The following is a 57,671-nucleotide window of genomic DNA, read 5'->3' on the forward strand; positions in this document are numbered from 1 at the left end:
GAGCAATGGCATGTCCGAGGCCTTCGTAAAGACCCTGAAGCGAGACTACGCTTCGACCGCAATCCTCCCAGACGCCGACACCATCCTCGCCTTGCTGCCAGGATGGATCGAGGACTACTGTGAGGTTCACCCGCACTCCGGGCTCAAGTTCCGCTCACCACGAGAGTTCCTGCGCCTCAGTGCTTAAACCCAATCGCCGCCTGTCCGGTGAAACGGGGCGCACTCCACTAAGCGTAGCATGTGTGTGCATCCAATGACACAAAACTTCACACCAAAACTGCAGATCTCGTCTGTGTGAAGAAATCGATGATAGGCTTGTCCATCAGCCTGAAAAGCCGGGTTGGGACTATCACTGCAGCCATGACCCCAAGAACAACCAAACCCATGCCGCTCTGAATGTGGCGACAATATCGTTAATTTTCATCGGTCGGGTAGTATGATCCACAACCTGATTTCATTCACCCCCACCGCCCCTAGCCAGCGGGATGTTCTCTGTGAAATGGTCAGCTTGGACTAGCTTGTACAGGCAAACTGATGCTTGGTGTCTGGGCTTCCAAATAGCACATATGTCAGCAGCACCAGCCCGCTCATGTCTGATGTGAGAGCGATGTGGCAATCTATGTCGAAAAAGCAATTTTTGTTTTCTTACCTGCGCAAAGGGAGCCCACATCCTTTATGATTATGCAGTTTTAGAAAAACGCATTAGGGCTGGCGGATTCCGTTGATCGCTACATTGGCGCTGTATGAATTTGCGGGCGATGCGGCAATATTCGGTGTTATGACGGGCAAACGAACCCGGTTTATTCCTCGCCGGGTCGAGCCCTCCGGAATCTTACGTTACTAAGTAGAAGTGTAAGATCGAAACGATGCCGCTGACCTTAAGACGGAGACAACTTGACGTACGTAACCCTCGAAAATTCAAAGGTCACTCGAAAAAGGGGTACCAAGTTATCGACGCTTGTTCGGGGATTGGTGGTCGCTACTAGCGTGGTCTTCTACTTTGGTTTCCTGCCTTTCTTGACCGATGTGGAAGCTTACTTCGGTTTCGAAACGTCCGGGCGCCCCACGCTACCAGCTTTGGTGACCTACACCGGTGCGCTAGCAGCTATTATCCTCTACTTGGTGTTCGCCTACCTACTAACGTTCCGCTCAAACTTGAGCAGCATACTTAGGAATGGGCAGCTTCTTTGGATGTGTCTGGCCCCCGTGTTTGCGTCACTGTTATCGCTGCTTGTGAGCCCCGATCCCGTTTTCGCGCTAAACACCCTGAGGTCATACGTACTCTGGAGCACCATCCCGTTGACCATTCTCTTTTTGTGGAGCGAACCAGACCAGCTGGTTTATTTTATAAGAACCAGTCTCTTAATTGCCTTGCTTGTGTCCATTGCGGGCATATTCCTGATTCCCGAACGAGCTCTCCATCAAATCTCAGAGGCCACAACTTTGGAGCGTGCATTCGCTGGTTTATGGAAAGGTGGTTGGGCACATAAGAACCAGGCGGGTGGAAGCATCATGTTCCTAGCGGCGATTTCCGCAGCTCTGTTCTGGCTGGAGAAGAAATGGTGGATTTTGGTCATTTTCATTTTGTCCTCAATCTTCCTTTGGAATAGCAACTCCATAACTGCAATCGTCGCTGTGCCACTTGGCCTTTTACCACTGTTCGGCATGCTGGCCCTGCATCGATGGCCTCTACTTTCCAACCTCTATTCTGCCGTCTTGACCTTGACGTTCATTGGCTTCCCATTCTTGGTTGTTGGCTACTTGTACCCAGAGTACGGGTTTGATTTCTCCCAGAGGTCTTTTATTTGGCAGTCTGTCATCCGCTACACTGACCTTCACCCAATTTTGGGTGGCGGGTATGCTTCAGTGTTCACCATCCCGAACGGGATCAAGTATTTTGACTCTGCTTACTTTCTGCGCGTCATTGGCCACGCGCACAGCGGCGTGATGGAGGCCTATTCTCAACTCGGGTGGGTCGGTTTGGCCATCCTAGCAACGATGGTTTTCATGGCTCAGACTTCACTAGCGCAACTACTCAGAACCGAGTCGGTTGAGCAGAAACCATACGTTCAAATACTGACTTGGTGCTTTTATCTCGGGCTTATCCGGTGCGTCACCGAGCCTGATTTCTTGAACCCGCGCGCAAATACCGTCATGTTCTTGTTATTGATGATGGCTCCTACCTTCATGCTTTTTAGGATGAAGGCAGGACAAACGAGCCCATTGAAGCTTCTTAATCGCCTCGGACCAGCCGGTAATCAAGATTAGTCCCGAAGCGCTGTCGAGTCCGGCATACAGGTTGCGGACCTTGCGCTATGTATTGGATCAGTGTGGTCGGCCGACGGAGGCTTTGCTTGAACCAGGAAGCAATGTTTGGGTTGCACCCGCAATGAAGTATTAGCTTTTCAGAGCTGATGCATCTCGGACTATCCTGTCACGGCCTTTAACTGCCTTGATATCGCAAGCTCGGCACCCAGGCTCCTGCTTAAGGCTTGGAGAAAGTTAATCTAGGCTCTTCCAGTGCATCGATTTGTTGACTAGCTAGAGTCCACCTCACCAACAAAGCAGCTAAGTGTCGTAAGTCTCACCATGTTTCATTGATTCCGCACCGCATATCGCGGACCAAACAGTGAAACAAACAATGATTATGATCCCAAGCGCCACCACAACGACCCACATATCACTCCCCCTTGAGTGGCATACGTTTACGCCTCACAACAGAGCGGCGCATTCGCTCAATAGATTTAATCTCGCGACGAGTCGGGGGTCACTCTTGAGGAGCTTGATATGTGGTAATGAGAGGCCACGATGCATTGGCTTTACGCAAACTGGATTTCTTTATCTGAATAGCCCCGCGTTCTGTAGACACCTTCGGGGTTAGATTTGGTGCCGCCGCTCGAACTCGACGGGTGAGAGCATGCCGTTGCGGACGTGCTTTCGGGTGGGGTTGTAGAACATCTCGATGTAATCGAACACATCCTGGCGAGCTTCGTCCCGTGTCCGATAGATCCGACGCCTGACCCTCTCGCGCTTGAGCAGGTTGAAGAAGCTTTCAGCCACAGCATTGTCATGGCAGTTACCGCGCCGGCTCATCGAGTGAACCAGATTGTGGTGTCGCAGGAAGCTGGCCCAGTCCATGCTGGTGAACTGGGAGCCCTGATCGGAATGGACTAGCACCGTGTTCTGTGGCTTTCGGCGCCAGACAGCCATGTGCAGGGCCTGAAGGACGACCTCACTGGTCTGCCGGCTTTGTAGTGACCAGCCGATGACGCGGCGCGAGAACAGGTCGATGACCACGGCCAGATAGGCAAAGCCCTCCATGGTTTTGATATAAGTGATGTCGGTCACCCAGGCGGTGTCCGGCGCATCGACGTCGAACTGACGAGCCAGGGTATTGTCGACCACCACAGATGGCTTGCCTCCATAGGCACCAGGCCGGCGCCGGTAGCCGATCTGAGCCTTGATCCCGGCCAGTCTGGCCAGGCGCGCGACACGATTGGCGCAACTGGTCTCGCCCTGGTCCAGCAGATCGTCATGCAGCTTGCGGTAGCCATAAACCTTGCCGCTCTGCTTCCAGGCCTCTTCGATCAGCTCGGTCTGGCGAATGTCTTCCCGTGCCCTTTTGCTCAAAGGGCTTTTGAGCCACGCACAATAGCCGCTGGGATGGATGGAAAGGCACCGGCACATGGTGCGCACACAGAACTGCTGGCGATGCTCGGCGACAAACGCGTACCTCACTTTGCATCCTTGGCGAAGTACGCGGCCGCTTTTTTTAGGATGTCGCGCTCCTCAGTGACCCGCGCCAGTTCTCGCTTCAGCTGCCGGATCTCATCGGCCTGATCCCCACCCTTGGAAACATCCGATGCATACTTCTTGCGCCACTCGTAGAGCGAATGAGCACTCACCCCCAAACGCTACGACACCTCCGAAACAGGATACCCCCGCTCGGTGATCTGACGCACCGCGTCCCGCTTGAACTCGTCGGTGAAATTGGCTTTGCCCATAAAGGCCTCCTTGCCTCAAAATTAGGGAAGAAGGCGTCTACAAATCTAGGGGCTATTCATACCAAGGGCCGCTTCTTAGCTTGCTGAACTTCTTTTTGATCTCAGAAAGTCACGCATGTCGCGAACCCACTCTCGATTGATTAAGTAGCTCAGGATCACGTACAGAACGCCACCAACAGCAAAGCTTAAAAGCGCTTGAGGAGGCGTACTGAGCTTCACCCACACGGATGTGACGTAAGCTCCAGCCATTGCAATACATGTGCAGACGGCGGGGCCTACGAGAACAGCATGGTATCTAGCGAAACTCACACCGCAGATCGGCTTTACTATGAATGACCATAGAACCGGTATGGCTATCAGGTAAATCAAAGCCAAGGCGGCTGGAACGTATATGCCACCGAACTGTGAACCAGCTGCAACGGCCGCTACAACCACCAATAGCATGGCTAAGGACTGCAGCATTGCCCGACGCGTTTCACCAGTGGCATACAAAAGACTGCCAATTGGATTCCCGACCGAACGCACCATGCACCAAAGTGCTACGATTTGCATGTATGGAACGGCAGGAAGCCATTTGTCCCCGAAGACAAAAGGCACGATTTGTGGAGCGAGAACGCACATAGCGCCGAAAATTGGAAAATTGACTGAGGCTGTCATCCTCAAAATTCTTAGATATATCCGTCCAATCTTTTCTTTGTCCGACTGCTGCTCAGCCATTAGGGGCAGCCCGACCCTCGTTACAATCGGGTTGATTGTAGTTATGATACGAAGACTAAGATCTCTAGGCAGGGAGTAGTATGCGAGGTTTGCTGGTGTAAGGAATCTGCCCGCAATAAGCACGTCCGCTTGCATGGTTAATGTGTTCGCGAGATTTACTAGCAATACCTGAAGCCCGTACCTCAAAAACTTGCGTACGCTACCAAAGTCGAAAGTTAATGCTGGTCGCCAGTCCCCATTAACGAAGCACCAGAACAGCAAGGAGTTGACTATGGCAGTGAAGAGTTGTCCTAAGACGACCGAACTGGCTCCCAGTCCAGTCGCAGCAGTAGCAATAGACACGCAAGCACCGGCGAAAAGCGATAGAACTTCCACTATCGTAATCTCAGTGAATTTAAGCTCCTTTTCAGCATATACTCTTAGCTGCTGAAAAGTTGCGTTCACCACTATCACTATGGCCGTCATGGCTATCAGTGGCTGAATTTGCGGTAGCTGATAGAATTTGGCGATCGCCAGAGAGAATGCTGCGATTAGCAGCCCTACCGCGGTAGATGCGGCCTGGTTGAGCCAAAATAAAGATGATCGTTCTACACTACTAATACTCTTGAAGTAAATAATAGCGTTACTAACTCCAGCATCACTGACACCTGCAGCAACCACCATAATCGTACTTACGATAGCAACAATGCCGAGCTCTTCAGGAGCAATGATACGGGAAAGCACAATAAGTTGGCAGGTAAGTATTACTGCCTTTAAAGCACTCCCACCCGCTGTCCAACGAACCGCTTTGAAAGCGCGCTGACGTGACACTACTCGACAATTTCCAACGATTCAGGCCAACCATACTCGTCAAGCATGGCTCTGATTTGAGCGTCGTTACGACCCTCAATTACATTGGTTTTGTGTAATGACGTAGCTCCCTGAGTATTGTCCCAGCTATAAAGTTCTCGCCTGCCGCCTATATTCTTGTACATTGCATTATTTAGCCTCGCCATCCAAAAGAACCAAACATCGTCGGCGGTCGGGCAAAGACGCATAAAATCTTCTACTTGAGTCACTCTTTTGTCAAAAATGGCAGGTGGGTATAAGATGCCGCCAACACCAGTCCCGAACACATCGGGACCTAAGCAAGCACCAGAAATTTCGTGATCCCAAGCACTGTAATTCTTTATATTTCCTGACTCGGTGAAAGTAATTCGGTGTGCCCTATGACATGGAATGATTTTGCCGTCTTGGCTTAGTTGCCCGACCAATTCAGACAACCAGGATCGCCAGTAATAGGTGTCGTCGTCTGCGATCGCTATATGTCGGGAGGGATTCTCGATCAACGCCGGTACAAGCTTTGTAAATGATCGCAGATCTTTGCAAGGTTTGATCGTGAACCTTTCACCACACAAGTCCAAAACATCTTTTGGAACTTTATTTATATTATCCTCGCCGATCCAAAGATTAACATGATAGTTTTCGTAATCCTGCAGCAGCAGACTCTTAATCGTGTGATTTAGCGTCGCAAATCTCAACGGATATGAGGTAACCGAAATCAGAACGGGAGGTTGGCCGTTGATAGACTTGGACCGGTCAACACCTTTTACCTTCCAACGGTAGTCGACGAGCAACTGTAGCATCTTGGAATAGGTAAGTCTCTTTGCTCTTCCAAGATGTGGACGCAGCGATCGCATGAATTTGCCCTATCTGGCTGGAATAGTGGAAGCTTCTGCCTGCTGTAACAAGCACTTTGCTATGTTGTCTTTGTAGGTTTGTTCTGAAAACGAATCTCGGAAGCGCTTATGGCCTTGCTCCGCGAGGTTCTGCGCGTAGGTCGGATTGCTAATAAGTTCTTCAATCTTCGCTGCAAGATCTAATTGGCTGCCCGGCACAAACAGCAATCCCGTTTGTTGATCAATGACAATCTCTTTTAGCCCGCCATGAGCCGCAGCCACTACGACGCGCTGATGCCCCATAGCCTCAATGGCCACCAGCCCAAAAGGCTCTGGTTTTTTGGATGGCACTACGACAATGTCAGACCACTGATATAAGTCAGTGGGATCGGCGACAAAACCCATGAACTCAGTAGTGGTTCGAACCGGAGACCTTTCAACCATATCTTGCAGGACGGTGAAGTCGTCGGTTCCCTCGAAGGCGGTGCCGGCGATTCTAACCCGAACCCTGTTTCGCATCTCCTCAGGTAAGGAAGACACTGCTTGAATAAGCAGATCCTGCCCCTTCCACTTGTTAATTCGCCCAACCACAAGAATGCGTACCTCATTTGTGGGCGACGAAAATGCGGCACGAGGTGAATTTATGTTTGGAATCGAGCTTCCATTATAGATTACAACCTGCTTGCGATCCGCTGGCAGCTCGAAAGCCTGCATAGTGGCCTGAGAGTTAAAGATAATAGTACCGCGAGAAAATAACATCACCGCCCGAAGGATGCGGCGAGCAAACCCCGTTGGTATCTCCCTCACATGTATAACGACGGGAGTTTTTGCGAACCGAGACGCCAAGATATAGTCAAATACTACAGACGTATTTATGTAGGTCAAAGCTGATTGATTAATATTCCTCCGTGCCGATATGATCGACATTGGAAGTTTGAATAACTGAGTCAGATTGCCAAGGACGCCGTTAGCTTTTCGGGCGATCCATATCGAAGCTATTCTGACGTCGTAGTTCTCAGTTTGCAACCTCTCGGAAAGTTCTCCACTCTTTGGGAGCAATATTTTGATCTTGGAATTTTCTAGATTTGAGCGGATTGCATTTAGCGAGCGTATGAATGAGCGATCAGAGCCAAACAATTCAAAGCCTTGGTGCACGCAAAGTATTTCGGAAACTGATTTGAGGCGCTTCGTCAAAGCTGCGCCTCCAGCACCTGTTCATACTTGGCCAGGATTTGCTCCCAGGTGAACGCTGTAGCATGACGTAGTCGAGCGCCTTTGCGGGCAAGACCTATTTCTAGCGCAGCTGTCTCCACCGCGGTTATATGCGCCGCGCACTCTTCAGCTTGTGAGAAATACAACTGCTCCGGGCCGGCTACCCAGCGGTTGAATTTGTTGTCATGTGCTATGATTAAGTTGCCAGCGCCCAGCGCCTCCACCAAAGACGGGTTTGTCCCCCCCACTTGATGCCCATGTATGTAAGCCAACGCGTGAAAGCGTAGAGATGCGACGGTGCTGCTGTCATATATCGCGCCGGGAAAGATCACCGATTGAGAAGCAGCCCTTCGAACCGCTTGGTGGTAAGGGTTGCTTGAGTCGAGCTTTCCAAGCACGACTAATTTGGTTTGACGTTTACTCGCCGAGAACGCTTCAACAATTTCTAAGATGGAGTTTTCAGGCTCTGCACGTGCTATGGATATGAAGTATTTATCCGGGTGCAGACCTAATGCATCAAGAGGTTCTCTGGAAGCCGAATGAATAGCGTCTGCGCCATAAGGGATGACAACTGACCGTGTGCAGCCATGACGTCTTAGGTGAAGTGCGATCTCCGGGTGATCAGCTATTGGTACGTTGGCAATGTTAGCACCGAAAAACTCGTTTAGGTAGAACCAGAGCTTGATTGGCATCGACCACTTCGCTCGTTTCCACTCTACCCCGTCCATATTAATCACCATGCTTCTCCCAGCGATACGGAGCAGCAGGCCGAAGAGCGCTGTATTATACCCCAACACCAGGTTTACACCCGGACGTTTTACTGCGTCCCTGATGCAGTACCAATCGAACTTTATACTTCCCACAGACCCTTTGCTGCTTGAACCAATGTGAATACGCCGTATTCCATTCCAATCGTCCTCGAAGTTAGACCTAAGAATTCCATCCTGGTCAGGTTCAATTTGACAGTAGACATTTACCTCCCAACCTCGATCTCTGAGGTAAGGCGCCAGGCGGCCTGCGAAAGTTTCGAAACCCCCATGAGCGGCCGGTATGCCGCGTATACCGAGGATATTGGCTATTTTCTTGCTCATCATTTGTCGTTCAGAATTGCCAGTAGGTATTGACCGTAGAGACTCTTCTTCATCTCGTTGGCTAAGAGAGTGATTTGATCCGGACCAATGAAGCCCATGCGCAAAGCCACTTCTTCAGGTGATGCTATTTTGAAGCCCTGCCGCTTCTCCAGGGTGGCAACAAATTGTGCCGCATCCAACAAGCTGTCTGGCGTTCCTGTATCAAGCCAGGCATAGCCGCGACCCATCAACTCCACTGAGAGCTGCCCCTTTTCTAGGTAGATGCGGTTTACGTCAGTAATCTCCAGCTCACCTCGCGGAGAGGGCTTCAAGTTTGCTGCGATGTCGACCACCTGCTCATCGTAGAAATAGAGGCCAGTAACAGCCCAGCTAGATCGGGGATTAGAAGGCTTCTCTTCGATAGAGATAGCGCGCATGTCCGCGTCAAACTCAACTACGCCGTAACGTTCTGGATCGGTGACATGGTATGCAAATACGCTTGCTCCATGCCGCCGATCAGTACTCGCCTTCATAAGCTCAGGGAGACCATGCCCAAAAAAGATGTTGTCTCCGAGGACCAAGGCCGACGGCCCGCCTGCAACGAAGTCAGCTCCGATGATAAATGCTTCGGCTAGTCCGTTAGGTTGATCCTGCGTGGCATAGCTCAGCGAAATGCCCCACTGTGAGCCATCCCCCAGCAATCGCTTGAAGCTCTCGCTGTCATGTGGGGTCGTGATGATCAGGATCTCTTTAATGCCAGCCAACATCAACGTAGTCAGCGGATAGTAGATCATCGGCTTGTCGTAGACAGGCATGAGCTGCTTCGAGACGGCTTTGGTAATTGGATAAAGGCGCGTGCCGCTGCCGCCAGCTAGGATGATGCCCCTCATTGCAGTGAACTCCGAACAGATTAGTGAATGCTACTAAGCTCGAGGGCTTAGCAGGCGTGCGATGGTCGTGTGAGTGGACGATTGCCAATCTGGCATGGTGACGTGATGCAAGCGATTGAGCTTGTCGCAGGACAGGCGAGAGTTGGCAGGGCGCTTTGCTGGCGTGGGGTACTCTACGGTTGTTATGCGAGCGACCGTTGCGCTCGGTCCGCCTAAGCTCCCTGAAACGGCAAAAATTCCCTCGGCGAAGTCGGCCCAGCTCGCCTCTCCGCTGCCAGTCATATGAAACACACCACGCAGCTCTTCATCATTGGGCCAATCACGCAGATTGCGCGTTACAGTCAGCACCGCATCAGCAATATCCAGCGCTGAAGTGGGATTGCCGATTTGGTCAGCAACAACCCTCAGCTCGGCTACTTCCGCACCCACGCGCAACATGGTCTTGAGGAAGTTCGCGCCAAACGGTGAGTAGACCCAAGCCGTACGCAGAATGGCGTGGTTCCGAGTGGCAGCCGCCACCGCACGCTCACCTGCAAGCTTGCTCTGACCATAAACGCCAAGAGGATTAGTGTTGTCCTCTTCCACGTAAGCGGTCGGCTTAGCGCCATCAAACACATAGTCAGTCGACAGATGAACGATTGGCACCGCCAGCGATGCGGCCAACTTAGCCAATGCTTCCGGGCCCTTGGCATTGGCTGCTTCCGCAGTCTTAGCGTCACTCTCTGCCTTGTCGACTGCTGTGTAAGCCGCTGCTGACACAATCGCATCTGGCTTTGCAGCAGCGATCGCATCTAACCCTTTTTGAGGATCGACTAAGTCGAACTCTGGCCTGCCCACCGTGATGAGCGTGACCCCATGCTCAGCCGCCCGCTCCGCAAGTGCGGTAGCGACCTGGCCGGTCTTTCCGGTAACGACAATGCGCATCAGCCCGCCTTCACCTGGGGCAGCACACCCAAGCGTTCACCGGCATAGCGCTCTCGTAAAGGCTGCCACCACCAGCTGTTCTCGAGGTACCAGTCGACGGTCTTCTCAATGCCGGAGTCGAAGTTCTCCTGCGCCGTCCATCCGAGCTCTGTCTCGAGCTTGGCCGCATCGATTGCATAGCGAGCATCATGGCCCGGGCGATCGGTTACAAAGCGGATCAGGCTCTCACGAGGCTGAGTACCAGGAGCGCGTTTGTCGAGCACTGCGCAGATGCGCCGAACTACGTCTATATTACGTCGCTCATTGCGCCCACCAACGTTGTAGGTCTCACCTATTCGACCGCGCTCAACGATAATGTCGAGCGCCCGGGCATGATCATCGACATACAACCAGTCCCGGATGTTCTCGCCCTTGCCATAGACCGGTAGTTCTTTACCATCGAGTGCGTTGAGGATGGTGAGCGGGATCAGCTTTTCTGGGAAGTGGTAGGGACCATAATTGTTGGAGCAATTGGAGACCACGATGGGCATGTCATAGGTGCGCGCCCAAGCTTTGGCCAAGTGGTCTGAAGCAGCCTTCGAGGCCGAATACGGTGAACTTGGATCGTAGGGTGTTTCTTCAGTGAAGAGCCCATCAGCACCCAGAGAGCCATAGACCTCGTCGGTGGACACATGCAGGAAGCGAAACTTGGCTTTGCTCCCAGCATCCAAGCCGAGGAAGTATGCACGAGCCGCTTCCAGCAGGGTGAAGCTGCCTAAAACATTAGTGCGAATAAAATCTTCCGCACTCGTGATCGAGCGATCGACATGGCTTTCTGCAGCAAGGTGCATGACACGATCGGGCCTGAAACTGGCAAAAGCTTCGTTCATGGCCGCGCGATCGCAAATATCAGCCTTCAAGAACCGGTGGTTTGGCTTCTCGTTAACAAGGCGAAGGGACTCCAGATTGCCGGCATAGGTCAGCTTATCGACCGAGAGGACTTCATAGTTCTTTTCCCCTACGAGAAAGCGAACGACAGCACTGCCGATAAAACCGGCAGCGCCGGTAACGAGCACACGCATTCTGTTATTCCTTGTAGGTGAAGTAGGTCGGCAAATCGGCAAGTAGAGGCTGCTGCGAGTCCTTGGCCGAGAGCTGAGTTGGATCAGCAATCTCCGGCCACTGGATACCAATCGCAGGATCGTTCCAGGCAACTCCCTTGTCGGAGTTGCGGTCGTAGTAGGCGGTTACCTTGTAGGCGACCAAGCAGTCAGGCTCGAGTGTACAAAAGCCATGCAGGAACCCTGCAGGAATCCAGAGCTGATTGCCGCGTTCTGCAGTCAGTGTCACCCCGATCCACTTGCCGAACGCGGGGGACCCCTGGCGAATGTCAACTGCAACGTCGAAAATTGATCCGGCAATACAGCGAACAAGCTTACCTTGCGCAAACGGGTTGGTTTGGAAATGCATTCCCCGTACGACGCCGAGGGCACGGCTCAAAGATTGGTTCTCCTGGACAAACCCGACTTCCGCAACGTTGGCCCTAAACCAGTCGTCACGGAACGTCTCAGAGAAATAGCCCCGGTGATCGCCGTATCGGCTAGGTAGGATTTCTACCACGCCGTTTAGCCCTGTAGAGTTCGCGTCCACGATGCCCCCGTGTGATCCGCACTTTATCAATTGAGAACTGCGTAACGCGACGGCTACTCAGCTGCGTTTGCCGTACTCGAGCTTCTTTGAGAGCTTGTTTCAGGGCGCCCAACGCTAGTGTAGTTGAAACCAGCGCCTTCTACTTCCTTGCGTCGGTAGACATTGCGCAGATCAATGAAGGCTGACCCACCCATTGTTTTTCGTAAACGGTCTAGATCGAGCGACCGGAAAGCACTCCACTCAGTTACAAGCACAATGCCCTCTGATCCTTTAGCGGCGTCGTAAGCGTCTTTCGCGTAATGCAAGTTCGGCATCAGCGGCCTTGCGGCCTCCATGCCCTCTGGATCGAACGCGCGGATTACAGCACCCGCATCCTCCAGCGCCTGCACGACCGCTAGTGATGGTGCATCCCGCATGTCATCAGTATTAGGTTTGAATGTCAGACCTAGGACGGCCACCGTCTTGCCGCGCACATCGCCGCCCATTGCTTGAATTACTTTGCGCCCCATCGCTCGCTTGCGGCCTTCGTTAACAGCGATTGTAGTTTCGACAAGGCGCAACGGGGCGTCGTAGTCCTGACCAGTCTTAGCGAGGGCTGACGTGTCTTTTGGAAAGCACGACCCGCCATAACCAGGGCCAGCGTTCAAAAACTTGGTGCCAATCCGATTATCAAGACCCATCCCGCGTGCGACGTCTTGCACATTCGCGCCGGTCTTCTCGCATAGATCCGCCATTTCATTGATGAAAGTAATCTTCATGGCAAGGAATGCGTTTGCAGCGTACTTGATGAGTTCCGCAGTACGTCGCCCCGTAAACATCAGCGGACCCTGATTAAGGTACAATGGTCGATATACCTCTGTCATAGGCAACCGTGCCCGCTCATCTTCGATCCCGATCACTATCCGATCCGGCAACTTGAAGTCGTTGATAGCTGCGCCTTCTCGCAGAAATTCTGGGTTCGACACCACAACAAAGTCCGCTAGCGGATTCACTTCTTTAATAATGCGCTCAATCTCATCGCCGGTTCCAACTGGTACGGTGGACTTTGTCACCACCACTGTAAACCCAGAGAGAGCTTTTGCTATCGAGGCTGCTGCTGCGTACACATAGGAAAGGTCAGCGTGGCCATCTCCGCGTCGCGAAGGCGTACCTACCGCGATGAATACCACGTCGGCATCGGCCACTGCAGGTTCGAGCTCTGTGGTAAACAGAAGCCGCTCGTCTTTCACATTGCTTGTAACTAACTGGTCCAAGCCCGGCTCAAAGATCGGTATTTTACCTTCGCGCAGAGCCTCTATTTTAGCTTGGTTCAGATCGACGCAAGTGACTGAGTGCCCAAAGTCTGCAAAACACGCTCCCGAGACCAGGCCTACATAGCCAGTTCCAATCATAGTGATGCGCATTCTTGCCCGCCTGAAGTGAGTACTTGCTCCTACTTAATTGAACATAGCGGGTTCAGCTACGCCCAAACCGCAAACGAGCCGCGCGTTTTTGAAGCGTAGTAAATGCAGCAAGTTTCGCTCTAGAAGCAGCTATACCAGTATGAAAATGCAGGACGCTCGCGGCGCAAGCACTGTCTCAATTGCGCCTGAATCAGAATTACCCGCACCGTTGGAAACGCATCAGCTCATTTCGATGCTGTGGACGGATCGGCATCATTGGCCTTCTTGGCGTTGGCACGTGCGGCCGGAAAATACCGATAAAGACTCTGACGCCCAACCCCAAGCCGCTCCGCTACCTTACTCACGGGGATGGTCGGATCCGCCAGCATGGCGCGGCCCGCGGCTACGTCATCGTCGGATAGCTTGCGGCGGCGTCCGCCCTTTCGCCCCCGGGCGAGAGCGGCCCTGAGGCCGGCGACGGTACGTTCCCGGTTGAGGTCGAGGAAATACTCCGCGATCGTGCCCAGCATGTTGAACATCATGCGTCCGTTGGCAGTAGACGTGTCGATCGACTCGGTGAGAGATATGACCTTAATGTTAGCTTCCTGCAGCTTGTAAGCGGTCTCAAGCATTTCGCGCAGCGAACGGCCAAGCCGATCAACCTTCCAGACCGCTAGTTGATCTGTCGGACGTAGGTAAGCAAGAGCGGCATCGTATGCGGGGCGCCTTGTGCCGGAACGCCCCGACTCTTTCTCTTCGAATATTTTGCCGCAACCGGCCTTTTTCAGCGCATCAAGCTGCAGGTCGAGGTTCTGGTCGTCAGTCGAGACACGTGCATATCCAATCAACATGTCTCACCTTCTCACGATATCATTTACGAGACAATAGATTTGGAGACAGTGTTGTGAGACAGTTTGCGCCGCTTTAGCAGGCCGTTTCTTCAAGCGCGCGAGATTGTCTGCTAAACGTTCGTTTTTGAGACACCTGGAGCACACCTTGATTTACCGTACGCGTTGGACTCTCTGCTACTGACTAGCCGGTCGACTAAGCAAGCATACAACGATTGCCAAACTTGGGCCGGGAGCGGGACGACGGCTGATAGCTCAAAAGCATAAATAGCGGACTGTGACTCCGTCTCTCTTGGTTTGTCTGGGCACTTGTAATGCTCGCGGGCGAGTAGGAGCGTCTTGTGATGAATAGCGATGGCTGTCTAAACGACATCTCCACCGTAGCCGTGTAGGATCACCACACCATCGCCCTAGCTACATTCAGCGGGCCGGTGATAACGCCGGCTGACCCTCTGCCAGGTCGCGTGCTAGTGAGGTCCTTAGCGAGTCCACAGCTCCCTGCTAGGTCATGAGGATAGATTTGTGAAACGCATCATTTCGCTTCTGCTGTTGGTTGCGATGACTCAGACCTCCTATGGCGCTTCGAGGGTAACCGCCTTCATGGACGGCAACGAGTTGTTTGAAGCTTGCCAGGTCCAGGACCAAAGTTGCCCCGGGTACATAATTGGCGTAGCCGACGCACTGGAGATGGTGGCCCCACACCTAGCCAATATCTGTCGACCACAGGGCGTCACAGCACAGCAGATAGCAGACGTGTTGATGGAATGGCTCGATGAGCATCCGGAAGAACGGCACCGCCCGGCTGCTAAACTTACTGGGCTGGCTTTCGCAGAAGCTTGGCCCTGCACTGAGTAGTGGCACTTAAGCTGCTAAGGTAGTTAGGTGGAAAGGGGAGCAGGCATCCTGATCCCCTTCGCTCCTTAGTTGCCGCCTGGACGTTCAGACGCAGCCCGGCCGCCGCAACGCGAACCATCAGCAGCCCGGTCGGATGGAACGTTACATGGTCCGGCTAAGACCGAGGTGCTCATCACAGACAAAGCGAGAAGTGTAGCTACGAAGATCTTCATTTGGTCCCCCAGTAAGCGGCATATCGCCGTCGCCACTTGCTGAAACATCCGCTCGTAGGTCGCAATAGCTGCTTGCCAGCATTGTTAAGAGGACATGCAGCTCGTGGGCTAGTTCTGAAGCGATATTGATGCTTCTATTGTACCTTGGCATCTAAGGGGGGATATATGAAAAGACTAGTATTCGGACTCGCTGTTGCTGCGGCATTGGCGGGTTGCAAGGCTGAGATGGTTGAGGTTCGTCTTTCGGCCAAAGACATCAACAGCGCACTTGCCGGCGAAGCAGTGACAGTTCCTTTTAGCGCCACCTTCAACGTTCTAGGCGAGCTTGATGCCGAGCAACGCGCACAGATGGATCAGCTGCAGGATATTGCTGAACGCTACCTTTCGATAGACGACTTTCAGATGACCAGGGGTGAATACGGATCCGCCGAGCTGGAGCTCGAAGGTGAGTTGCCGCTAATTACCTCGGGAAATCGCGCCGATTCTGACGAGAGTGCTTTTGCGATCTTCGTAGAGTCAGTCGAAGGCGAGCCTCTACTCTCGGCCTTTCCACACTCCGTACGGCACGGCACCACCGCGACGTTCGCCGCCATGGAGGGTGACATGCAGGACGTCAACATCATGTTGGCCGCTGATGCCGTGCAACCAGCTCAGTTCCGGTTGAGAGCCGATGCTGGAGTTGACCTCCAGGTGCTGGCCGGAGGCTTTCAGCTCTCAGGCGAAAGCTTCGGAGTGAGAACCATTCCTATTGAAGATGGGGATTCTGAAACGATCACCTTTAAAGGCGGAGCATATGATGCGGTCGCCGGATCGTTTCTTGTGGCTCTAGGCGAAGAAACCGCGGATGTATCAGAGCAATCTAGTACTGTGCAGAAGGTTAAGTAGCTGACCTGGTCACGGGCGCCGTGATCATGCTGAATTATCGAGAGGTCGCGAGTGTAGCGGCGTCCTCTTCGCCAAGGTGCGTTCCAACCGCTCCATTGCAATTTCATCTGCAAGGTCATTCAGGACATCCCGGGCCTCGCGCGGGTTGGCTGCCGACCTTCGAGTTTATCAGGGAACAGACGCCAGGGTGTATTCCCGCTTAGCAAAAAGAGCTTGCGACACCCAGTAGGTGTCGCAAGCGTAGCGCTTAGGTATTGTTGTAGAACCAAATATAGCTCGGAAGAGCCTGCCGCCTCGGCCACGCCGGACAGATCGAGGGAAACTGAGCCAGCACATTCAAGATTTCTTGCTGAGTGTCGCGGCTCAGGTGCGCATTGGAGGCCCCTTTGGCATCTTCGATCAACCAGCCTCGTTGTCCAAACCTAGCAAGTTGTACAAGTCCTGGTTCGGCTCCATTCCAGCGGTAAAGGCATTGCCGGCCGGCCAGAATACCAAAAACGATATCAACGAACTCTTCTGGATCACGAAGGCAGTTTTTGAATTCGTGAGCCACAAGCCGGATATCGTTGGCGGATGTTATCGGCACTAGTGAACCATTGAAATCAAATGGTGACGGCGGAAACTCGAGCTGCGTCAACAGGCGCCGCAGTGCTTTCAATGGATTAGCGCTCTTATGGAGAGCATCCAACACCAGGGCTTCACCTATGGCTTCTTTCAAAAGGTGAGCTACCCAAACGGCTCCCGAAAATCGATCCGGTTCAACGTCTCTTTGGATCAAGTAGGAGAGCACCCGAATGCTGAATTCATCGTCGGGGATCTCTATCAAGTTATTGACGAGATCAAGGTCCAGCTTCTCGCTGTGCTGGATCATTTTGGCCGCCTGCCCTCCTCTTGAAAAGAGATCGAACAGGCCGAGATAAACCTCTGCTTGTTGGGCAGTGGTCCCGAGCTTCTTGAGAGCCGGCAGCAATCCTGCAGGACAAGATCCGAAACCATCCATGATGATGTCCCGCGCCTTTGTGAAACGCAGGAATTCGGAAAGAGAGGGACTGGGCTGTTGCTCGGTTTTCTTTGATAACCAAGCGCACCATACTGGCGGCGAAAATCCGAGGCCGCCAAGTACTCCATCAAATATCCGTCCCATATCTGATGGATAGTCGCACAAAACTCGCCGCTGATTAATTCAACGATCGAATTGGTATTTGTCGTGAAGGTTAGATTGTAGCTGCTTTCGTCTATCTGATTAAACATCTGCTAAATATAACGCAAACTACGCAAAAACACAATCTGATGCGGCGTGCTCTCGTTGAATGATCACCATTAATAATAAGCGATTTTAATGCTTCGGGTATCTCCAGATAGAATCCGGTATTTCTGCGTCCGATTTCAGAATATTCTGAAATTTCAGATTGTATTTAAAGACCCTATATAAATCTTTGGTTCTATTTTCTCCGAAATTCACATTTTGAATGAAAATATCTGATATACAAACTCTCTTACCGCTTATGAATTTATTTCGGACGTCTTGCACCAAAGCTTCTTGATTTCTGTCGATAAACCAGACGGTATGGAAATGAAGGTCTATTATTTCCCCAATTTCGCGAGCGAATTTATGACCTCCCGGCTCTAAGAATGTCCAAACTATTGGGTAAGATGAGCGATCTTTTCGGTGATAGTTTTTGCCCAGCAATTTGGCACAAACCATGTTGTAGAATAGTTCGAAATATTTGCGCAAACGCTCGATCGTTCCGTCGAGCGTGCCAAATTGTTCTATCGATCTGCTGATTTTGAACTTGAATGTAATGTTTAGAACGATTTTGTCGTTGTACCCATTTTCCAGTTGGTCCAAGCGCAATAAGATCTCACTGTAAAAATCGCTTGCCCATATTTTGGCGTAGTCTAATCTCAAGACTATATTCCTTTCTTTTGATAATATTATATAAAGCCCGATATAGAGGTCTATATCGTGGAGATTTTAGAACAAATCTCAGACATGCGTCCGGTGTTGTGGCCACCCGAGGATTTCCGTCGCGGTGATCTTCAACTCATGTTATTTATTTCGCACGGAGTGATATCTTCACTTCCACACTGATTTTGGCATGGTTTTGTTTGGCGATTTGGTCTCAGGCAGAGTGGTAACGCGCCAAACCCTGTCGTGGACAGGCTAATCTCCTCGGCCGCAGCGAAGCCGATCGCGTGCAAAGAGCGAAACACAGCCAGCCTTCGATGGCGATCAAACCTACTTCAAGGGTGCAAGCTGTTAGACAACTTGCAACCAACTGTCGAGGAGAGGACGACTTGCACGAGGGGGCTCGATTCAGCCTTAGCAGTCAGTGCAAGCTTTGAAGTCTCTGAGGTGACTTAAAAGTTCGAAGCCTCGTTACCATTTCGCAAAGCGAGCCCAAACAAGAGCGTCCAGATATCAGCAATCGGTTCGGGCGGATCGCTGCGTCATCCATCTCTGTCAAAAGAATGGATGACGGCGTCTTTAAACCTCCGGGTCCAGGCGAAATCAGCGTTTGGAGGCGCTTTCTGCTAGTTGCTTTTGGTTTGCCGCTTGAGTGTAGCGTACAACTTCTTTCAACGTCCTGTGGCCCGTTATTGACATGATCTCATGCGGCGTCGCGCCCTTTTCCGCTAGACGAGTTGCGCAAGCCTTGCGAAGGCCATGGGCACGACCCGGGACGCCAGCCTCAATGCACCTATCGCGAAACCAATTGCCAAATCCATTATCAGAGAATGGTTTGTTGAACTCATTCACCAAATAGACTTCGTCACCTGTAGGGCTAGCGTCTAATACTTTCTTGAGTTCTGGAAAAATAGGTATTTCGAGATCGATTGGTTTTTTGTCCCGGTTCTTTTGCTGAGTGAATTTCAGCCACCCTGACTTCTCGTGCTTACGGCCGAACTGCACTATGTCCCCCCGGCGCTGACCTGTGTATAGAAGCAGAGCAAGCGCGAGGTGCGCCTTAGTTCCGATCGGATGGCGCCGCTCGAATTTTTCGACTTCTTCGATCGTCCATGTGTGGTGGCCGGCAGGATTGTTGCTCCTGTAATACTTTACATGCCGCGCAGGATTGATCTGGGTGATATTGACCTCGGTTGACGTTGCCCAGTTAAATACAGCTCGAATAGCCTTCACGCGTCCATTTGCAGCTTCTGGCGTACCGCGCTTTGCGTCACGTAATCTTGCAACGGTTGTTGGCTTGAACTCATCCAGCGGAACTTCACCATAGGTGAGCGTTTGGCCTTTAGGGCTTTCGCCCATGCAGTGATTCAGAATGCCACGACGGACTCGCCTGGTTCGTTCGTTCAACTCTCCGTACTCCGGAGAGCTCATGTATTGTTGGCAGAGCCACGCGAACGTATTCTCGTTGGGCTGGTGAAGCTTTTTGGCTTCTGGTCGGAATCCCGCAAGTAAGCGCCGATAGAGTTCTTCCCACTCGGGCGTACCAGGTGTACCGTGCATGCGAACGTTCTTCTGACCCTTTTGGCGGAAATAGACGAACCATTTGCCTGAGCCTTTTGGCACCTCGTATTCGACGACGAACCGAGGCAAGCGAGACGCGGGCCTTCTCATTGGAATGCGCTCCACTTATTGGATTCCGTGTCGTCGTCATCTCCGGGCAACTTAGCAAATGCTCGTTCAAGCTTCTGCCGATCCCAAACGCGGCGAGCGTCGATACGCTTCGGCTTCGGCATCCGCCCGTCTTTGACCATCTCGTCAAACTTGGACGGGCTTACATCGATGTATGCAGCCGCTACTTCTCTTGACAAGCCAATGGGGGGCAGCGAGGGCGGCAAACTGTGAGCACGGGTCGGCGCGCGGCTTCTTGAATCTACCTCCATTGGAAGAGCCTCCGAGAACCCTGCGACTGATCAGAACCGAAAGCGAAAGAGCGGCCTCCAGCAATGCCACTCCACCACTTTGAGAGCTTCGCGTTTGTACCGAAGCTTACCCCAATGGAAGACATGCTAGTGACGCATGAAACTGCGACAACAAATTTAGCCCGCAGATCTCCTTTACTACCTTTACTTTTATCTTTCAAAATCACCATGTAATTCGCATCATCGTCTAGTATAATCATCATATTTCCTGTACTATGTTTTCATATCGACATTCCTTCTGGTTTGCCGGTTTGTATTAGTACCTGCGGCCTTTTGCTAACTAGGTACAACTACAATTTAACATATGGAATTCGATTCCACAATACTCTATTTTGAAAGTATAAAATTCTTATAACCAATGGTCCTCGCTTGAGAGACTATGGCGAGGAACACACCCAGCTAGAAAGGTTTACGATGCTGTTTGCCTGCCGATCCACATGCATCGGCCTCGCGAGAGTAGTGCCATCATTGAGCTAATGCCGCTGCGCTGATGCCGACTAAAGCTAGTTAAGCGGCCAAGGCTCAGTTGGAGAAGCACTTCAGGCCCGAATTGCGAAACTCGTTATTACTCCGCAAACCTGCCGTCGGTTTCGTTTCCTCAGCTCAGACCACGAGTGACGTGCACTGTACGTTTATTTCCGCGAGAGCCGTGGCGCTCACTCTATCGGCTTAGGAGCACTGACCAGCCGGCCGAGTGATTGGCAGCAGCGACTGCAACGTTGAAGGACAAAGGAGACAACCTTCAAGCGGACGAACCCCGTCCCCAACGGAATAAGTTCGCGCCCAAAGTGTCTAAGAAAACGCCCAACCAGCAGCGCGCTAGACAAAAAGAGATAAAAATTGAGGAAGATCAATGCCTCAATGGAGGCATGGTGCCCGGGACCGGAATCGAACCAGTGACACGCGGATTTTCAATCCGCTGCTCTACCAACTGAGCTACCCGGGCATCGGGGCGGAAGGACCGCCCGGCTTGAAGCCATGGGCCTTATAGGGGATGGATTTTGCGTTCGCAAGCGGGAAAAGGGTCTGTGGACAAGGAGTTTGTAGGACCCACTTTCGCAAGAGCGTGGGCTTGGAATAAGTATGCGCCGGAACCTAGCTGGAGAGGCTGTGAGGCGCTATTCTGATTAGCCTACCTGCCTTCTCCCTTACCCGCAGTTTCCGTTCTGTCTCTGATCGCTTTGCCAGTACCAAAGTCGGCTCGCTGATCCGAGACTTGCGCAATGGTTCTCGGCCCGAAGCAGACGAGGTGAAGCCACTGGGGCTCTCACTTAAATAGGCAAGCTGAAGCCCTTAGCTAACCCGACCTTTAGAGAGGATAAACTGATCGGCCCTTGGGCGGCTACATTCACCCACGGACCGGAAAACAGGCTTCCCGTTTAGTACGCCTCAGTGTTCTCGTTTCAGGCATGACGCGACCCCGTCGCCCTGGACGTCGTGCTCGGCTCAGATATTGTCGTCTTCGTCAGCGCCCGCAGCAAGATCATCGTTCACTGGCTCGTCGTCGCGAGCAGGGATAACGTACGCGCCGGTGAGCCAACGATTGAGGTCGATGTCGGCGCAGCGTTTAGAGCAGAAGGGCTTGAAGGCTTCCACAGGGGGCTTGCCGCAGATGGGGCATTTTCGAGCTGTCGACATCAGACGCCCGACAAACTCGATTGATTGAGCCAGTTGAAATGCACGGGATAGCCTTCGCCAGCCAAGAGCGATGCGGTTTCCATCAGTGGCAGGCCGACCACACTCGAATAAGAGCCGGAGAGCTTGACCACAAAGGCGCCTGCAATGCCTTGGATTGCGTAGCCGCCCGCCTTGTCGCGCCATTCGGCGCTGGCCAAATAGGCTTCCAGTTCGCGGGTGGAAAGGCGTTTGAAACGGATGCGGGTTTCCACTAGCCGCTGGCGCTTGGCGCCCGATGGCGTAATGAGAGTCACGCCGGTATAAACGCGATGGGCGCGGCCGGAGAGCATGGCCAGGCACTGGCCGGCTTCGTCCATGGTTTCGGCCTTGGGCAGCACGCGACGGCCAACAGCAACAACCGTATCGGCCGCGAGAACAAGAGCGCCGTTGCCGAAGCCGGCAGAGCGTGCCATTTGCTGTGCAGTGTGGGCCTTAAGGTCAGCGAGGCGCATGGCAAGCTTACGCGGCAGTTCACCTTTTTCTGGTGTCTCGTCCACATGCGCGGGCACCAGATGCTCGGGTTCAATGCCGATCTGGTTCAGCAAGGCAAGCCGACGCGGCGAGGCGGAGGCCAGGATCAGGTCAGGACGACTGGCCATGATCTGCGTTACTTAAATCGATAGGTGATACGACCTTTGGTTAGGTCGTAAGGCGTCATTTCGCACAAGACCTTGTCGCCAGCCAGAACGCGGATGCGGTTCTTGCGCATGCGGCCAGCAGTGTGAGCGATGATCTCATGCTCGTTCTCCAACTTGACCCGAAAGGTCGCGTTGGGGAGCAATTCAGTCACCACGCCCGGAAATTCGAGCACTTCTTCCTTCGCCATACTGTCTCCTGAAAGGACCCATGGGGCATTGATTTGCCGGCCGAGGGTCGGAAATTGGCCGGAACCTACTTCAATTCATCTGTTTTGTGAACCACCGGAAACCAGAGGTTCCAGTTGTTCTCGAACGCGGCGGCGGAGCCGGTCGCGCAGGTCCCGATAGGCGCCCAAAATTGTTTCGCGATTACCCTCAACAAGCGAGGGGTCGGGCATGGTCCAGGCCTCAACGGCGCCCGCTTCCAGCCCCTTGCGCTGGACAGCTTCAGGAGCGTCGTGGGAAAGCGTTACAACCAGATCGAAGCGGTTCGCAACGAGTTCGTCCAGGATATGGGGTGTATGAACACTCATATCAATGCCGATCTCCTCCATGACCTCGTGGACAAACTGGTCGGCTTTGCCGCCACTGACGCCGACGGAGCGGGTGATAATGCGCCCAGGATAAGCTTGGCGGGCCAGGGCGGCAGCCATCGGAGAGCGAACCGAGTTCATGGAGCAGACGAACAACACAGTCGGCAGTTCGCTGATCCGTTCGTCGATCCGGCTGGCGTAGGGCTGGACGGCGCAGATCAAGGTGAACAAGCGGCGGGCGGTATTGAGATCAATGATGATCTTGTTGGTGAGGCGCGTGCGCAAGAGTTCGGCCGCCTCGTTGTGCATGCCGCGCCGGGCCATGTCCACGGTCTCGATCTGGAACGGTTGCGCGGAGCGGATAGCTTCATAGTACGCGTCTCGGATGCGGAAATAGTCCCGGATCAGGCGACGAAAGGGCGTGAGCGAAAGATAGTGCGCAGCGATCGGCTGGAAGTTGTCGGGATTACGCACATCGAGCACAATGGAATTACCAATAATGGACATGTGGAGCGCAAAAGGTCCGGTGGCGGCGACGCGTGCGGGGCGGAAGCTGTTGTCCTCCAGAAGATCATAGATGGCGATACGCCATTCATGCACCTCGTCGGGATTGATCGAGGTGATGGTATTTGGATCAAGGGTCACGGTGACCAGGCGATCGGTATCTGAGACCTTCGCGCTGGTGCCCATGGAGATGCTCAAGAGTTAAGCCTGATAGAAATGGAGCGCCCGTGCCCGTCAAGCGCTTCAACCTCGGACAGGATGATAGCTGCCTTGCTGATGGCGGATAAGGACATGGGATCGCAGCCCAGGATCGATGTTCGCTTCATGAAGTCAAGGACGCCCAAGCCTGAGGCAAATCGCGCCGAGCGGGCGGTTGGCAGTACGTGGTTGGAGCCACCGACATAATCGCCAATAGCCTCGGGTGTGTGATGACCCAGGAAGATTGCGCCAGCGTGCCGGATGAAATCGAGCACGGATCTCGGGTCATTTATGGCGAGTTCCACGTGCTCGGAGGCAATGCGGTTTGCAAGGTCACAGGCCTCAAGGAGCGACGCCACGGTGATGATGGCGCCGAATTCATCCCAGCCTTCGCGCGCCAAAGCCTGCTTGGGCAGAAGCGCCAGTTGCCGATCGACCTCATCGGCAACAGCATCGGCGAGACCTTTCTCTGTGGTCACAAGGATGGACTGGGCCCCTCCCCCGTGCTCCGCCTGGGCAATCAAATCGGCTGCGACCCAGGCGGGGTTCGCCGATCCGTCGGCAATCACCAAAATTTCGGAAGGGCCGGCGATCATGTCGATACCAACTTGGCCGAAGACCTGGCGCTTGGCCGCGGCGACATAAGCATTGCCAGGACCAGTTACCTTGTCCACCCGGGGGATGGTTGCCGTTCCATAAGCAAGGGCCGCGATCGCCTGCGCTCCGCCCACACGGTAGATCTCGGTTACACCTGCAATTTGTGCCGCAAGCAAGATGGCCGGGTTCATCTGGCCCTGCGGGGTGGGGACCACCATGGCGATGCGTCCGACTCCGGCGACCTTGGCCGGCACTGCGTTCATCAGCACGGAAGATGGGTAGGATGCCAGACCGCCTGGAACATAAATGCCAACAGCATCAACGGGGGTCCAACGCGAGCCAAGGGTCACGCCCAGATGATCGGTATAGATGTGATCCTGGGGCTTTTGCTTTTCATGATGGGCGCGAATGCGATCATGCGCAGTCTGCAAGGCGCCTCGCACTTCCGGTGACACAGAGGCCGCTGCACGCTCAACTTCCGCGCCAGTGACCCTGAGTGTCTCAGGGGAAACGCCAGCAGCATCAAATCGATTTGTGTACTCCACCAAGGCGCCGTCGCCGCGCAGGCGGACATCGGCGATTATGGCGGCAACGGTGTCGCTGACGTCCTGGCTGGATTCCCGCTTGCCGCCAAGGAGTTCACCGAAGCGCTGCTCGAAATCCCCGTCGGCACTGTCGAGGCGAATGGGCATAGATTGATCCTTGGAGCAGCGGTTAGTCGAGAGGGTGGCTTGGTTTGGCCATGGCAGCCCAGGCAGCGCCCAGATCGGACATGCGAGCCTCAAGGCATTCGACGCCAAGCCGCACAGTGCCGCCGCCGGCAAAGCTCAATTCCACAATGCCGGCTGGACCATCAATGGGGGTGAAGGTGATCGCCAGGAGTTCCAGCACGCCTTCAGCTGAAGACGGATCGAACCCATTGGTGACCACAGAGTCGACCGCATCGAAATGCAAGGCCGCGCGCTTGCGTACACCCTTGCTCCGTCGAGCCAGGTCCGCCGCCCAGTCAAAGCGGTTCATCAGCAGGGCAAAACGTCGGTCTCCCCGGGCATAACCCATGTCGGCTACGCGAACTATTGCATCTTGCACATGGGCGGAGATGACCTCGAGGTCTTCGGTGTCCAGCGCCATCAGCTTGAGATCGGTCATTGTGGGTAGGCCCTTGGTGAACTTGGGAGCACTGATCTGGTCGCGCCACCAACGATCTACAAGCTGGCGCAGGAGCGGGCAACTGTCACCTGTGCATAAGCCAGCCCTTGCTGAGAACGCCTCGCGCTTGAGGACGGGGGCACTTGCGTCACTCATATGTCATAAATAGAACTGCGAGAATGACCCAAGGACCGCTTGTTTCCACCAAGATGACGGCTGCAGATTACAGGCGGCACTTTCCTCAGATCGAATCGGGGTTCAACTGGGAGCGCTTCGCTGCCGAGCGCTGGCCAATTGAGCGCCGCGTGCTGACAAACCGCGAGGAACTCCTTGGCTTTTACACATTTTTCCGGAGCAGCCTGGGCCGGGTAATGCCCCGCTTTTTGCATTGGCTGGCGTCGCGACAAATGCGGATGGCAGAAGTTCTGGAGAAGCTCCACCGCCTGCCAACCGAGGACCGCCAGAGCATCAACTATTTCCTGAAGCTGTGGAGCGTCAGTACGGAGCCGATCAGCATGGATCTGCCGACTTACCGGTTCGGCGAAACCGAGCATTTCATCATGGACGGCAACCACCGCGCCTGTGCCATAGCCCTGTCTGGCAGACCCTTCCGCATCGAACTCTACAGCATTGCTGGTCCGCGCGAGCCGGACGCCCTGGTGGATTTGGCCTCCTGCAAATAGACAGATCTTGCAGATAGTAGATGGCCGGCTCACAAGAAGCCGGCCATGCTTTTAGCCAGCGATACGCTCGATTTCCGCGCCGCAACGGCCGAGCTTGTCTTCCAGCCGCTCGAAGCCACGATCAAGGTGGTAGATGCGATTGACGATTGTTTCGCCGCGAGCAGCCAAACCAGCGATAACCAGCGAAACCGAGGCGCGCAAATCCGTGGCCATGACCTGGGCGCCCTTCAGCTGGGACTTGCCACGTACAGTGGCCAATTGCCCATCAACGGAAATGTCGGCTCCAAAGCGGGCAAGTTCCGCCACATGCATGTAGCGGTTCTCGAAGATAGTTTCGCGAATGTGGCTGATGCCCGAGGACATGGTCATCAGGGCCATGAACTGGGCCTGCAGATCGGTCGGAAAGCCTGGGAAGGGATCGGTCTCTACATCAACTGGCTGGATGCCGTTGCCATTCCTATAGACGCGGACGCCGTTGTCTTCCACGGTGAGTTCAGCGCCAGTGCGGCCCAGAATATCAAGCGCTGCCTGTAGATGGTCGGCCCGGGCACCCTTGAGCAGAACGTTACCGCCCGTCATGGCTACCGCCATGGCAAAAGTGCCAGTTTCAATGCGATCAGGTATGACGTCCACCGTAGCGCCGTGCAGTTTCTCGACGCCTTCCACAGTGATGGTGCGGGTCCCAATGCCGGAAATCTTCGCGCCCATGGCGACAAGGCACTCGGCGACATTGGTGATCTCGGGCTCCTGGGCGGCGTTCTCGATCACCGTCGTGCCTTTGGCCAGGGCCGCAGCCATCAGGATGGTGTGGGTGGCGCCAACCGAAACCTTGGGGAAGACGATGCGCGCGCCGACGAGGCCACCCTTGGGGGCCTTGGCCACGACATAGCCATCGTCGATATCGATTTCGGCGCCGAGTTCCCTGAGGCCATATAGGAATAGGTCTACCGGCCGGGTGCCAATGGCGCAGCCGCCGGGCAGCGACACGCGCGCCTCATGGCAGCGGGCGAGCAGCGGTCCGATCACCCAGAAGCTGGCGCGCATCTTGCTGACCAGGTCGTACGGCGCGGTTGTATCTACGATATCGGCAGCGTGAAAGGTCATGCGCTGGCCAACTACCTCGTCCTCGCCGCGGCGGCGGCCATGAACAGCAATATCCACGCCGTGATTCTCGAGAATACGCTCGAGCTGCTTGACGTCAGCAAGGCGCGGGACATTCTGCAATACCAGAGGCTCATCGGTCAGAAGCGAAGCGATCATCAGCGGCAGGGCCGCATTCTTGGCGCCCGAAATGGGGATCTCGCCATTGAGTTCGTTGCCACCAATCAAGCGGATACGGTCCATAAGTCTATTCCTATGTGGCGGCCCATGTGGGCCTTCTACCTGGGGATGGAGGTAGGCCAAGTCCTAGTTGCCACGTAAGCCAGACTCGCCGCTCTCAGCGTTGAAGCGATGTGACTAGCACATCCGAAGGATTGTCGCCCAAAAATGGTTTACGGTTTATTGACCGTGTCCGTCTGGGGTGCCGTTTCAGGCAAGGGTGCCTGGTTGTCCGCGCTGGTGCGTGCCCTGGCTTGCGTCTTGCGACGCTTGAGGTTTTCGCGCAGCTTTGCGGCCAATCTTTGCTCGCGCTGACTGGCTTGCTCGGTTTTGCTCATGGCGGGCCCATATCACTGTGCAGGACAACAAGATGTCTGCTGACGCCTCATAGGCGTTTTTTGCCCTTGCGTCGAGATTATCCCTATGGCAGTAGAGCCCCCGTCGCGGCCAGCACATAAGCCTCCGCACGAACGCTGCCGTAGCTCAGTGGTAGAGCACTCCCTTGGTAAGGGAGAGGCCGACAGTTCAATCCTGTCCGGCAGCACCATCAACCCTCGTGAATATGCTCCTCAAAGCTTCGCGCTGCATGCAGTAGTGCTTGCTGGTCTCTGTGAGCTTTGAACCAACGGGCACCACAAGCACAACGCTGGAAAATGTCGGACCATAAAGATGAAGGCCGTTAAACTCCGGGAGAAGCATCTCTGCTAAAGATCTAGTAAGCGCTCGGCGAAACGGCAACGGCGTTGGATATCAGCTGGAAAGAACCCGAGCAGCTTTCAAAAGAAAATGTCGTCAAGATTCGCTTCTTCTGCCTTTTCAATGTCAGGCGCCGTGGCGGACTGATCAACGCCAAACATCTCCCCATGAATCCGGCGCTCTGCGTCCATTGTGTAACGCTTGCAGTGGGTCGAAAGCGCCTCGACGACAATGGCTGGCAGTTCGCCCGCTGCACGCTCCTGGCATTCCGAGGCCAATTGCATTTGCAGGTCGCGCATGGTTTCGGCAATGGCCGTTAGGCCGCGAAACGTATCGGCGGCAGTGCCTAGGAGCTTTATCACGCTCGGGCCGTCGCGGTTGAGGGCACCAAGCGCTTCGGCAAGCGATCTGTCGACTTGTTCAAGCATGACCAGTGCGGCGCTCGCTTCCTGCTCCAACTGGCCGATGCGCCCAGCCGTGTTGCCATTGGCAGCAGCTCCAAAGGATTGTGCAAGGCCGGCAGCTTCGTGCAGGCTCGCCATGGCCGCTTCAGCCGCGGCGACCGTTTCCCCGGTGAGCTCGCGCAGCTGACGGGCGATCACGTTGAGGGCGGCGCCGCGCGGCCCCAGCTGGGCACATTTGACCGCAGCATTGAGGCTGACGAGACGCATATTCGCCTCGATCTCCTGCACCGCTTCAACATGGCTGAGCAGCACGCCGACCGTGTCGAGAACGGCGCTTGCGACGGCTTCGAGCTTGGTGCGCTCGGCTTCGCAATCGCGCAGGACTGTGGCGGCGTGGCGCACCGCCTGGTTGAGCGTGGCGAGGGAGGATCCCTCGTTGCTGCCCTCTCCGTAGACGGCGCGGCTTTGAGCCATTATGGCCCCGGCGTCGGCAGCCAGATCGCGCAAGGCATCTCCCGCTTCGGCGACGTCGTCTTCGAACGCGTCGGCCGCCGCCGTGAGTTGGGCGACCTGTAGGCTGCCCAAGACCGAGCGCGCGGCGATGGCCTCGTCTGCGGTCATAAGTCCTTGCTCGATAAGGCTGCTCAAGGCATCGATACCGCTTTCGATATGCTCGATACGTTGACGCGTTGCGTCTCCGACCTGGAGCGCCATAACAGCGCTGGCGATCCGGCCGACAATTTGGCGGGAGACGCGGCCGGTTTCGGCGGCGCTGGCGACGGAAACGGCACGCTGGCGCGCAAGCTCGTCGAGCGCCTTTTCCATGTCGAGGGCCAGTGCGTCGAGCGTTTCGGAATGTGCGTTCTCGAACTGGCCCCGTTGACGCGCCGCCTGCCCGACTTCCTCGGTGAGGCGGCGATAGGCCGTAGTGAAGGCCTGGATCGTGGCGGTGGCGCTGTCGGAGAGCTTAGCGATATCGGTGGTGAAAACGTCAAAGTCGTCACTGTCACCCACGACGCTCGCAGCGACAACACGGGCGTTGATCGCAACAATGCTCATCATCTTGACCGCGCGCCGCAACTCCGCAATCGGGTGATCGGCGGATGTGACGACAGCTACGAGGCGCGACAGATCGGCCTGCTCGGTCGCGAACATGGCGGAGATGGTCTTGGCTTGCGCGCCGATCTCGGCAAGACGGGTGGAGGCTTCCACTAGGCGAGGGCTTTGCAGTTCTGCGGGTAGCGCCTCGAACACCTTGGTCACGCGGTTGAGCATGGTGGCGCCTTCGGACAGGCGCGCGCCCACGGCAAGGAAAGTGGTTTCGATCTGTTCGCGCGGCGCAGCTAGCGCCTGCCCGATTGCCTTGACGCGGGCTTCATTGCTGTTCGCAGCAGGAAGCGAGACGGCGAGAACGCTCATGAGCTGGATCCCAAACGTTGCGCTTGGCGCGCGTAGGTCTCGATTTCGTGCGCCACGCGGCTCAGCGGGACAGTGCGCACCGCAGCGCCGCGCTGGATGGCTTCCTTGGGCATGCCGAACACAACGGAGCTTTCCTCGTCCTGTGCGACGGTATGGCTGCCCGCCTCCCGCATTTCGAGCAGGCTACGTGCGCCATCATCACCCATGCCGGTCAGGATGATGCCCATGGCGTTCTTGCCCGCCACCTGGGCCGCAGAGCGAAAGAGCACATCGACCGATGGCCGGTGGCGGGAGACATGGGGGCCATCAACAATGCTGACGCTGTAGCGATTGCCGGTACGCACCAGCACCAGATGCTGATTGCCCGGTGCGATCAGCGCCCGGCCGGGCAGGAGAACGTCGCCATCTTCGGCTTCCTTGACCTCGATGGCGCAAAGCGCGTTCAGCCGGCGTGCAAAGGCTGCGGTGAATTTTTCGGGCATGTGCTGCACGATGACGAGGGGCGGCGTGCTGGTCGGAAGCTTTTCGAGCACATCGCGCAAGGCCTCAGTGCCGCCCGTGGACGCCCCGATGCAGATGATCGGATCGGTTTGCGGTAACCTCGCGCGCAAAGCTGCGGCGCGAGCCTCCGAAAGGGGCGGAATGATTGCATCGGCCGTGAGCTTAGCTTCGGCATTGACGGGTGGCGGCGGTGCCTTTTTCACCCCACGGAACTTGGCGTGTGCGGCCGCCTTGGCCGCATCGCAGATGCGCATGCGCGATTCCTGGAGGAATTGCGTGGTGTCCACGCGCGGCTTGGCGACGACATCCACCGCGCCAGCTTCAAGCGCTTGCATCAGGGTATCGGAGCCAGCCTCGGCCAGGCTCGAGCAAATCACCACCGGAATGGGGCGCTGGCTCATGATCTTGCGCAGGAAGGTCAAACCGTCCATCCGCGGCAGTTCGATGTCGAGAAACATGACATCGGGCACTTCCTGGCGGATGCGTTCCACCGCGACATAGGGGTCGGCGGCTGTCGCCATGACTTCGAGCTGGGGATCGCTGCTGATGATTTCGCTTAGAGTCATGCGAACCGAAGCGCTGTCGTCAACAATCAAGACGCGGATCTTGCCGCCGGACGTGGACATGGGGGCCTCAAGCCTTCTGGAATACGGCCGGAGCGACCTGCCGCATGGTGACGGCAGTGCCGATCATGGATTCGGAGTGACCAAGAACGAGGTAACCACCGGGGCGGAGATGATCGACAAGACGCAGGATCACCTTCTCCTGATCTGCCTTGTCGAAATAGATCAGCACATTGCGCAAAAAGATGACGTCCACGTCACGATCAAACGGATAGCTCTTGTCCATGAGGTTGAGCCGGGCAAAGTGCACTAGGCGCCGCAATTCGGGAACGATGCGAACTTCGGGCCGTGCGCCGGGTTTGCGCGCGTGCATCAGATAGCGCTGGGCCTTGGCAGGGGGAACAGGGGCTATCAGGTCGGCAGGATAGACGGCGCGCTCCCCTTCCGCCAGCACGGCCGTAGAGATATCCGTGCCCAAAATGGCAAAATGGAAATCGTGGCGTTGGGCTGCAAGGTCTGCCAGAACCATGGCAATCGTGTAGGCTTCGGCTCCCGTCGAGCTGGCCGCACTCCACACCTTGAGCAACGGCTTGGTTTCGGCGCGGCGCATCTCGAGCAGGGCTGGCACCATATTGCGCTCGAGGATTTCGAAATGCTCGGGCTCGCGAAAAAAATCCGTCTTGTTGGTGGTGACAGCGTTGATCAAATGCGGCCATTCGGCGCGCAAGCCATCGTTCTTGAACAAATGGGCGCTGTAGTGCTCAAGGCTCGCGAGCCCCAGGGCCCGCACCCGCTTGCGCAGTCGACCCTCGATCATCAGGCGCTTGGCTGCCGGCAGCTTGATGCCGATCTCGGTGCCAATGAGACTGGCGATCCGCTCGAAATCACGCAAGGGAAGATGATCGTCTTCAGCGTTTTCCGGTAGCTTGGGCAGCAATTGAGACATGGGCGGCAAAGACCAGCACTCCAGCCGAAAATTTGGCACGCGATGGCTAGATCGCGTACCGTGTGGTTCAGGCAGCTCGGGTTAACCCGTCGACACCGCCGAGGAGGCGCTCGAGATCGAGCACCGTGACAAAGCGGCCATTGCGCCGGCCAAGTCCGGCGATGCAGCGGCCGGACCAGGAGCCGCCGACCGCCGGTGGCGGATCAAGTTCGTCCTGGTCCAGTACGGTGACCTCAAACACCCGATCCGCGCGCAGTCCGAGCCGATGATCGCCACCGGGGCCATCCAGGGCCAGCACGATGATGCGCGTGTTTTCCGTGTCCGCCGCCTCGGGCAGGCCTAGGGTGAGCCGCAGGTCCACCACGGGCACGCCTTGGCCGCGCACATCGATCATGCCGAGCAGTGTGTCAGGGGCCTGAGGGAGCCGTGCGATGGGTCGCACGTCCAGGATTTCCTGCACCTTTTCGACCGGCGCCGCGAAGAGTTCATCCGCGACGCCAAGAGTGACGTATTGGGCGCGTTCCGCCATGGCCGGTCCTCAAGCCGCGCCGCGGCGGCTGAATTCGCCGTCGAGTTCGTCATGCCCGTCATCAAGGTCGATGGCGAAGCCGCCGCTGTTTTTCTTGGCCGGCTTGCGGATCGCGATGTGCGGTGCGCTGGCCATGATGGCTTCACGCAGATCCTTGTTGTTGGCGGCAGGCTTGCTCTTGCTCTTGGCTGGAGCAAGGGGCGCCTGTTCAGCGCGGCCGTCGATGCGGAAGTAGCCGATGGCGGACTGGAGCTGTTCCGCCTGGCTCGCGAGCTCTTCGGAGGTCGCCGACATTTCTTCGGCCGCCGAAGTGTTCTGCTGGGTCACCTTGTCGAGCTGCTGGATGGCGGTGTTGATTTGCGCAGCGCCGGCATTTTGCTCGCGGCTGCCGGCGGAGATTTCCTCCACCAGCTCGGCCGTGCGCTGAATATCGGGCACGAGCTTGCCCAGCATTTCGCCGGCAGACTGAGCGGCCTTGACCGTGGTGCCCGAGAGCGTCGAGATCTCGGCAGCAGCAGCCTGTGAGCGCTCGGCGAGCTTGCGCACTTCGGATGCAACCACCGCAAAGCCGCGGCCGTGTTCGCCGGCACGAGCGGCTTCCACCGCGGCGTTAAGGGCGAGCAGATCGGTCTGGCGAGCGATTTCCTGCACGACCATGATCTTTTCGGCAATGGTCTGCATGGCGCTGACGGCGTTGTTCACTGCTTCACCCGAGGCGATCGCATCGGCAGCGGACTGGCGGGCGATCTTTTCGGTCTGGGAGGCGTTGTCGGCCGACTGCTTGATGGTAGCGGCCATTTCTTCCATCGAGGCAGAGGCCTCTTCGGTCGATGACGCCTGCTCGGTCGCACCCTGCGAGAGCTGCTCGGCGGTCGCCGACATTTCCTGGGAACCAGCGGCAACGTTCCGGGTTGCCGCGGTGACTTCGGAAACCACGTCGCGCAGCTTGCCCGTCATGGCGTTGAGTGCCTTGACCAGATCGCCCACTTCGTCGTCGCTCTTGTTGTCCGCCGATGCACTGAGATTGCCATCAGCCACTTCATTGGCCAGACGCACGGCGCTGGACAGGGCGCGAGAGATGGAAACCACGATCCAGGTGGCCGCGGCGATGGCGATGATCGTCGAACCGATCAGAAGCGCGATCAGCATCATGCTTGACTGGCTGAACAAGGCGTCGGCGGCGACGTCTGCTTCTTCCAGAAGGAGCTTGTTGCGGGCGATCATCTCATCGAGCATGTCGTCGGCAGAAATGCGCAGGGCTGCAGCCTGATCGGCCATAACAGTGGCATTGTAGTCGGACTTGGTCAGTGCCATGTCGACGGCCTTGTTCATGGCAAGGACGAGGTTGCCATAGGCATCCCGAGCGGCGTTGAACAGCCCAGTATCTTGCACCGAGATAGCACGTTGCAGGGGCGGCATGGCTTCGTCGATGGCGGCTAGGCCAGTTACGTAGTCAGCATGCCATTTTTCCTGCAGTGCAGGATCGCTCGAAGCGAGCAGGATATTGCGCTGCTGGCGGAAGATATCGGTCATCGTAAGGAAGCTGTCGCTTGCCGTCTGATAGGCAAGGAAGCTGCCGGGTTCGCCGGCATTCACGCGGGCGGCCAGAGCCTTCTTGAGTGCACCCATGGTTTCCTCAACCGCACCCAGGGCATCGCTGCCCTCGGAGCGGGAGATTGCAAGCGCCTCGACATCACTGTTCTTGAGGGCGAGTTCCTCGATCTGGGGGACCAAAGCCTTGAACTCGGCCAGCTTGTCGTTGAACACGCCGAACTCTTCGCGCACCTGTGGATCCTTGATGTTGCCATCAAGGAACTGGACCGCACGGGCGATCGTCTCGAACTCGTGGTCTATCGCCGTGCCAAGGGCTTCCATCTCGGCGACGTCGCTCGCAACGATCAAGGCGTTGACTTCGGTGCCTACAGCTTCGAGCGCAGTCTGCAGGTCGGACATCTCGATTGTGTTGGCAGCACGGATGTTGACGATGTCGCCAAGCGATTCGTTGAGCTTTCCAAGGCTCTGCATGGCCAAGAACATGCTGACGCCCGACAAGGCGATCACGGTGACGAATGTCGCCGCCAGCTTGGTTTTGATAGTCAGTCTCACGATGCAGACCTTTCTTCTGATGCTGCTATGGACGCGGTTCTGGCGCCCTGTGTTTCGAAAATGCGCCCCAGATCGGGGATGATGATGAAGCCGCCGTTGCGCTTGCCGATGCCCTTGACGAATTCGGGCCGCCAGCGCATGCCGACCTTTGGTGCCTCCTCTATGGAGGCCGCTTCGATGTCGGTGACGTCGTGGACCTTGTCAGCCAGGATGCCGGCGACGGTGGGCTCGCCGTCGATTTCGACCTCCATGACAACGATGCGCGTATCCTGATCAGGTTCAGGACGATCCATGCCGAACATGACCCGAAGGTCTGCCAATGGCACCACGCGCCCACGCACATTGATCAGCCCGCCCACGAACTCAGGCGCGTTGGGCACTTCGGTGATCGGCACGAGGTCGAGGATCTCGCGGACATCGCAGGCTTCCACCGCGAAAAGCTCGTCCTGCAGCCTGAGCGTCAAGGCTTTCATGGCGCCTGCCTGAACCTGGCTCATGCGGCCCTCCCCTGATCGACATAGCTTTGCCCGAAGGCGACCAGATGGGCGGTATCAAGGATCAGAGCGACCGTGCCATCGCCCAGAATCGTGGCGCCCGAGAAAGACTTGATCGACGAGTGCAACTTGCTCAGCTGCTTGATCACGGTCTGGTTGTTGCCGATGATCTGATCGACCACGAGGCCAACACGCCCTTCTCCCGAGGAGACGATGACCACCTTCTGGTGCGGCTCCAGCGGAGCTTTCGTGCCGAACACCTCGCGCATGCGCAGAAAGGGAACAAGGCTCCCGCGGATGTCGAGGAAATTGCGCCCGCGCGCATTGGCTTCGATGCCTTCGGGCAGTTCCACGCATTCTTCCACGGCTGCAAGCGGAATGGTGTAGCGGCCATTGCCAACCCGGACGAGCATGCCATCGATGATGGCCAGGGTCAGCGGCAGGCGCAGGGTCATGGTGGACCCTTGCCCGGGGCTGGTCGTGACGTCGATGCTGCCGCGCAGGCCCTCAATGGTCCGCTTGACAACGTCCATGCCGACGCCGCGCCCGGAGAGGGAGGTCACTTCCTTGGCTGTCGAAAAGCCCGGAGCGAAGATCATCTGCCAGAGTTCGGCGTCAGGAATCTTGGCGTCCGGCGCCAGAAGCCCGGCTTCCTCGGCCTTGGCGCGGATGCGTTCGGCGTTGAGGCCCGCGCCATCGTCAGTGACTGAAATGGCCACCTCGGCGCCGGCATAAACAGCCGAGAGCCGAACAGTTCCCTTGGCGGGCTTGCCGGCGGCGAGGCGTCGCTCGGCGCTTTCGAGGCCATGATCTACCGAGTTGCGGATGAGATGAACCAGCGGGTCAGCCAGACGCTCGATCATGGTCTTGTCGAGTTCGGTGTCCTCGCCCGAGGTGATGAACTCGATGTCCTTGCCCAGATCGCGCGAGAGATCGTGCACGAGGCGGCGGAAGCGGCTGAACAGGGTGCCGATCGGCACCATGCGGATGCCCATGGTCGTGTCGCGCAGGCCTGAGCTCAGACGCTCCAGCTCCTCGGCGATGGTCTTGAGGTTGGCATCGCTGCTCATGTTGGCGATCTGCGTCAGGCGAGCCTGGGCGATCACCAGTTCGCCCACGCGATCCATCAGTTCGTCGAGCCGCTCTGCATCCACGCGCATGGACGAAGACGCGGCAACAGCGGGGTCCTTTTCTGCAGCCTTTTCGGCCACAGCCTTGGGCTCGGGCTTGTGCATGGGCACCAACGGTGCCGGGGCTGGCACCTCTGTTGTTGCGGCAGGCGCTATCTCGACCTCGGTTTCGGCGGCAGGCGCGGTGGCATCGGCCAGGGGCTCGACGGAAAGCTCCATCCCCTCCTTGAGAAACAGGAAGACGTCGTCGATGGCCGAGCGTGGATCCTCGTGCTCGATGTCTACCTGCCAGCCGATATAGGGGACTTCGGGATCGATGATGTCGAGCGGCGGCAAGGTATCGGTCAGGGCCACCACTGTGCAGGGCCCAAGGGCGCGGATTTCTTCCAGAAGAAGAACCGGATTGGTGCCGTAGACCAGTGAGTCCGCTGGCAAGCGGAACCGGATGCGCCAGAGGGCTTCACTGGCCGTGCTGGCCGTGTCAGGCTCGCGCAGGCGCTCCGAAGGCTTGGTCAAAACCGGGTTCGGCACGTCCGTGTTGCCCAGCACGTTGCGGAGGGCGACCAGGATGGCTTCTCCGCCAGAGGGCGACGCATCTGGGTCCTGGATCAGTTCGTGAATATGGTCCTTGGCGTCTAGGGCAACGGCAATCAGCGCTGGCGTGGCAGGAGATTGACCCTTGCGGACCTGGTCGAACGCTGTTTCGAACTCATGAACGAAGGCAGCAACGGCGGTGAAGCCGAACATCGCGCCCGAGCCCTTGATGGTGTGGAGCGCGCGGAAGGTGGAGTTGATCAGATCGTCATTGGCCGGGTTCTGCTCAAGATCAAGAAGGCCTGACTCCAGCTGATCCAGCAGTTCCCTTGCTTCCTGCCGGAAGGTTTCGGTGGGGTCAGGAAAACTCATGCGCCCGTGACCTTCTTGACCACTGCCAGCAATTGATCCTGCTTGAACGGCTTGACGATCCAACCCGTCGCTCCGGCTTCCTTGGCCTGGCGCTTGAGCTCCTCATCAGATTCAGTGGTCAGCAGGATGATCGGCACACCCTTGCTAGAGGGATGCTGGCGGTATTTGCGAATAAACTCGATGCCATTCATCACCGGCATGTTGAGGTCGGTGATGACCGCATGCACAGTGTTGCCGGTCGCCTTGTCGTAGCCATCTGACCCGTTGATGGCCTCGATCACCTCAAGCCCCGCACTGGTCAGTGTCATTGCTACCATCTGACGGATGGAAGCGGAGTCATCGATGGTCAGAATGGTCTTGGTCATTGCGCCCTGCCCTTGGCTGTTGTGGATGAGGTCCAGAATCCGCCGTCTCCCGTGAGCGGCGCTCCGGATGAGTCAAGAAAGCCGAGCTCGATCAGCAATGTGCGCACGGCACCTTGCGGCAGCGCTGCCAGAGACAGCGACTTGCCCAAATTGCCCGCATGCTTTTTGGCGGCAAGCAGCAATTGGATGGTGGTAAGATCGGCGGTTTTGACCGCGCTCGTGGAGACGGTGATCACGCTGTTGGCGGCTATCGCCTCCTGCAGCAATGTCGCGATATCTTGCGCTGCGCGCAGGCCAGCTTCACTCGGGAGCTCGACCATGTGGGAAGTGGTGCCGGCCATGGTCATGGCCGAGCCTTCAGGCATAGAACGCAATACATAAAACTACGCTACCGACGGGAGCGCTGATCTGACCGCAGACACTGTTCTTGCAAGCAGTGCCGCACGGCGCGATCAAGCGCCGAACTAATTAACTACAAACACCGTATTCCCATCCGATGCATAGAAGACCTTATCGGAAGTTGATTAAGGCACCCTTACTTGCCGTCGACTCTCTACTGAAGCTCGTCTATTTTTTGATCCAAGTATTTCTTGTATGTTTTATAAGTAATGCTGGGGCTCTGCACGCCTCAGCTGAGTCATGATTCAGCCACCCGGAATCTCGCCTCCACAAAACTCAAGTTTTGCAGCTGGCCAGGTGTTGAGCTTACTAGAAGTATCATCGGCGTGATGTTGCACGGCGCTCCCAAGATGTAAGCACGTGTGCTGAAAGGCTTGGGAGCTCTAAACCAATGCCAACTCGGCCCCTGCGAAGAAAGCGCGTGGGAAACACGCACCTCAGGGGCAGCGGTCAATCGATTTCAAGAAAAGAAAATCAGAAGCCGACGGCTTGGGCCGTTGTGTCCCGCATGATCTCTTCGATCTCGGGCCATTTGGTGCAGAAGGCTGCTACGCACGCAGGATCGAAATGACTGCCGCTGGAGCCGACGATTTCGGCATAAGCCTTGTCGATGGGCCAGACAGCCTTGTAGGGGCGCTCAGAGCAAAGTGCGTCGAATACATCGGCAATGGCGACGATCCTTGCCTCGATCGGGATGTCGTTGCCGGAAAGCTTGTCGGGATAGCCAGCGCCATCCCAGCGCTCATGATGGCTCTGCGCGATGAGTTCGGCCGTCCTGATCAACTCGGACGAGCCATTCTCCAGGATGCGGGCGCCAATGGTGACATGTTCGCGCATGATCCCGATCTCGGCGGGTGTGAGCTTGCCCGGCTTGCACAGGATTGCGTCGGCAATGCCGATCTTTCCGATGTCGTGGAGAGGCGCCGCCAAGTAAATCATCCGGCAATGATGCGGAGCAAGCCCGATGGCACTGGCGATCAACTGGCTGATCTGTGCCACACGAGACACATGCTCGCCCGTGTCCCCGTCGCGGTATTCGATGGCACGTGCCAGCCGCCAAATGATTTCTTCTTCCCGTGCCAGCAGATGAGCGGTGGCTTGCTCGACTTTCTCGGCAAGCCAATTGGCACGGTTGGCGAGTTCGACCTGTGCCGCGCGCAAGGCCAGAAGATTGGCCACGCGCGCTTGCAGTTCGGTGGGATCAAAAGGCTTGTTCACGAAATCGGTCGCGCCGGCGCGTATGGCCTCCAGGCGCGTGTTGCGGTCCATGTCCGATGTGATCATGACGATGGGCACAAGGCGGTATGCCTCGCGCTGGCGCAAGGCGCTGGTGAACTGCACGCCATCCATTTCCGGCATGATATGATCTACAAGAACCAGATCATATTGCGTGGTTTGGCTTAGATCGAGCGCCTCGAACGGACGGGTACTGCTGTCGATTTGCGCATTGGTGGCCGCCTGAACAAGTCTTCCGATCAAGGCCAAGCTTGATCGACTATCGTCAACTATTAATACGCGCATCGTTGCCCCCTATAGGGGGGCGACAGTAATGCGAAGCCATTATTCGCCCGTCAACCGGGGGTGAGGTTTGCGGTTAAGCAAAACTTGGAGTTGCTGTTCAGGTAGTTGCCCGCTTCTCGGCTTCAGATTGGCCGGTACGGAATACCTTGGTTCCAGCTATCGACTTGCCGCGCATGATCATGTCGATGCGCTCGTCGGACAGGACGTTGAGCAGGCCAGCCGCGGCCAGGAGAGCAATGCCAAAGACCGCAGGAAGGTCGACATACTCTCCATAGAATGCCGCACCAAGCGCAATGGCCCAGATCATCTGGGTGTACTGCGTCGGCGCCACCTGATTGGCCGGAACAAAGCTCGTCGCGTTGATAAAGGTCAGATGCCCTATGCCCCCAAGAATGCCGATGGCCAGAAGCGTTCCGAGTTGTTGCAGGCTCGGCATTTCGAAACCCCAGACCAGCATGCCGATGCTGTTGACGGTGAGGGCATAGGTGGTCACGACAGCAAATATGCCGAGCCTGTGCTCTGTTGGAGCCAGTGAACGCAGCAGAATGGTGTTAGACGCGGTAAAAAACGCGCAGGCAAGAGCTGCCAGATGTCCCAATTGCAGATCCCGGAACCCGGGACGAACAACAATGAGCACCCCGATAAAGCTCAACAGCATCAAGGGCCAACGGCGGCGTGGGATGACTTCCTTGAGCAATATGGCCGATAGCACAACTACGAACAGGGGTGCCAAGAACGCCAGTGAATAAACATCCGCCAGAGGGATGTGGGTAAAGGCATAGATTACGCAGGCGGATCCCACGACTCCGCTGATCCCACGAAGATTAAGCAAAAGCGGATTGTGGAAACGAAGCGCTTCGCGCCAAGGCTCACTCTTTTGCTTGGTCAGCACTGCGGGAAGAATTGCGAATAGGGAAGTGAAAAAGCCCACCTCAAAGACGCTGAGTGCACCTCCGGTAGACTTGATCAAAGCGTCGGCACACGAAAACAGCCCATAGGCAAGGATAGCAAGAAATACACCGCGCGACATTGTTTCTCAGATGCGTTGCAGCCGATGTGCCTGACGCTGTGCACGGGGCCTAGGTAGGAGCGGGAATGATGAGCGACGATTGTCGCTCGGTATCGCTAAGGCTGCTGGAGGTCTTTCGTTGCCTTGATTAACCCATTTACCTGCGGGTTGATCGCCCAGGCCATGCCAAGCCCACTTTTTAGAGACCAAACGGGAAGGTTTCCGGCGTTCCATGAGGCGGATCGGTTGGCAGTGGGGTGACGGCTGTTGTTTGGTCAAACCACACATAGGCGTCGAACTGGTCCAGTAGGCGTGCTTTGAAATAGTGACTCTGCAGCTCAGTGTCCGGTCGGTAAACAACACCAATGGCGCGCTCCAGGCGCGGCTCAGACAGGGCCTGTCGTAGCTTTGGACTGGCGTGCAAATGCGTCAGAGATGGTGATTGTCCCGCCTGGTGAAACAGGCTTTCGAATGATCCTTGGCGGGAGGGCAATATTGTCTTGAACTGCACCGGCTCATCCCAGTCATCCGCAGCCGCAACCGTGCCATGGTCAGTGCCGAAACCGATGGTGACGCAGGCATCGCCATAGGCCTGCTTACACAACTGGCCAATGTTGTGCTGTCCTTCCCACCCCATTTCAGTGGCTGAAGCGTCTCCGATATGGGAATTGTGCGCCCAGACCACGATCTTGGCTTGCGGCCCCCTGGCGTCGAGAACGCTTTGCAGGGTTTCGAACATGTGGGTGTCGCGCATGTTCCATGACTGTGTCGAGCCGCGAAACATCAGCCGGTAATATTGCTCGGCCGCTTGAACCACCTTGGCATTGCGGGTTGCATCGAACAGATCCTCGTCGTCAGCCTTGTCCAAGCGGCGCTGCAGTAATTCCTCCAACTGCGTGGCCACTGCGTCTTCGCAGGGATCGCGTTCGCCCATGAGAACCGCACGACCATACCATTGGGGCTCAACCTGAAAAGGAGAAAGGCAGCCGTAACGACGTCGCGCCAGAGCGGCAGCCTCCGGATCAGCCTTGGCGAGATAGTTTAGAACCTCGGCAATGGAGTTGCGGAGTGAATAAACATCAAGGCCCCGAAACTCCACTTGCCTTTCGACGGGCAGCGCATCGTTGCGGTACCTTAACCATTCCACAAACCGTGCAAACTGACGATTGCGCCACATCCAGGTCGGAAAGCGCGCAAAGACATGTTCGTCGTATTGTCCACCTGGACGATGCCGAACGTAGCGGTCGACGCGGCTCGCGTCAGGCCAGTCCGCCTCTACCGCAACAATGTTGAAGCCATGGTCTTCGATAAGCCGCCGCGTTATGGCGGCCCGCGCGCGATAGAACTCCGAGGTACCGTGAGACGCCTCGCCCAGCAAAACTACACGCGCGTCACCAAAGCGTGCGAATGGCGCGCTGAACTCGTCCGCATCATCGGGGCTTGCCAAGGACAAGGCGACTTCGCGCAGCATGGCGACAAGTTCTGCTTCGCCCTTTTGCGCCGGCGAATGCACCTCCACCGCCTTACTCCGCTTGCTTGCCTCGAGCACTTCCTGTGGCACGATTGCCTGTGGCGGCGCCTCCAGTGCCGATGCTTCCAATGGTTGGCGCTCCACCTACGGGGGCCATGCCGCCCGATTGCAAATTGGTGCTCAAGCCGGACGCACCCATACCTGGACTGTCTTGCACAGTATCACTCTCCGCCATCAGCTCTGCGACGGCATCCATGTAGTTCTGGAACTCGCGACCTTCTGGCCGCCCTTCATTTTCCCAGATGCGGTATGCACGGCGCTTGATTTCGTCTTCGTCCAGCATGGCCATTGAACTTCTCCTCTCGTGACGGCAACGGTCGCAGGCTCGGGAGGTTCGCCTGACTTGCACGAGTTAAGACGAACCTGGTTGAGGTTCATTGCTTCTAGCGCGTTGCCCAACCAATCGGGTCAATGCTGGTGGGGTACACCGTCGGCGCTAGCGGCCTGCACCGGCACCGCAGCATCGGTGAAGAACATGGCTCGTGATGCGCGGCGTACGGCTTCAAAGCCGGACACTTCGTGCATCAGATTGATTTCGCCTTGTTGCTGGTGCCGAATACCATGGGCCATGATGCGCAGCCGCGGATCGCCTGCCATATGCAGGGCCTCATCAGCCATGGTGATGGCCCCTGAATGATGGGTTCGCATGATCTCGCGGAAACGAGCGTCGAAGGCTGGTCCCGAAAGTGTAGCCAGTTGGTCCAGTTGTTGGCCAGAAATCATGCCCGGCATTGCGACATGATCTTGAGGGGCGAGGGTAGGCAGTTCGCCTCCAAACCAACTCCGGTGCCACTTCCTGAAAATCTCGATCTCGGAGCGCTGGGTCGCCACCATCAGCCGGGCAATTGCACCCAGTTGCGGGTCGCTGGCACGTTCAGCTGCCATTTCCGCCAATTGCATCCCCTGCGCATAATGCGCAGACATATTGGCCATATAGGTTCGGTCGTATTCTTGCCCGCCAGCGTGGGGCAAATCATGGCCGAGCTGTGAAGCCAAGCTAAGGCCGCCGAGCGTCAAGACGCCCGCGGCTCCCAAGCCAGTCCAGGCGCGCGCAAAGCGCCTGTGAGGGCTCGGCCGCACGCCAGTAACCCAATCGCGGACGAACGGGAACAACGGGTAGGTGGACGCTGCCGTCAAGTGCACCAGTATCCCTAGCCACCAGGCCTGTTCGAGTGTGAACACTGGCCACCAGAATGGCACCACGGGCACCAGGAACATCCATTCAATGCCAGAAGTGAAGATTGCCCAAGGAAGCGCGACGCCCATCAGTGCCCAGGGCCCAAGCCGATAGCTCCAGCGGCTCAGCACGAAAAAGAACACCACCTCCCAAAAAAAATCAGCTGACTGATGAACAATAAGACCCATCAGTACGGCCCACCAGGTGGGCGTAGCTTGAAGACCATGCTCCCGCAGGGCGATGCTACCCACGACCATCCAATCCACCAAGGCGTCGCGGCCAAGAAGTCCGGCAGTCATATGGCTGATGATCGTGGAATAGGTGCTGCTGATCAGCCCCATGACTGCGGCCGCTCGCCAGCGTTCTGACAGGGAGAAATCGGACGTGCGGGCCGGCACGAGCCGTACGTTACGTTTTGGCTCCGGCACGGACATGCTCAAGGCGAATGAACTCGTGATTGGGAAGGCGCGATAGGAAGCATTGGCTGCATGCTCCTAGAACAAGCCGGCAGGCGCAGCGTTCCGGACTTGCTTCATGCTGGCCGGCCAAACTTGCCGCAGCAGCAGCGGTTAAACGAGCAGCGATTGTGCTACGTACCTCAACTGCGCTAGGCTCCGGGTGACTCACCGCAAGAGTGAGCTGCCCGAACGGCAGATGCCCAGGAGATTCAAAATTTTAAGCGTAGAAATAACAGGTCCGCACCAATCCAAGGTGTCGGAGCGCCCGGACCCGCATGCCGCCGCCGATATCGTCAAAGTTCAGGTGCTTGTCGCTCCCATGTGCACGGAGTGGCAAAATTGGAGAGAAGGCAAGCACTCCTGCGAGCTTGGCCATGAGGCCGTTGGGGTTGTTGTGGACGCAGCGCAATCCAAACGGCTCAAAGTGGGCGACCGCGTCGTTGTGATGCCCCACGCCGGTTGCGGCACCTGCCCCGCATGCGAGGCAGGCGAGCACATCCACTGCACCGAGCAGCGCGATCTTTTTGTGGAGACCAGCTCATCGAGTGGGATTGGGTGCTACGCGGAATACCTCCTCAAGCCCGACTACCTGCTTTATTCCGTGCCGGAGGACATCGAAACTGATCACGCAGCCATGGCAGTCTGCGCCCTAGGTCCGAGCTTTACGGCCATGGAGCGCATGCGGGTTGAAGCAGGCGAGACCATGCTAATCTCGGGCTGCGGTGCTGTTGGCCTGGGAGCGGTGGTCAACGCCCGCACCATCGGAGCGCGGGTAATCGCGCTGGAGATAAATCCTTACCGTGCTGAACTGGCGCGGTCGTTAGGTGCCGAACATGTGCTGGATCCCACCGCATCCGACATCATCGATCAGGTAAGGGGCCTAACAGGGGGCCATGGTGCCGATGCTGCGCTGGAAACCAGCAACAACCCTGCTGCGCCTCCAATCGTGCTGGAACTGGTGCGGGCACGCGGTAGGCTGGCGTTTGTTACCTGGTCCGGCGAATTGCCCGTCAAGCGCATCACGGGCAAGGGTGTCGAGATTTATGGCAGCTGGCACTGGAACCACCAACGCTTTGGCGAGCAGATGATGCAGCGGGTGCGCGATGCACGGCCCCTCCTGGACAAGCTTACTACTCACCGCTTTGCCATGGCCGATGTGGAGGAAGCCTTCAAGCTGCAGGCCACCGGACGCTGCGGCAAGGTATTGCTCTATCCCGGCGCCGTGCCCCATGCAGAACCGGAGACAAGCCTATGACCTTCAGGATTGGCGGGTATGGCATAGACTACAAGGGTGATCCTGAGGCGTATGCCAGAGCGCATGTGGAGTTTGGTTACAATGCCGCCTACATGCCCAACATCAGCATCGACAATAGCGACGAGATCGCCGCGCTCGTCAAGGCGATGGCGGAGGCTGATGTGGTGATCGCCGAAGGCGGCGCGTGGCGTAACCTCATCGCCCACGACGAGGCGGTACGCAAAGCTAACCTCGACTACGCCGTTCACCAACTGGCACTCGCCGATGAATTAGGCGCACGGGCGTGCGTTGCCTTTCACGGGACGGTGGGTCATGCGGGCGATCTTTGGAAACTCAGCGACAACTACGACTACGGTCCTCATCCCGACAATCAATCTGAAGCTGGCTTCCAGCGAGCTGTTGATACGGCGCGCTATGTGATCGACGCGGTCCAGCCCAAGCGTGCCAAGTTCTCGCTGGAAATGGTGCCCTGGCTCGTGACAGACACAGCAGAGAACTATCTTAAACTGATCAAGGCTATCGATCGGCCGGGCTTCGGCGCGCATATCGACGCGGTCAACATGGTTATCTTGCCCAGGCTTTACTTCAAAAGCGGTCGGCTGATCCGCGAAGCTTTTGAACTGCTTGGCGAGTGGGTCGTGTCCTGCCACGCGAAGGACATCGTTATGCAGGGCGGTCCCGGCACTATTTCGTTCCACATGGACGAAGTGCCACCGGGTGAAGGCAATCTCGACTACCATGCCTATGTGACGGAAATCGCCAAGCTCCGGCGAGAAGTGCCCCTGATGATGGAGCATTTCGATGTACCGGCGTACAAACGCGGGCTGGCGCACATCCGCTCGGTGGTGCAGAGCGCCGGCATTGCCTAAATGACGCAAAAACGGCGGGCTTACGCCCGCCGCGCTACCCCGACCAGCCGCAATGGGACGGATTGGTAGCCCCTGTCATTATCCAGCTTGAAGTTGTCGATCACGGAATCGAGCTCTGCTGCCTGCGCCTCGGTTTGCTCGATGGCGGCGTTGGTTTGTTCCACCAGAGCGGCATTGTGCTGGGTCATTTCGTCCATCTGGCGCACAGCGATTGTTACCTCGTCCAAAGCGCCCGATTGCTCTCGATTGGCTTGAGCGATAGAGTCGATGAGCTCGGAACTATCCCTGGCGTCAGCGAGAATGTCGGTGAGCTTTTGAGCGGCTTGTGCCACTAGCGCAGAACCGGCCTGTACCTCATGCGCACTCGCCTCAATCAGCGTCTTGATCTCGCTAGAGGCCTGCGCTGCAGATTGTGCGAGGCGACGGACTTCGACAGCGACCACCGCAAAGCCCTTGCCAGCATCCCCTGCCCTCGCCGCTTCCACGGAGGCGTTAAGTGCCAGCAGATTGGTTTGGAAGGCCACATCATCGATCAGGCTGATGATGTTTGAGATCTTGCCTGAACTGGTTTCGATTGCAGCCATCGCGGCGTTGGCGTTGTTCATGACTACGCCGCCCTGCGTAGCATCTGCCGCAAGGCTGCGCGCCTTTTCGCTCGCGTTTGCTGCGCGCTGGGCGTTTTCGCTGACGGCCGTGGATAATTGTTCAATTGCTGCCGAGGTTTGCTCGATCGTTGCCGCCTGCTTGGTGGTGCGCTCAGAAAGGTCGTTGGCACCGGCCAGGATCTCGCCTGTCGCGGTCTTAAGGGATCGGGAGGTTCTTTGCAGGCCGGTGACAATGTCCAGCAGGCGGCTTAGGGACTGGTTATAGGCTAGACGCAGCTCTTCGTATTGCCCGATAAAGCTGGTGTCGATGCGGCCGCTGAGGTCCCCTTGAGCCATCTTCGCGAGGCTTTCGGTTAACCTTGCGATAACACCTTCTGCCCGTTTGCGCTCCGTAATGTTACTGGCAAACTTGATGATCTTGATGAGCTTGCCCTGGGCATCGAACACGGGATTGTAGGAAGCGTCGATCCAGACTTCCTTTCCGCCTTTGCCAAAGCGCTGGAACTCGGCAGCGATAATTTCGCCGGCTCGTAACCGACCCCAGAACTCAGCGTATTCGGGAGTGCGCGTGTAAGCAGGATCGCAGAACATGCGGTGGTGCTTACCGACGATCTCGTCCAGGCTGTAGCCGATCGTGTTGAGCAGATTGTCGTTTGCCGTGATCACCGTGCCATCAAGGGCCAACTCGATCACGGCCTGCACACGGCTGAGTGCGGCTGTTTGCGCCTCATGATCGGCGGCGCGGTTTTTCTGCTCGGTGATGTCCGTTGCGAACTTGATAATCTTGACTGGCTTGCCAGCCTTGTTCAGGACCGGATTGTAGCTGGCCTGAATCCAAACCTCCCGACCATCCTTGGCGATGCGCCGGTAGGCTGCAGACTGAAACTTGCCGCCTGCCAAATCTGCCCAGAACTGCTTGTATTGGGCGGATTGCGCGTAATCCTGGTCCACAAACATGGTGTGGTGCTTGCCGGTAATCTCGTGGAGTTCGTAGCCAAGCACCGATAGAAAATTTTCGTTGGCAGTGATAATCAGCCCCTCGAGGGTGAATTCGATCACTGCCTGGCTGCGCATGATGGCATCAACCTTGGCCTGGTTGTCGCCAGAGACATCTCTTCTGAACAATTTGCGCATAGCGCGCCACTCCCCTGCTGGTCCGCAACCAGCGCTTCGTTCATTGTTCGTTGACGCTCCGAACAGGCCAGACACTGGCCGAGCAGGGTTAATTTACGTTGAAGTTCAATCAAGACCGCTGCCTACGCCTGCTGTACTTGTCTTGTGGAAGTGCCTCATCAAGGTAGAAAGCGCCCATGAGCAAACGCATGTCTAAAACCCTGGCCGTTGAAATCGCGGATCGAACCCTCGCTATCGTCAATCCAGCGAACCGGGCTTTGGCCCTACGCGCCGCCTTGCAGCGCCACGGGTTCGCGGCGCGTGAGCCGGAGCTCACGATTTTGCAGGACAACAAGTCCCTGCGTGCGTGGCTTCTGACTACGTATGCGCCGCCAGCATCCTGAACTTACTGCCGAGCAGCACCTCCGCGCGCGTGCTCAGCCCATGCCGCTTAGTTGAGAAACACGGTTACGGCGTCGCCACGCCCCTCCGCATCCACGACAGACAAGGTGACATAGCCAGGCCCATCGGGGGTCCACACGTTCTGCCGTGCGAAATCCGATCGGCCGAACGGCGCCCCATTGGCGAAATAGGTGAATGGCGGGATGCCATTGCGCACCTTGACCATGAGTGGAGCGGGATCGCCTGAACCAAACCCAAGATCAACGTCAACGCCGTCTCCCGGAAAAGCAATCTCCGGGGCGGCGTCGCGGGCAGTTTTGTCGTCGTCAGGATGCCGAAAGCGGCGGAGCGGCGTCGGCAATTCGCTGTTGGACGCAAGAACTGCCCCCGCCGGAGCACGTGGCAAGGGCGCTTTTCGGTCTCCCAGGCGGTCAAAGGCTTCAAACAAAATGGGGGCGGCTCCGGTGATTCCGGAGAGGCCGGGAACAGGGGCGCCGTCGGGCCGACCGACCCAAACGCCGATCGCGGTTCGGCCATCAAAGCCTATCGCCCAGCCGTCGCGATAACCATAGGAGGTGCCGGTTTTGTACGCGATGCGGCCGGGGGAGCCGTTGAGCGGGGGCGGCACGTCGGCGAGGATATCGGCGACATACCAGGCGGCAAGCGGGTCAAGTACGGCGGGTTTGATGTCATTTTGCTGCGAGCGTGCTTCGCTTTTGCTACCGTCTTGCAGCGTGATTGCCCGGCCTCCGTTAGCGATGGCGGCGTAGACGGAGACAAGATCGCGCAGGCTGATGCCGACGCCGCCCAAACCGACGGCAAGACTGGGGGCAGTGTTGACCGGAAGACGTGGGTCGGTGTGGGCGCGGCGTAGGCGGGACACGAGGCGCGCAGGACCGACCGCATCGAGAACGACGACGGCAGGTACGTTGAGCGACTCGGTCAAGGCATCGTGGATGGTGACGGTGCCGCGGCTATAGCCATCGAAGTTGACGGGAACATAGCCGCCAAAGGCTGTGGGACGGTCCTGGATCAGGCTTTGGGGGTGCGCGAGGCCCAGTTCGAACGCCAGACCATAGATCAGGGGTTTGAGAGTGGAGCCGGGTGACCGGATAGCGGTGGTCATGTCGACAAAGCCGTTGCTCTCGGTCGCCAGCAGGCCGGCCGAGCCGACCGAGGCAAGGATGTCGCCGCTGGTGATGTCGGCCGCGACGATCGCGACGGAGACCTTGGGGTCGATCAGGCGTGCGCGGGCAGCGCCGAGGCGTTCGAGAGCATCCTGGAGGCGCTTGTCGATGGTGAGGCTGATGGTGCGTGCATCGGGTTGTAATTTGGTAGCCTGTTCGGCCATGTGCGCCGCCAGCATGGGGAATGCGCGGCGGGCAGTGGGGACCGGCTCGCGCTTGGCGGCCCGCGCTTCTTCTTCGCCGAGGGCACCCACGGCGACGAGGCGATCGAGAACCATGTTGCGGCTGGCTTGGACCGCCTTGGGGTCGCGGTCGGGGCGGCGAGCTTCGGGGGATTGCGGCAGGGCTACAAGCAACGCGGCTTCGGCGGTGGTAAGGCGGTTGGGCTCCTTGCCGAAATAGGCCAGGGTCGCGGCGCGGATGCCTTCGATATTGCCGCCATAGGGCGCAAGGGTCAGGTAGAGGCCGATGATCTCGTCCTTGCCCAGTTCCTGCTCAAGGCGGCCCGCATGAACCATCTGGCGGAGCTTGCCCCACCAATTGCGCGTGGGTTGACCTTCGATGAGGCGGGCGACCTGCATGGTCAGGGTCGAGCCGCCGGAGACAACGCGCCCCCCTGCCCCAATGAACTGCGCGGCGGCGCGCGCCATGGAGGACCAGGCGATGCCGTCGTGCTCGCGGAAAGAGCGGTCCTCGTAGGCGATCAGCATGGCAAGGAAGCGTGGATCAACGGCCGCGCGGTTGACCGGTAGGCGCCAGCGGCCGTCAGCGGTGGTGAAGGGGCGCAGGAGGGAGCCGTTGCGGTCGGCGACAGTGGTCGAGACAGGGAGCGTGGCGAGTTGGGGTGTTGGGGGCAGGGTTTGGGTGATGGTTGCGATGGTGGAGGCGAGTTGGATGGTGCCGGCGGTGGCGAGGACAAAGAGGGCGAAGCCGGCGAGGATTAGCCGGTGGAGCCAGGAGGTGGGGAAGACTGTGCCTTCACCGGTCATGGGCAGATGCCGCAGTCGACGCCCTCCCCCTCGCGGGGAGGGATCAAGGGTGGGGGTCGCTTGGCCCCGGTATCGGGGCTCCCGCACCCCCTCCCGGCCTCCCCCGTCAAGGGGGAGGTGCAGCGCGGTGGTCGGGTGAGCTTGAGTGCCGCTATCATTTCGGGATTGTGCTCTTTGCACTCATGGCCCGGTCGCCGTCACCTCGATCTGCCCCGAGGCCGTGTTTGCGCGGAATTCGGGGCGGTACATGTCTTCAACGGTGGCTCCGGGCAGCACAAACTGGCCGGGGGAAACAGCGCGGACAATATAGGCGGTGGTGAAGCTGCCGGGGTCCGCGCCAAAGCGGAAGGCAGCGACAAACTGGTCGGTGCGGGATTCCACATGATTGGGTCCATCGAGGTCCAGCCAGCTATAATCGTTGGCGCCGCCGCTGGAGAGATTGGGGTTTTCGATCTCGAAGCCGGCCGGCAGAGGATCGGCGAGCAGGTACTGGCCGGAGCCAAGCTGTTCGGCATGGGCGGTCAGCACCACGACAAGCCGCTCGTTCTGGGCGATGGGTTCCAACTGCGGATCGATCAGCGTGCCGTCGGTGAGGTAGTATTCGCGATAGATTGTGAAGCCATTGCTCGAGGCGTCGGTGGCCACGGTGGGATATCCGGTGACAGTAACCCGGGCTTCGGTATCGGCATCGCTGGTGTTGGCGAGTTTGATGGGCTCGAAACCCTGCTGCTCGAACTTGCGATAGACCTCCCCAGCGAGAGCTTCGCCGTTGAGGGTAATCGAGCCATCTGCCGTAGACTTGCCCAGAGCCGCTGCGGTGAGCAGGGTCCAGCTATCCTCCTGGGTGGAGGTATATTTGGCATTGTCGCGCAGTTGGGCGAGTTGTTCGGCAAGCCCGATCAGATCGGCGCCCTGCGGCTTGAACTCGGCGGCAAGGGCCAAGACGCCCGCGGTGTCGCGCAGGCGGCTGCCATAGTCGGGACGGTAGCGGCGTGTGTCCTCTGGTTTGGAAAGATTTTTGAGCGCCGCTGCGAAGGCTGCGTTGGAGCGGTCGGTGTCGCCATAGAGGGCGAGCGCTGCGCCCAGTTGGGCCTGGGCCAGCGGCGAGCCGAAGGCGTCGAGGCGGGCTTCAAGATAGTAGCGCAGATCGCCCATGGCGACCCGGCCAGCTCGAGCCAGATCATAGAGTGCATAGGCTACCCCTTCCCCGCCATCGTCGAAATCGGAGGCGTAGGAGAGCTGGTTGGAGAGGTTATCAAGCGCCATGGTCATGGCCTGTTCGGGAACGTCATAGCCGGCCGCCCTGGCGCGCAGGAGGAAATCGGTGATGAAGCCGTCGAGCCACAAATCACCGCCATCGAACGGACCCCAGAGGCCAAAGCCGCCAGCCGAGGTCTGCTTGGAAAGCACGCTGCCGATAGCGTCGGTGACGGTCTTGTTGAGCTTGTCGTCGCCTTCAAGGCCAATCAGCTTGGCGACGTCGTTGAGGTAGAGCAGCGGGAAAGCGCGGCTGGCGGTTTGTTCGGCACAACCATAGGGATAGCGATCCAGCGCAAGCAACAGGCCGGGCACATCGAGGCGTGCCAGGGGGCCGACGGCAAGGGTCAGCTGGCCGGTATTGGCGAGGAAGCTATCGAAATAGCCGCCATCGATTGTAGCGCTTTCGCCGGCTGCGATGGGCAGCAAGCGGGTGGTGGTGACGGGAGCGCTGACTGGCCGAACGCCCAGCGTCAGGTCCTTGATCTGGGTGGTGCCGTCGGGAGCGGTGATGGTCAGGGCGATCGGCCAATCGCCAATGGAAACGCCGGTCAGCGAAAGGGTGAGCGAGGTTCGGTCACCCTTGGCGAGTTCGACCTCGGTGTCGCTCGCGTCGGCCGTGATGCCGGTGCCGGTCGAGAGCGAGACGCCGTAGGCACCGGGTTCGCCGTCCATGTTGTTGATTTCAACAAGCAGGCGGGACTGGTCATCGACGCGCAGGAAGCGGGGTGGGCTGAGGGTGACGACGACGGGGTCTCGCACCATGACATCGGCCGAAGCATGGCCCACGGCATCCACGCTCCAGGCCATGGCCATGACGCGGACAGTGCCGGAGAAATCGGGCATGTCGAAGGTGACGGTGGCCTTGCCTTCGTCGTCAACCTCGGCGATGCCGGAGTGGAGCGCCACGAGCACCGAAGTGGGTGGAGGCGTACCGAGGCGGGCGCCCCCGCCATCCCCGCCCGAGCGCATGGCGCCGGGCAGGCCCTGGGTGGGATCGATCAGCGAACCATAGAGGTCGCGAATGTCCATGCCGAGCTGGCGCTGGCCGAAATACCAGCCATCGGGATCGGGCACTTTGAAGTTGGTCAGATTGAGGATGCCGAGGTCCAGGGCGGCGACGGCAACATAGGCTTTTTGGCCAACGGCGAGGTTACCGAGTTCGACGGTAGTGGTGAAGCTCTGGCGCGGCAGGGTCACTTTCGGCGTGCCGAGCTTGACGTCGAGCTTGCGATGGCCGGGATCGATTTCGGCAAAGGCAAGACCCAGGGCACGCGAGGGCATGCGCTTGGCGGCGACGTCGGAGGGGCGATAAAGGATCGCCGTGACATAGGCGCCGGGGCCCCAATCGTCGGTCACTTCGAGCGGCACGGTGGTGCCGCCTTCGGGGACGTCCACGGCCTGCATGGCGATGACGCGGTTGTCGACCACCATCACCAGCGCGGTGCCTGCAAATTGTGGATCGAGCTTGAGATTGGCGGTTTCGCCGACGCGGTAGGTCGGCTTGTCGAGCGCGACCTGGAGCGTATCGGGCGTGTCGGAGCCGGCATTGGCATAATAATAACCGGCGTAGAATTCATAGCTGGAGGAGGTGGCGTCAGGGCCTGTGCTGGAAACCTCCACGCGATAACGGCCCCAATTGACATTTGCCCCTATGGTGGCGGGGCCGTCCTCAGGCGTGTCGATGGTGCCGATGGCGACTTCACGCGTGGTGGTGATGGCTTCCCACTTCCAGGTGGTGCCATCGCGATACCATTGGTAATTGGTTTCGACGCGGGAAATTGTCCAATCAAGATCGGGCTTGGCAATTGCCTCGCCCTGGGGAGAAACAGTGACAATGTCGAAGCGCGCTTCAGTGCCTTGGGCAAGGCCGGTGGCGTCGGTGAAGGTGGGCTTGATGCCGATGCGGTCGGCAGTGGCGAGAACCGGGCGGGTGATGCTGCGCTCGATGGTGCGTCCGTTGCTGTCAACGAGGCGCAACAGGATCTGCGCTTCAAGCGGACGGGTGGTGACCTGTGGCTCAGGCAGCGTGACCTCGGCGACGGCATTGCCAGAGGCGTCGGTGGTGCCCACCACGCCAAGCGGCTCGCGCATGGTCTCGATGGTGTCATCGAGCCGGCCAAAGGTGTAGCCCGGAAAGCCTTGGAGTGTCGTAACGGGGCGCACGATGGCATCGGCTTCGATGGCCAGATCAGGGGCCGTGGCGCCATAGAGGTATTTGGCGGCTATTTCGATCGGGATGGCCTGATCGGTAGCGAAAGGGCCGTCTTCGGCCGAAACGTCGAAAGCCAGGCGCTCGGGCTCGAAATCTTCCACGAGGAAGCTGGTGCCGGAGAGCGCGTCGGCATTGGGGTCGGAATAAAGGCGCAGGGTCCAGGAGCCGCGCATAGCTTCCTCGACCATGGGAAGAGCTGTCCAATAGCCGCCGGCGCCCTCGTCCTTGAGCACCTGGGTGGAGGCGACGACGCCATCGGGGCGCTGGATTTCAAGCGTCAGGGGCAGATCGGTGACGGCGTTGGCGCGTTCGTCGCGCAGGAGGGCCGTGAGGAACACGGTTTCGCCGGGTCGATAAACGCCGCGCTCGGTGGTGGCGAAGAGATCGAGCGGACCGGGTGATGGGCGGCCCTCGACACCGCGATCGGTCAGATCGAAAGCGGTTCGGGAGAGATCGAGAAAGGCGTAATCGCCCCCTGCGGTTTCAGCCACCAGCAATTGAGGCGCCCTGCCCCCGGTGCCTCGAGCAAGGCCGGGCGCAAAGGTGACGCGGCCTTCGGCGTCGGAGCGCGCTTCGCCCAGGATCTCGTTGTTGACGGCTACGAGGCGCACATCGGCATCAGCTACGGGCTGGGCATCGGTCAGGCCGCGCACAAAGGCATGCAGACCATCGTCGCCCGAGAGCGTGGTGAGGCCCAGATCGGTGACAATGAACCACTGGGTGGCCATGTCGGTCCAGTATTCGCTGTCGTCCTTATCCTTAACGCGGGCGGTGATGACATAGGCTCCGGCCTGGAGTTGGCCGACGGCTTCGGCCACGGGAATAGCGGTGGTGGTCAACTCATTGGGCTTGCCCGGGGCGAGGTCGACTTCACCGGTCCAGACCTCATGGCCGACCTGGTCGGCAATGTTCTGGGCAGAGTATTGGCTGAGATTCCCCTGAAAGATGCCATCGCGAACAGCGGTGGCGATCGAGCGATCCCCAATACGGTAGATCATGACATCGGCAATTTCGGCGTTGACCGAAGTGATCGGCAGGCCGCCGCCGAGGCCAGCTGGCATGACATAGGCGTTGTTGGCAAAGCCCACGAAGGGCGTGCGATCGGGCACGTAGACGTCGAGCGATACGTCCTTGGCGAGGGTTTCGCCATCGGCGGAAGGAAGGCCCGCGCGCAGGCGGATGTCGTAGCGGCGGCCATGGGCGAGGCCTTCGATGCAGATCTGCTGCTGCTCGGTTTCAACTGACGCCTGGGGCGTGTCGGTGACAACCACGTAGGCGGACAGGTCGGTGGACCCGAGGGGCGAGGAGAAGACGGCGCATATCTGGGGCGAGGCTGCTTCGGCATCGACTAAATGGTTGGTGACGCGGAAGCCGTTTTCGGCGACGACTTTGTCGAGGTGCTCGGCGATGACGTCGTTTGGCTGCAGGCGCAGGGAAAGGCGATAGGTGGCGATCACCTCGCGCCACATGCCGCGAAATTCCATGGCATTGGCCAGGGCAGCAAGGGCATCGGCGCGCGCATGGGCCTCGGTGGAGCGCAGGAAGGCGTTCATGGCGGCCGAACTTGCGGTGATTGCCAGATCGTAGCTGTTGTCGCCTTCGGGCTTGCCGGCAACGGCTTCGGCCTGAGTCAGGGCAGCCTGGGCCAGGGCCTGCCAGAGGGCGGGGTCATTGCTGTTGATCGCGAGGGCCTGGCGATAGGCCACCATGGCGCCGACCGGATTTTCGGCGGTGGCAGCTTCATCGGCTTGCGCCACGAGGTCGGCATAGACAGCCCTAGGCGGCGGGGTATCGGTTTGCGGCAGGCTTTGCGCGAAGCTTTTGGCTTCGTCGATCAGACTTTGTGCAGGGAACGGCAGTTCGGCCTGTCGCTCGGCCTGGATGACCGCGGCCGAAGTGGCGCGGTCGATGCGACCGGAAACGGCACCGTTGAACTCAGCCTCTTCACCGGCCGCGCTCTTAAGGAAGCACCAGCTGGATTTTTCGTTGAAGGTGAACGCCTCGCAGATATTGTCTCCAGCGCAGGAGGCGGTGCAGCTATCGAGGTCGGTGTCGCGGATGATGTCGTAGTCAGAGCCCGGAAGGTCGGTGTTCTGGAGGATAGTAACGTCCTGCGCCTGGGCCAGGGTCATGGCCATTCCCAGCACCAGAGCCGCACCCAGCAAACGCAAATTCCTCAGACCACGCAGCATGCTGCCCTCCCCATGCTCCACGCCAGCAGCATATCCACGGCAAGAACGGCAGGAAAGCAGGGGGCGGCTATATATTATGGGTGCGCGAGCGCAGGTGGGTCTGCACCTCCATCGAGTTGCCAAAGCTGACCGGTCGTGGCAGCTTCACGCCACCAAAAACGTTTCCGGAAAGCGGAACAACCAGGCGAAACACTGGGCTTGGTAGCGGGCAAGAGCGTGAAAGACTTGATGAGGAGAAGAGATGAGCCGCTATGCACCTGTCCCCTTTCCTGTTGTAAAGCTCGAAGGGAAGTTCTGGCACGAAAGGCTGGAAACCGTTCTGACCCGGACCATTCCGAGCCAGCACAGGAAGCTAGCGGAATATGGCATTCTGGACTCGATCAAGCTGCCGCAGCCTCCACCACCGCTGCGCTTTCCCCGCCATCCCAACGGGTTCACCGTGCAGGTGTTCTGGGACAGCGATGTGGGCAAATGGATCGAGGCGGCAAGCTATGCGCTGGCGCATCGGCGTGATGCCGATATTGAGGCCAAAATCGAGGCCATCGTTGATGATTTCGAAAGAGCCCAGGCGCCGGATGGATACCTTAATTGCTGGTATCTGGGGCGAGAGCCGGACAAGCGCTGGACCAATCTGCGCGACAATCACGAGATGTATAATGCCGGCCACTTGTTGGAAGGCGCGATCGCCTATTTCCGAGTAACAGGTCGCCGACGCTGGCTCGACATCATGGAGCGCTATCTCGAGCACATCTACTCAACCTTCGGAACTGAGCCTAGCAAGAAGCGCGGCTATGACGGGCATGAAGAGCTCGAGTTGGCGCTGATCAAGCTTTATTACCTGACCGGGGAGCGCAAGCACCTCGATTTTGCGGCCTATCTGGTCAATGAGCGCGGGCAGCAGCCGCCGCATTATTTCGATGTGGAACGGGAAGCACGCGAAGGCGGCGACAGCCAGCAGCGCTACGTGTTTCCTCCCAACTACGAATATTCCCAGAGCCACAAGCCGGTGCGCGAGCAGGATAAGGTAGTGGGGCACGCGGTTCGCGCAATGTACCTCTACACCGCCATGGCAGACCTTGCCGCCGAACTGAACGATCCGGCGCTCAAGCATGCCTGCGAGTTGCTGTGGAATGACGTGATGGAAACCAAGATGTATGTGACGGCCGGGCTCGGGCCCTCGGCACACAACGAAGGGTTCACGCATGATTTCGACCTGCCCAACCAGACCGCCTATGCGGAAACCTGCGCGTCAGTGGCGCTGATCTTCTGGGCGCAGCGAATGCTGCATCTCGATCTTGATCGCAAATATGGCGATATTCTCGAGCTTGCCATGTTCAATGGGGCGCTGAGTGGGCTCAGCCGTGATGGCGAGCACTACTTCTATGCCAATCCGCTGGAAAGCGACGGCACTCCGACACGTTGGGACTGGCACACCTGTCCATGCTGCACCATGAATGTAAGCCGGCTGGTGGCATCTGTTGGCGGTTACTTCCTGTCGACAGCCGAAGATGGCGTCGCCTTCCATCTCTACGGCGGCATCGCCACAGAGGTAGAAATCGCGGGAACGAGAGTGGCCTTGCGAGAAGTCTCTACCTATCCCTGGAAAGGCGACATCAATATCCACATCGACCCGGAAAGCCCTGCCGTGTTTGATGTCAAATTGCGCATTCCGGGTTGGTCCTCGAACATCAGAGTATCGGTCAACGGAGAACCCATCGATGCTAAGCCAGCGGTGAACGGTTACCTCACCATCAACCGCCGTTGGAACAAGGGCGATGTGATCAGTCTTGATCTACCCATGCCACCGGTCCGCCTCTATGCGCATCCGGGGGTGATCATGGATGCAGGACGCGTGGCTCTCAAGCGGGGTCCCCTGGTGTATTGCATGGAAGAAATCGACAATCCTGGAGGACGGGTGCAGCGGTTCAAGTTGCCGCGGCATGCCGAACTCAAGGTGGAA

The 57,671-nt window shown here is 57.6% G+C and carries 47 protein-coding genes, 2 tRNA genes and 2 pseudogenes (1 of these 51 running past the window's edge); 10 read left to right on the forward strand and 41 right to left on the reverse strand.

Going from position 1 to position 57,671, the window contains the following annotated elements:
- The coding region (locus DDE77_RS02585) for an integrase core domain-containing protein (RefSeq protein WP_157959627.1) at window positions 1–187 on the forward strand (187 nt) is incomplete at its 5' end.
- Between the two features lie 1,112 nt (window positions 188–1,299).
- Window positions 1,300–2,268 carry an O-antigen ligase family protein gene (locus DDE77_RS02590; protein ID WP_157959628.1) on the forward strand — a complete coding sequence of 323 codons (969 nt, stop codon included), beginning with the start codon at window positions 1,300–1,302 and terminating at the stop codon, window positions 2,266–2,268.
- A gap of 609 nt (window positions 2,269–2,877) precedes the next feature.
- On the opposite strand, the pseudogene DDE77_RS02595 reads toward DDE77_RS02590, so the two are convergent.
- From DDE77_RS02595 to DDE77_RS02645, 11 genes and pseudogenes are all read right to left on the reverse strand, one after another.
- Window positions 2,878–4,004: pseudogene (locus DDE77_RS02595) on the reverse strand (IS3 family transposase).
- Window positions 4,005–4,079: 75 nt separating this feature from the next.
- Complete coding sequence (locus DDE77_RS02600) at window positions 4,080–5,531, reverse strand: MOP flippase family protein (protein WP_157959629.1); 1,452 nt, start codon at window positions 5,529–5,531, stop codon at window positions 4,080–4,082.
- Window positions 5,531–6,400, reverse strand: a complete 870-nt coding sequence (locus DDE77_RS02605) for a hypothetical protein (RefSeq protein WP_157959630.1) — start codon at window positions 6,398–6,400, stop codon at window positions 5,531–5,533. The genes DDE77_RS02600 and DDE77_RS02605 overlap by 1 nt, the downstream gene beginning before the upstream one ends.
- 9 nt (window positions 6,401–6,409) lie before the next feature.
- The gene (locus DDE77_RS02610) at window positions 6,410–7,573 is read right to left on the reverse strand and encodes a glycosyltransferase family 4 protein (RefSeq protein WP_157959631.1); all 1,164 of its coding nucleotides are present in this window, start codon (window positions 7,571–7,573) and stop codon (window positions 6,410–6,412) included.
- Window positions 7,570–8,682 (reverse strand): DUF1972 domain-containing protein, encoded by a 1,113-nt coding sequence (locus DDE77_RS02615; protein ID WP_108396252.1) that lies wholly within the window; start codon window positions 8,680–8,682, stop codon window positions 7,570–7,572. The genes DDE77_RS02610 and DDE77_RS02615 overlap by 4 nt, the downstream gene beginning before the upstream one ends.
- Entirely contained in the window at window positions 8,682–9,551 is an 870-nt protein-coding gene (gene rfbA / locus DDE77_RS02620; protein ID WP_108395901.1) for a glucose-1-phosphate thymidylyltransferase RfbA, read from the reverse strand. Before rfbA ends, DDE77_RS02615 begins: the two co-directional genes overlap by 1 nt.
- A gap of 33 nt (window positions 9,552–9,584) precedes the next feature.
- The gene (rfbD, locus tag DDE77_RS02625; protein WP_108395902.1) at window positions 9,585–10,475 is read right to left on the reverse strand and encodes a dTDP-4-dehydrorhamnose reductase; all 891 of its coding nucleotides are present in this window, start codon (window positions 10,473–10,475) and stop codon (window positions 9,585–9,587) included.
- Window positions 10,475–11,536, reverse strand: coding sequence for a dTDP-glucose 4,6-dehydratase (gene rfbB, locus DDE77_RS02630; protein WP_108395903.1), 1,062 nt, complete (start codon window positions 11,534–11,536; stop codon window positions 10,475–10,477). The genes rfbD and rfbB overlap by 1 nt, the downstream gene beginning before the upstream one ends.
- 4 nt (window positions 11,537–11,540) lie before the next feature.
- Window positions 11,541–12,104, reverse strand: a complete 564-nt coding sequence (gene rfbC / locus DDE77_RS02635; protein ID WP_108395904.1) for a dTDP-4-dehydrorhamnose 3,5-epimerase — start codon at window positions 12,102–12,104, stop codon at window positions 11,541–11,543.
- A gap of 53 nt (window positions 12,105–12,157) precedes the next feature.
- Window positions 12,158–13,507, reverse strand: a complete 1,350-nt coding sequence (locus tag DDE77_RS02640) for a UDP-glucose dehydrogenase family protein (protein WP_108395905.1) — start codon at window positions 13,505–13,507, stop codon at window positions 12,158–12,160.
- 224 nt (window positions 13,508–13,731) lie between these two features.
- Window positions 13,732–14,337 (reverse strand): recombinase family protein, encoded by a 606-nt coding sequence (locus DDE77_RS02645; protein ID WP_108395906.1) that lies wholly within the window; start codon window positions 14,335–14,337, stop codon window positions 13,732–13,734.
- A gap of 519 nt (window positions 14,338–14,856) precedes the next feature.
- Between DDE77_RS02645 and DDE77_RS02650 the strand changes: the two genes are divergently transcribed.
- Entirely contained in the window at window positions 14,857–15,189 is a 333-nt protein-coding gene (locus DDE77_RS02650; protein ID WP_157959632.1) for a Rap1a/Tai family immunity protein, read from the forward strand.
- Window positions 15,190–15,566: 377 nt separating this feature from the next.
- Complete coding sequence (locus DDE77_RS02660) at window positions 15,567–16,286, forward strand: hypothetical protein (RefSeq protein ID WP_108395909.1); 720 nt, start codon at window positions 15,567–15,569, stop codon at window positions 16,284–16,286.
- A gap of 247 nt (window positions 16,287–16,533) precedes the next feature.
- On the opposite strand, the gene DDE77_RS02665 is transcribed toward DDE77_RS02660, so the two are convergent.
- The 11 genes and pseudogenes from DDE77_RS02665 to DDE77_RS02715 form a co-directional block, all read right to left on the reverse strand.
- Window positions 16,534–17,451 carry a hypothetical protein gene (locus DDE77_RS02665; RefSeq protein ID WP_157959633.1) on the reverse strand — a complete coding sequence of 306 codons (918 nt, stop codon included), beginning with the start codon at window positions 17,449–17,451 and terminating at the stop codon, window positions 16,534–16,536.
- Between the two features lie 171 nt (window positions 17,452–17,622).
- Window positions 17,623–18,195 (reverse strand): hypothetical protein, encoded by a 573-nt coding sequence (locus DDE77_RS02670; protein WP_108395911.1) that lies wholly within the window; start codon window positions 18,193–18,195, stop codon window positions 17,623–17,625.
- A 603-nt stretch (window positions 18,196–18,798) separates the two neighbouring features.
- Window positions 18,799–19,845: a tyrosine-type recombinase/integrase gene (locus tag DDE77_RS02675; RefSeq protein ID WP_170116466.1), complete on the reverse strand. Its 1,047-nt coding sequence runs from the start codon at window positions 19,843–19,845 to the stop codon at window positions 18,799–18,801.
- Between the two features lie 1,199 nt (window positions 19,846–21,044).
- Window positions 21,045–21,120 (reverse strand) — tRNA-Phe (locus DDE77_RS02685).
- A 500-nt stretch (window positions 21,121–21,620) separates the two neighbouring features.
- Complete coding sequence (gene yacG / locus DDE77_RS02690) at window positions 21,621–21,812, reverse strand: DNA gyrase inhibitor YacG (protein ID WP_108395914.1); 192 nt, start codon at window positions 21,810–21,812, stop codon at window positions 21,621–21,623.
- On the reverse strand, window positions 21,812–22,450 hold the full coding sequence (locus DDE77_RS02695) for a Maf-like protein (RefSeq protein ID WP_108395915.1): 639 nt from the start codon (window positions 22,448–22,450) through the stop codon (window positions 21,812–21,814). The genes yacG and DDE77_RS02695 overlap by 1 nt, the downstream gene beginning before the upstream one ends.
- 8 nt (window positions 22,451–22,458) lie before the next feature.
- Window positions 22,459–22,677, reverse strand: a complete 219-nt coding sequence (gene infA / locus DDE77_RS02700; protein ID WP_035082742.1) for a translation initiation factor IF-1 — start codon at window positions 22,675–22,677, stop codon at window positions 22,459–22,461.
- A gap of 75 nt (window positions 22,678–22,752) precedes the next feature.
- Window positions 22,753–23,181 (reverse strand): arsenate-mycothiol transferase ArsC, encoded by a 429-nt coding sequence (locus DDE77_RS19835; protein WP_281261288.1) that lies wholly within the window; start codon window positions 23,179–23,181, stop codon window positions 22,753–22,755.
- 57 nt (window positions 23,182–23,238) lie between these two features.
- A pseudogene (locus DDE77_RS19840) lies at window positions 23,239–23,712 on the reverse strand (UPF0262 family protein); the annotation flags it as partial.
- An 8-nt stretch (window positions 23,713–23,720) separates the two neighbouring features.
- Window positions 23,721–25,013, reverse strand: a complete 1,293-nt coding sequence (hisD, locus tag DDE77_RS02710) for a histidinol dehydrogenase (protein WP_108395917.1) — start codon at window positions 25,011–25,013, stop codon at window positions 23,721–23,723.
- Window positions 25,014–25,035: 22 nt separating this feature from the next.
- Window positions 25,036–25,470: a DUF2948 family protein gene (locus DDE77_RS02715; RefSeq protein WP_108395918.1), complete on the reverse strand. Its 435-nt coding sequence runs from the start codon at window positions 25,468–25,470 to the stop codon at window positions 25,036–25,038.
- 179 nt (window positions 25,471–25,649) lie between these two features.
- Here DDE77_RS02715 and DDE77_RS02720 point away from each other — a divergent pair, with 179 nt between their 5' ends.
- On the forward strand, window positions 25,650–26,153 hold the full coding sequence (locus tag DDE77_RS02720; protein ID WP_108395919.1) for a hypothetical protein: 504 nt from the start codon (window positions 25,650–25,652) through the stop codon (window positions 26,151–26,153).
- A 51-nt stretch (window positions 26,154–26,204) separates the two neighbouring features.
- Here the strand turns inward: DDE77_RS02720 and murA are convergent, their stop codons facing one another.
- A complete protein-coding gene (gene murA, locus DDE77_RS02725) occupies window positions 26,205–27,497 on the reverse strand; it encodes a UDP-N-acetylglucosamine 1-carboxyvinyltransferase (protein ID WP_108395920.1) in 1,293 nt (430 codons plus the stop codon).
- 149 nt (window positions 27,498–27,646) lie between these two features.
- A complete protein-coding gene (locus DDE77_RS19645; protein WP_170116467.1) occupies window positions 27,647–27,811 on the reverse strand; it encodes a hypothetical protein in 165 nt (54 codons plus the stop codon).
- A gap of 134 nt (window positions 27,812–27,945) precedes the next feature.
- On the opposite strand from DDE77_RS19645, the gene DDE77_RS02730 reads away from it, so the two are divergent.
- Window positions 27,946–28,020, forward strand: a tRNA-Thr gene (locus DDE77_RS02730).
- A 229-nt stretch (window positions 28,021–28,249) separates the two neighbouring features.
- On the opposite strand, the gene DDE77_RS02735 is transcribed toward DDE77_RS02730, so the two are convergent.
- The 14 genes from DDE77_RS02735 to DDE77_RS02800 form a co-directional block, all read right to left on the reverse strand.
- Window positions 28,250–29,992, reverse strand: a complete 1,743-nt coding sequence (locus DDE77_RS02735) for a coiled-coil domain-containing protein (protein WP_108395921.1) — start codon at window positions 29,990–29,992, stop codon at window positions 28,250–28,252.
- Window positions 29,989–31,119, reverse strand: a complete 1,131-nt coding sequence (locus DDE77_RS02740; RefSeq protein ID WP_108395922.1) for a protein-glutamate methylesterase/protein-glutamine glutaminase — start codon at window positions 31,117–31,119, stop codon at window positions 29,989–29,991. The genes DDE77_RS02735 and DDE77_RS02740 overlap by 4 nt, the downstream gene beginning before the upstream one ends.
- Before the next feature lie 7 nt (window positions 31,120–31,126).
- Complete coding sequence (locus DDE77_RS02745) at window positions 31,127–32,002, reverse strand: CheR family methyltransferase (RefSeq protein WP_108395923.1); 876 nt, start codon at window positions 32,000–32,002, stop codon at window positions 31,127–31,129.
- A gap of 67 nt (window positions 32,003–32,069) precedes the next feature.
- On the reverse strand, window positions 32,070–32,531 hold the full coding sequence (locus DDE77_RS02750; protein ID WP_108395924.1) for a chemotaxis protein CheW: 462 nt from the start codon (window positions 32,529–32,531) through the stop codon (window positions 32,070–32,072).
- 9 nt (window positions 32,532–32,540) lie between these two features.
- Entirely contained in the window at window positions 32,541–34,637 is a 2,097-nt protein-coding gene (locus DDE77_RS19650) for a HAMP domain-containing methyl-accepting chemotaxis protein (RefSeq protein WP_108395925.1), read from the reverse strand.
- Window positions 34,634–35,134 (reverse strand): chemotaxis protein CheW, encoded by a 501-nt coding sequence (locus DDE77_RS02760; RefSeq protein ID WP_245895057.1) that lies wholly within the window; start codon window positions 35,132–35,134, stop codon window positions 34,634–34,636. The genes DDE77_RS19650 and DDE77_RS02760 overlap by 4 nt, the downstream gene beginning before the upstream one ends.
- Window positions 35,131–37,167, reverse strand: a complete 2,037-nt coding sequence (locus DDE77_RS02765; RefSeq protein WP_108395926.1) for a chemotaxis protein CheA — start codon at window positions 37,165–37,167, stop codon at window positions 35,131–35,133. Before DDE77_RS02765 ends, DDE77_RS02760 begins: the two co-directional genes overlap by 4 nt.
- Complete coding sequence (locus DDE77_RS02770; protein WP_108395927.1) at window positions 37,164–37,532, reverse strand: response regulator; 369 nt, start codon at window positions 37,530–37,532, stop codon at window positions 37,164–37,166. Before DDE77_RS02770 ends, DDE77_RS02765 begins: the two co-directional genes overlap by 4 nt.
- The gene (locus DDE77_RS02775; RefSeq protein WP_157959636.1) at window positions 37,529–37,879 is read right to left on the reverse strand and encodes an STAS domain-containing protein; all 351 of its coding nucleotides are present in this window, start codon (window positions 37,877–37,879) and stop codon (window positions 37,529–37,531) included. The genes DDE77_RS02770 and DDE77_RS02775 overlap by 4 nt, the downstream gene beginning before the upstream one ends.
- A gap of 526 nt (window positions 37,880–38,405) precedes the next feature.
- Window positions 38,406–39,452, reverse strand: coding sequence for an HD domain-containing phosphohydrolase (locus DDE77_RS02780; RefSeq protein WP_108395929.1), 1,047 nt, complete (start codon window positions 39,450–39,452; stop codon window positions 38,406–38,408).
- A 97-nt stretch (window positions 39,453–39,549) separates the two neighbouring features.
- A complete protein-coding gene (locus tag DDE77_RS02785) occupies window positions 39,550–40,482 on the reverse strand; it encodes a DMT family transporter (RefSeq protein WP_108395930.1) in 933 nt (310 codons plus the stop codon).
- Between the two features lie 178 nt (window positions 40,483–40,660).
- Window positions 40,661–41,980, reverse strand: a complete 1,320-nt coding sequence (locus DDE77_RS02790) for an erythromycin esterase family protein (protein ID WP_245895058.1) — start codon at window positions 41,978–41,980, stop codon at window positions 40,661–40,663.
- A 4-nt stretch (window positions 41,981–41,984) separates the two neighbouring features.
- Entirely contained in the window at window positions 41,985–42,281 is a 297-nt protein-coding gene (locus DDE77_RS02795; protein ID WP_245895059.1) for a DUF2934 domain-containing protein, read from the reverse strand.
- Window positions 42,282–42,400: 119 nt separating this feature from the next.
- Window positions 42,401–43,597, reverse strand: coding sequence for a DUF305 domain-containing protein (locus DDE77_RS02800; RefSeq protein WP_157959637.1), 1,197 nt, complete (start codon window positions 43,595–43,597; stop codon window positions 42,401–42,403).
- 226 nt (window positions 43,598–43,823) lie between these two features.
- Here DDE77_RS02800 and DDE77_RS02805 point away from each other — a divergent pair, with 226 nt between their 5' ends.
- Entirely contained in the window at window positions 43,824–44,882 is a 1,059-nt protein-coding gene (locus DDE77_RS02805) for a zinc-dependent alcohol dehydrogenase (RefSeq protein WP_245895060.1), read from the forward strand.
- A complete protein-coding gene (locus tag DDE77_RS02810; protein WP_108395932.1) occupies window positions 44,879–45,751 on the forward strand; it encodes a sugar phosphate isomerase/epimerase family protein in 873 nt (290 codons plus the stop codon). Before DDE77_RS02805 ends, DDE77_RS02810 begins: the two co-directional genes overlap by 4 nt.
- A 20-nt stretch (window positions 45,752–45,771) precedes the next feature.
- On the opposite strand, the gene DDE77_RS02815 is transcribed toward DDE77_RS02810, so the two are convergent.
- Complete coding sequence (locus tag DDE77_RS02815; RefSeq protein ID WP_245895061.1) at window positions 45,772–47,490, reverse strand: methyl-accepting chemotaxis protein; 1,719 nt, start codon at window positions 47,488–47,490, stop codon at window positions 45,772–45,774.
- Between the two features lie 188 nt (window positions 47,491–47,678).
- On the opposite strand from DDE77_RS02815, the gene DDE77_RS02820 reads away from it, so the two are divergent.
- On the forward strand, window positions 47,679–47,873 hold the full coding sequence (locus DDE77_RS02820) for a hypothetical protein (RefSeq protein ID WP_157959638.1): 195 nt from the start codon (window positions 47,679–47,681) through the stop codon (window positions 47,871–47,873).
- Window positions 47,874–47,920: 47 nt separating this feature from the next.
- Here DDE77_RS02820 and pbpC read toward each other — a convergent pair whose 3' ends face one another.
- Together pbpC and DDE77_RS02830 are read right to left on the reverse strand one after the other, a co-directional pair.
- Window positions 47,921–50,047 carry a penicillin-binding protein 1C gene (gene pbpC / locus DDE77_RS02825; RefSeq protein ID WP_108395934.1) on the reverse strand — a complete coding sequence of 709 codons (2,127 nt, stop codon included), beginning with the start codon at window positions 50,045–50,047 and terminating at the stop codon, window positions 47,921–47,923.
- A 180-nt stretch (window positions 50,048–50,227) separates the two neighbouring features.
- Window positions 50,228–55,711: an alpha-2-macroglobulin family protein gene (locus DDE77_RS02830; protein ID WP_157959639.1), complete on the reverse strand. Its 5,484-nt coding sequence runs from the start codon at window positions 55,709–55,711 to the stop codon at window positions 50,228–50,230.
- A gap of 241 nt (window positions 55,712–55,952) precedes the next feature.
- Between DDE77_RS02830 and DDE77_RS02835 the strand changes: the two genes are divergently transcribed.
- Window positions 55,953–57,671: the 5' portion of a glycoside hydrolase family 127 protein gene (locus DDE77_RS02835; protein WP_108395936.1), read on the forward strand. Its footprint extends 195 nt past the window's final position; 1,719 of the gene's 1,914 nt are visible here — the first part of the coding sequence; it begins with the start codon at window positions 55,953–55,955; the stop codon falls past the right edge of the window.

This window comes from Devosia submarina (genome assembly GCF_003056345.1).
Classification (GTDB): domain Bacteria; phylum Pseudomonadota; class Alphaproteobacteria; order Rhizobiales; family Devosiaceae; genus Devosia; species Devosia submarina.

Excerpts from the sequence above, each read along its gene's own strand:
- DDE77_RS02605 (WP_157959630.1), bottom strand. The coding sequence starts at position 6,400 with ATGCGATCGCTGCGTCCACATCTTGGAAGAGCAAAGAGACTTACCTAT.
- DDE77_RS02615 (WP_108396252.1), bottom strand. The coding sequence starts at position 8,682 with ATGAGCAAGAAAATAGCCAATATCCTCGGTATACGCGGCATACCGGCC.
- rfbA (WP_108395901.1), bottom strand. The coding sequence starts at position 9,551 with ATGAGGGGCATCATCCTAGCTGGCGGCAGCGGCACGCGCCTTTATCCA.
- rfbD (WP_108395902.1), bottom strand. The coding sequence starts at position 10,475 with ATGCGCATTGTCGTTACCGGAAAGACCGGCCAGGTCGCTACCGCACTT.
- rfbB (WP_108395903.1), bottom strand. The coding sequence starts at position 11,536 with ATGCGTGTGCTCGTTACCGGCGCTGCCGGTTTTATCGGCAGTGCTGTC.
- DDE77_RS02640 (WP_108395905.1), bottom strand. The coding sequence starts at position 13,507 with ATGCGCATCACTATGATTGGAACTGGCTATGTAGGCCTGGTCTCGGGA.
- DDE77_RS02645 (WP_108395906.1), bottom strand. The coding sequence starts at position 14,337 with ATGTTGATTGGATATGCACGTGTCTCGACTGACGACCAGAACCTCGAC.
- DDE77_RS02660 (WP_108395909.1), top strand. The coding sequence starts at position 15,567 with ATGAAAAGACTAGTATTCGGACTCGCTGTTGCTGCGGCATTGGCGGGT.
- yacG (WP_108395914.1), bottom strand. The coding sequence starts at position 21,812 with ATGTCGACAGCTCGAAAATGCCCCATCTGCGGCAAGCCCCCTGTGGAA.
- DDE77_RS02695 (WP_108395915.1), bottom strand. The coding sequence starts at position 22,450 with ATGGCCAGTCGTCCTGACCTGATCCTGGCCTCCGCCTCGCCGCGTCGG.
- infA (WP_035082742.1), bottom strand. The coding sequence starts at position 22,677 with ATGGCGAAGGAAGAAGTGCTCGAATTTCCGGGCGTGGTGACTGAATTG.
- hisD (WP_108395917.1), bottom strand. The coding sequence starts at position 25,013 with ATGCCCATTCGCCTCGACAGTGCCGACGGGGATTTCGAGCAGCGCTTC.
- DDE77_RS02715 (WP_108395918.1), bottom strand. The coding sequence starts at position 25,470 with ATGACCGATCTCAAGCTGATGGCGCTGGACACCGAAGACCTCGAGGTC.
- DDE77_RS02720 (WP_108395919.1), top strand. The coding sequence starts at position 25,650 with ATGACCCAAGGACCGCTTGTTTCCACCAAGATGACGGCTGCAGATTAC.
- murA (WP_108395920.1), bottom strand. The coding sequence starts at position 27,497 with ATGGACCGTATCCGCTTGATTGGTGGCAACGAACTCAATGGCGAGATC.
- DDE77_RS19645 (WP_170116467.1), bottom strand. The coding sequence starts at position 27,811 with ATGAGCAAAACCGAGCAAGCCAGTCAGCGCGAGCAAAGATTGGCCGCA.
- DDE77_RS02735 (WP_108395921.1), bottom strand. The coding sequence starts at position 29,992 with ATGAGCGTTCTCGCCGTCTCGCTTCCTGCTGCGAACAGCAATGAAGCC.
- DDE77_RS02740 (WP_108395922.1), bottom strand. The coding sequence starts at position 31,119 with ATGTCCACGTCCGGCGGCAAGATCCGCGTCTTGATTGTTGACGACAGC.
- DDE77_RS02745 (WP_108395923.1), bottom strand. The coding sequence starts at position 32,002 with ATGTCTCAATTGCTGCCCAAGCTACCGGAAAACGCTGAAGACGATCAT.
- DDE77_RS02750 (WP_108395924.1), bottom strand. The coding sequence starts at position 32,531 with ATGGCGGAACGCGCCCAATACGTCACTCTTGGCGTCGCGGATGAACTC.
- DDE77_RS02760 (WP_245895057.1), bottom strand. The coding sequence starts at position 35,134 with ATGAGCCAGGTTCAGGCAGGCGCCATGAAAGCCTTGACGCTCAGGCTG.
- DDE77_RS02765 (WP_108395926.1), bottom strand. The coding sequence starts at position 37,167 with ATGAGTTTTCCTGACCCCACCGAAACCTTCCGGCAGGAAGCAAGGGAA.
- DDE77_RS02770 (WP_108395927.1), bottom strand. The coding sequence starts at position 37,532 with ATGACCAAGACCATTCTGACCATCGATGACTCCGCTTCCATCCGTCAG.
- DDE77_RS02775 (WP_157959636.1), bottom strand. The coding sequence starts at position 37,879 with ATGACCATGGCCGGCACCACTTCCCACATGGTCGAGCTCCCGAGTGAA.
- DDE77_RS02780 (WP_108395929.1), bottom strand. The coding sequence starts at position 39,452 with ATGCGCGTATTAATAGTTGACGATAGTCGATCAAGCTTGGCCTTGATC.
- DDE77_RS02785 (WP_108395930.1), bottom strand. The coding sequence starts at position 40,482 with ATGTCGCGCGGTGTATTTCTTGCTATCCTTGCCTATGGGCTGTTTTCG.
- DDE77_RS02795 (WP_245895059.1), bottom strand. The coding sequence starts at position 42,281 with ATGGCCATGCTGGACGAAGACGAAATCAAGCGCCGTGCATACCGCATC.
- DDE77_RS02805 (WP_245895060.1), top strand. The coding sequence starts at position 43,824 with ATGCCCAGGAGATTCAAAATTTTAAGCGTAGAAATAACAGGTCCGCAC.
- DDE77_RS02810 (WP_108395932.1), top strand. The coding sequence starts at position 44,879 with ATGACCTTCAGGATTGGCGGGTATGGCATAGACTACAAGGGTGATCCT.
- DDE77_RS02815 (WP_245895061.1), bottom strand. The coding sequence starts at position 47,490 with ATGCGCAAATTGTTCAGAAGAGATGTCTCTGGCGACAACCAGGCCAAG.
- DDE77_RS02820 (WP_157959638.1), top strand. The coding sequence starts at position 47,679 with ATGTCTAAAACCCTGGCCGTTGAAATCGCGGATCGAACCCTCGCTATC.
- pbpC (WP_108395934.1), bottom strand. The coding sequence starts at position 50,047 with ATGACCGGTGAAGGCACAGTCTTCCCCACCTCCTGGCTCCACCGGCTA.
- DDE77_RS02830 (WP_157959639.1), bottom strand. The coding sequence starts at position 55,711 with ATGCTGCGTGGTCTGAGGAATTTGCGTTTGCTGGGTGCGGCTCTGGTG.